The organism is Pyxidicoccus sp. MSG2, assembly GCF_026626705.1.
GTDB lineage: Bacteria > Myxococcota > Myxococcia > Myxococcales > Myxococcaceae > Myxococcus.
Map to the genome: position 1 here is coordinate 9380394 of NZ_JAPNKC010000001.1, position 57671 is coordinate 9438064.

The 57671-nt window shown below is 69.7% G+C and carries 43 protein-coding genes and 1 pseudogene (2 of these 44 cut by a window edge); 27 read left to right on the plus strand and 17 right to left on the minus strand.

Annotated features, from left to right (window positions below; all coding sequences use genetic code 11):
* Both OV427_RS36725 and OV427_RS36730 read left to right on the plus strand, forming a co-directional pair.
* Positions 1 to 74, plus strand: the 3' portion of a protein-coding gene (locus OV427_RS36725) for a hypothetical protein (RefSeq protein WP_267860886.1). 1054 nt of this gene lie to the left of the window's left edge; 74 of the gene's 1128 nt are visible here — the last part of the coding sequence; its start codon lies off the left edge, out of view; it ends in the stop codon at positions 72 to 74.
* The gene (locus OV427_RS36730; RefSeq protein ID WP_267860887.1) at positions 71 to 721 is read left to right on the plus strand and encodes a hypothetical protein; all 651 of its coding nucleotides are present in this window, start codon (positions 71 to 73) and stop codon (positions 719 to 721) included. The genes OV427_RS36725 and OV427_RS36730 overlap by 4 nt, the downstream gene beginning before the upstream one ends.
* Positions 722 to 726: 5 nt before the next feature.
* On the opposite strand, the gene OV427_RS36735 is transcribed toward OV427_RS36730, so the two are convergent.
* The 5 genes and pseudogenes from OV427_RS36735 to OV427_RS36755 all read right to left on the minus strand — a co-directional run bounded on the left by OV427_RS36735 (position 727) and on the right by OV427_RS36755 (position 8733).
* The gene (locus tag OV427_RS36735; protein WP_267860888.1) at positions 727 to 4158 is read right to left on the minus strand and encodes a tetratricopeptide repeat protein; all 3432 of its coding nucleotides are present in this window, start codon (positions 4156 to 4158) and stop codon (positions 727 to 729) included.
* Positions 4159 to 4203: 45 nt separating this feature from the next.
* Entirely contained in the window at positions 4204 to 5523 is a 1320-nt protein-coding gene (locus OV427_RS36740; protein ID WP_267860889.1) for a hypothetical protein, read from the minus strand.
* Positions 5520 to 6707 carry a caspase family protein gene (locus OV427_RS36745; protein WP_267860890.1) on the minus strand — a complete coding sequence of 396 codons (1188 nt, stop codon included), beginning with the start codon at positions 6705 to 6707 and terminating at the stop codon, positions 5520 to 5522. Before OV427_RS36745 ends, OV427_RS36740 begins: the two co-directional genes overlap by 4 nt.
* Before the next feature lie 42 nt (positions 6708 to 6749).
* The gene (locus tag OV427_RS36750) at positions 6750 to 7196 is read right to left on the minus strand and encodes a transposase (RefSeq protein WP_267863528.1); all 447 of its coding nucleotides are present in this window, start codon (positions 7194 to 7196) and stop codon (positions 6750 to 6752) included.
* Positions 7082 to 8733, minus strand: a pseudogene (locus OV427_RS36755) (ISL3 family transposase). Before OV427_RS36755 ends, OV427_RS36750 begins: the two are co-directional and overlap by 115 nt.
* Positions 8734 to 8858: 125 nt before the next feature.
* Here OV427_RS36755 and OV427_RS36760 point away from each other — a divergent pair.
* Positions 8859 to 9773 (plus strand): hypothetical protein, encoded by a 915-nt coding sequence (locus tag OV427_RS36760; protein WP_267860891.1) that lies wholly within the window; start codon positions 8859 to 8861, stop codon positions 9771 to 9773.
* Positions 9774 to 9827: 54 nt separating this feature from the next.
* On the opposite strand, the gene OV427_RS36765 is transcribed toward OV427_RS36760, so the two are convergent.
* Positions 9828 to 11525 (minus strand): LVIVD repeat-containing protein, encoded by a 1698-nt coding sequence (locus tag OV427_RS36765; RefSeq protein WP_267860892.1) that lies wholly within the window; start codon positions 11523 to 11525, stop codon positions 9828 to 9830.
* A 368-nt stretch (positions 11526 to 11893) separates the two neighbouring features.
* Here OV427_RS36765 and OV427_RS36770 point away from each other — a divergent pair, with 368 nt between their 5' ends.
* Entirely contained in the window at positions 11894 to 12343 is a 450-nt protein-coding gene (locus OV427_RS36770; protein WP_267860893.1) for a hypothetical protein, read from the plus strand.
* Between the two features lie 96 nt (positions 12344 to 12439).
* Here OV427_RS36770 and dgcA read toward each other — a convergent pair whose 3' ends face one another.
* Together dgcA and dgcN are read right to left on the minus strand one after the other, a co-directional pair.
* Positions 12440 to 13423: an N-acetyl-D-Glu racemase DgcA gene (gene dgcA, locus OV427_RS36775; RefSeq protein WP_267860894.1), complete on the minus strand. Its 984-nt coding sequence runs from the start codon at positions 13421 to 13423 to the stop codon at positions 12440 to 12442.
* A 4-nt stretch (positions 13424 to 13427) separates the two neighbouring features.
* Positions 13428 to 14444: an N-acetyltransferase DgcN gene (gene dgcN / locus OV427_RS36780; protein WP_267860895.1), complete on the minus strand. Its 1017-nt coding sequence runs from the start codon at positions 14442 to 14444 to the stop codon at positions 13428 to 13430.
* Positions 14445 to 14651: 207 nt separating this feature from the next.
* Here dgcN and OV427_RS36785 point away from each other — a divergent pair, with 207 nt between their 5' ends.
* Together OV427_RS36785 and OV427_RS36790 are read left to right on the plus strand one after the other, a co-directional pair.
* On the plus strand, positions 14652 to 16058 hold the full coding sequence (locus OV427_RS36785) for a cytochrome B6 (protein WP_267860896.1): 1407 nt from the start codon (positions 14652 to 14654) through the stop codon (positions 16056 to 16058).
* Between the two features lie 139 nt (positions 16059 to 16197).
* Positions 16198 to 17040 (plus strand): alpha/beta fold hydrolase, encoded by an 843-nt coding sequence (locus tag OV427_RS36790; RefSeq protein ID WP_267860897.1) that lies wholly within the window; start codon positions 16198 to 16200, stop codon positions 17038 to 17040.
* 69 nt (positions 17041 to 17109) lie between these two features.
* Here the strand turns inward: OV427_RS36790 and OV427_RS36795 are convergent, their stop codons facing one another.
* Positions 17110 to 18714, minus strand: a complete 1605-nt coding sequence (locus OV427_RS36795) for a PKD domain-containing protein (protein ID WP_267860898.1) — start codon at positions 18712 to 18714, stop codon at positions 17110 to 17112.
* Positions 18715 to 19029: 315 nt separating this feature from the next.
* Here OV427_RS36795 and OV427_RS36800 point away from each other — a divergent pair, with 315 nt between their 5' ends.
* From OV427_RS36800 to OV427_RS36810, 3 genes are all read left to right on the plus strand, one after another.
* Positions 19030 to 20238, plus strand: coding sequence for an FAD-dependent monooxygenase (locus OV427_RS36800; RefSeq protein WP_267860899.1), 1209 nt, complete (start codon positions 19030 to 19032; stop codon positions 20236 to 20238).
* 189 nt (positions 20239 to 20427) lie between these two features.
* Complete coding sequence (locus OV427_RS36805; RefSeq protein WP_267860900.1) at positions 20428 to 22353, plus strand: hypothetical protein; 1926 nt, start codon at positions 20428 to 20430, stop codon at positions 22351 to 22353.
* Positions 22354 to 22540: 187 nt separating this feature from the next.
* Positions 22541 to 23851 carry a carboxypeptidase-like regulatory domain-containing protein gene (locus tag OV427_RS36810; RefSeq protein ID WP_267860901.1) on the plus strand — a complete coding sequence of 437 codons (1311 nt, stop codon included), beginning with the start codon at positions 22541 to 22543 and terminating at the stop codon, positions 23849 to 23851.
* 61 nt (positions 23852 to 23912) lie between these two features.
* Here OV427_RS36810 and OV427_RS36815 read toward each other — a convergent pair whose 3' ends face one another.
* Positions 23913 to 26282 (minus strand): PepSY domain-containing protein, encoded by a 2370-nt coding sequence (locus OV427_RS36815; RefSeq protein WP_267860902.1) that lies wholly within the window; start codon positions 26280 to 26282, stop codon positions 23913 to 23915.
* Between the two features lie 253 nt (positions 26283 to 26535).
* Between OV427_RS36815 and OV427_RS36820 the strand changes: the two genes are divergently transcribed.
* The 3 genes from OV427_RS36820 (at position 26536) to OV427_RS36830 (ending at position 29754) form a co-directional block, all read left to right on the plus strand.
* Entirely contained in the window at positions 26536 to 28068 is a 1533-nt protein-coding gene (locus OV427_RS36820) for an aldehyde dehydrogenase family protein (protein WP_267860903.1), read from the plus strand.
* Between the two features lie 115 nt (positions 28069 to 28183).
* Complete coding sequence (locus OV427_RS36825; protein WP_267860904.1) at positions 28184 to 28567, plus strand: hypothetical protein; 384 nt, start codon at positions 28184 to 28186, stop codon at positions 28565 to 28567.
* Positions 28568 to 28659: 92 nt separating this feature from the next.
* Positions 28660 to 29754, plus strand: a complete 1095-nt coding sequence (locus tag OV427_RS36830; protein ID WP_267860905.1) for a vWA domain-containing protein — start codon at positions 28660 to 28662, stop codon at positions 29752 to 29754.
* 85 nt (positions 29755 to 29839) lie between these two features.
* Here OV427_RS36830 and OV427_RS36835 read toward each other — a convergent pair whose 3' ends face one another.
* Positions 29840 to 31747: a sulfatase-like hydrolase/transferase gene (locus tag OV427_RS36835; RefSeq protein ID WP_267860906.1), complete on the minus strand. Its 1908-nt coding sequence runs from the start codon at positions 31745 to 31747 to the stop codon at positions 29840 to 29842.
* 205 nt (positions 31748 to 31952) lie between these two features.
* On the opposite strand from OV427_RS36835, the gene OV427_RS36840 reads away from it, so the two are divergent.
* A complete protein-coding gene (locus OV427_RS36840) occupies positions 31953 to 32873 on the plus strand; it encodes a LysR family transcriptional regulator (protein ID WP_267860907.1) in 921 nt (306 codons plus the stop codon).
* Positions 32874 to 32965: 92 nt separating this feature from the next.
* Positions 32966 to 34540 carry an aromatic amino acid hydroxylase gene (locus tag OV427_RS36845; protein ID WP_267860908.1) on the plus strand — a complete coding sequence of 525 codons (1575 nt, stop codon included), beginning with the start codon at positions 32966 to 32968 and terminating at the stop codon, positions 34538 to 34540.
* A 320-nt stretch (positions 34541 to 34860) separates the two neighbouring features.
* Here the strand turns inward: OV427_RS36845 and mrpC are convergent, their stop codons facing one another.
* The 3 genes from mrpC to OV427_RS36860 form a co-directional block, all read right to left on the minus strand.
* Positions 34861 to 35607: a Crp/Fnr family transcriptional regulator MrpC gene (mrpC, locus tag OV427_RS36850; protein WP_163999786.1), complete on the minus strand. Its 747-nt coding sequence runs from the start codon at positions 35605 to 35607 to the stop codon at positions 34861 to 34863.
* 264 nt (positions 35608 to 35871) lie between these two features.
* Positions 35872 to 37323, minus strand: coding sequence for a sigma-54-dependent transcriptional regulator (locus OV427_RS36855; RefSeq protein WP_267860909.1), 1452 nt, complete (start codon positions 37321 to 37323; stop codon positions 35872 to 35874).
* 9 nt (positions 37324 to 37332) lie between these two features.
* Positions 37333 to 38307 carry a sensor histidine kinase gene (locus OV427_RS36860; protein ID WP_267860910.1) on the minus strand — a complete coding sequence of 325 codons (975 nt, stop codon included), beginning with the start codon at positions 38305 to 38307 and terminating at the stop codon, positions 37333 to 37335.
* Between the two features lie 44 nt (positions 38308 to 38351).
* Here OV427_RS36860 and OV427_RS36865 point away from each other — a divergent pair, with 44 nt between their 5' ends.
* The 3 genes from OV427_RS36865 to OV427_RS36875 all read left to right on the plus strand — a co-directional run bounded on the left by OV427_RS36865 (position 38352) and on the right by OV427_RS36875 (position 42573).
* Positions 38352 to 41216: a fused MFS/spermidine synthase gene (locus OV427_RS36865; protein ID WP_267860911.1), complete on the plus strand. Its 2865-nt coding sequence runs from the start codon at positions 38352 to 38354 to the stop codon at positions 41214 to 41216.
* Positions 41217 to 41384: 168 nt separating this feature from the next.
* Positions 41385 to 41645, plus strand: coding sequence for a hypothetical protein (locus OV427_RS36870; RefSeq protein WP_267860912.1), 261 nt, complete (start codon positions 41385 to 41387; stop codon positions 41643 to 41645).
* A gap of 166 nt (positions 41646 to 41811) precedes the next feature.
* Positions 41812 to 42573 (plus strand): MerR family transcriptional regulator, encoded by a 762-nt coding sequence (locus OV427_RS36875; protein WP_267860913.1) that lies wholly within the window; start codon positions 41812 to 41814, stop codon positions 42571 to 42573.
* A gap of 9 nt (positions 42574 to 42582) precedes the next feature.
* On the opposite strand, the gene OV427_RS36880 is transcribed toward OV427_RS36875, so the two are convergent.
* Together OV427_RS36880 and OV427_RS36885 are read right to left on the minus strand one after the other, a co-directional pair.
* A complete protein-coding gene (locus tag OV427_RS36880; RefSeq protein WP_267860914.1) occupies positions 42583 to 44079 on the minus strand; it encodes a hypothetical protein in 1497 nt (498 codons plus the stop codon).
* Positions 44080 to 44091: 12 nt separating this feature from the next.
* Complete coding sequence (locus tag OV427_RS36885) at positions 44092 to 45258, minus strand: hypothetical protein (protein WP_267860915.1); 1167 nt, start codon at positions 45256 to 45258, stop codon at positions 44092 to 44094.
* Between the two features lie 153 nt (positions 45259 to 45411).
* On the opposite strand from OV427_RS36885, the gene OV427_RS36890 reads away from it, so the two are divergent.
* The 7 genes from OV427_RS36890 (at position 45412) to OV427_RS36920 (ending at position 52011) form a co-directional block, all read left to right on the plus strand.
* Entirely contained in the window at positions 45412 to 46263 is an 852-nt protein-coding gene (locus tag OV427_RS36890; protein ID WP_267860916.1) for a DUF6782 family putative metallopeptidase, read from the plus strand.
* A gap of 92 nt (positions 46264 to 46355) precedes the next feature.
* The gene (locus tag OV427_RS36895; RefSeq protein WP_267860917.1) at positions 46356 to 46940 is read left to right on the plus strand and encodes a hypothetical protein; all 585 of its coding nucleotides are present in this window, start codon (positions 46356 to 46358) and stop codon (positions 46938 to 46940) included.
* Between the two features lie 38 nt (positions 46941 to 46978).
* Complete coding sequence (locus OV427_RS36900; protein ID WP_267860918.1) at positions 46979 to 48304, plus strand: amidohydrolase family protein; 1326 nt, start codon at positions 46979 to 46981, stop codon at positions 48302 to 48304.
* A gap of 5 nt (positions 48305 to 48309) precedes the next feature.
* Positions 48310 to 49299 (plus strand): class I SAM-dependent rRNA methyltransferase, encoded by a 990-nt coding sequence (locus OV427_RS36905; RefSeq protein ID WP_267860919.1) that lies wholly within the window; start codon positions 48310 to 48312, stop codon positions 49297 to 49299.
* A gap of 36 nt (positions 49300 to 49335) precedes the next feature.
* Complete coding sequence (locus OV427_RS36910; protein WP_267860920.1) at positions 49336 to 50571, plus strand: serine/threonine protein kinase; 1236 nt, start codon at positions 49336 to 49338, stop codon at positions 50569 to 50571.
* A 1-nt stretch (position 50572) separates the two neighbouring features.
* On the plus strand, positions 50573 to 51370 hold the full coding sequence (truA, locus tag OV427_RS36915) for a tRNA pseudouridine(38-40) synthase TruA (RefSeq protein ID WP_267860921.1): 798 nt from the start codon (positions 50573 to 50575) through the stop codon (positions 51368 to 51370).
* Positions 51371 to 51390: 20 nt separating this feature from the next.
* On the plus strand, positions 51391 to 52011 hold the full coding sequence (locus tag OV427_RS36920; RefSeq protein ID WP_267860922.1) for a hypothetical protein: 621 nt from the start codon (positions 51391 to 51393) through the stop codon (positions 52009 to 52011).
* A gap of 57 nt (positions 52012 to 52068) precedes the next feature.
* Here the strand turns inward: OV427_RS36920 and OV427_RS36925 are convergent, their stop codons facing one another.
* Positions 52069 to 52581: a hypothetical protein gene (locus tag OV427_RS36925; protein ID WP_267860923.1), complete on the minus strand. Its 513-nt coding sequence runs from the start codon at positions 52579 to 52581 to the stop codon at positions 52069 to 52071.
* A gap of 197 nt (positions 52582 to 52778) precedes the next feature.
* Here OV427_RS36925 and OV427_RS36930 point away from each other — a divergent pair, with 197 nt between their 5' ends.
* The 3 genes in view from OV427_RS36930 to OV427_RS36940 are tightly spaced (at most 11 nt apart) and all read left to right on the plus strand, a layout consistent with a single transcriptional unit that may run on beyond the window.
* Positions 52779 to 53996 carry a TolC family protein gene (locus OV427_RS36930; protein ID WP_267860924.1) on the plus strand — a complete coding sequence of 406 codons (1218 nt, stop codon included), beginning with the start codon at positions 52779 to 52781 and terminating at the stop codon, positions 53994 to 53996.
* Between the two features lie 11 nt (positions 53997 to 54007).
* Entirely contained in the window at positions 54008 to 55102 is a 1095-nt protein-coding gene (locus OV427_RS36935) for an efflux RND transporter periplasmic adaptor subunit (RefSeq protein ID WP_267860925.1), read from the plus strand.
* Positions 55099 to 57671, plus strand: the 5' portion of a protein-coding gene (locus OV427_RS36940; RefSeq protein ID WP_267860926.1) for an efflux RND transporter permease subunit. It continues 541 nt past the right edge of the window; the window shows 2573 of its 3114 coding nt (coding positions 1–2573); it begins with the start codon at positions 55099 to 55101; the stop codon falls past the right edge of the window. Before OV427_RS36935 ends, OV427_RS36940 begins: the two co-directional genes overlap by 4 nt.

Genomic DNA, 57671 nt, shown 5'->3' on the forward strand with positions numbered 1-57671 from the left:
TGGCCGCGGCGCCCCAGGGCTCGAAGTTGCTCCAGGCCGCAATGGCGTTCCGGGAGCCAGGACGTTCCGCATGATCTCCCACTGGCCCCCTGGCTCCGAGTCGCGAAGGATTGAAGAGGGCTTCGTCCTGTTTCACGTGAGCGAGCTCGAGCAGCATGCGGGAATCGCCGCGAAGGCGGGTGACTTGGACGGCCCGGTCGAGGTCTATGCGGTCGCTCGAGAGGGGGTTCGTGAGACGTGGAACCTCGGCCCCGATGGCAAGGAGGCGCGCTGGAAGGTCAGGGTCGTAGGGTGGGTGGACCACCCGGACTTCGAGCTCCAGCATGTCCAGGAACGGGTGATGATCTGCTGCCGTGACCTGGAGAGGCGAGCCATGGGCAAGCGGAAGCGCGGCCATGCGTGTTGCTGGCGGCTCCGTCCGCCGTATCGCCTGGTGAGCGATGAGGAGACCGGCAATGTTATCTTTTCCGGCTCCTGCTCCGGCTTCGTGGAGCATTGCTACGAGCAGGCTGGAGTGGATCTGGTCAGGGAGGACGGGCTCCCGGAGACGAAGCTCCGGTCCGGAGAGCGCGGCCCCGTTGTGAAGGAGTACAGCTTGGCGCCCGGAGGGACCATCCGGCGTCTCTTCCCGTCGTACCAGATTCGCGCCTTCCAGAAGGACACTTACCCCTGGGATCCGGACACTGTCTTCCAGTGGTTCCCTGAGAACTTCGACAGGTGAAGGGGCTATTGGCTCAGCGCCTTTTGCACGGCGTCGAGCTGCGCTTGATGACGGCTAGTGGTGGGCAGCTTCAGCTCTGACTGCCAGGCGAGCAGGTTCTGAAGGATGTTGTTCGTCTGCATTGCAAATGCGGACGGGAACCTCTCGAAGTAGGGCCAGATTATCTCCAGGGCTTCGTGCGCCGCCTGGAGGGCTACCTCCTTGGCTCCTTGCGCATTCAGCAACAGGCCCAGGTTGCTCAAGCTCCTCGCTAGGTCTGGCTGGAAGGCCTCCGGGGTCCTGCGCGCAAGCTGCCGGTAGATCTCCACGGCCTCACGTATCGCTGCCGAGGACTCCTCTTGCCTCCCCAGCTCGACCAGATGGATTCCCAGATTGTTCAAGCCCATGGCCAAGCTGGGAAGGAACGTCTCCGGGTTCCTTTCCGCCAAGTTCCGGGAGATGGCTACCGCCTCCTGAGCGGCCATCAGCGCTTCTTCTCGGCGCCCCAGTGTCTGCAGGATATTGCCCAAGTTGTTTAGGCCCCCTGCGAGGGAGGGTAGGAAGGCATCCGGAACCTTCGCCGCCAGGTTCCGGGAGATGGCTACCGCCTCCAGAAAGGCCTTCAGCGCTTGCTCTCGCTGCCCCAGCCCCCACTGGACGCCGCCCAGGTTGTTCAGGCTCATGGCCAAGTTCGGGAGCGAGGCGTCCTGCTCCTGGGCAAGCCGGGAGTGAAGCGACACGGCTTCTTGTGTCACCGCCAGCGCCTCGTGCATCCGTCCGAGCTCTCGCAGCATAACACCCAGGTTGTTCAGGCTCAGGGCCAGGTCGGACTGGAAAAGCTCGGGCTGTCTGGCTGCATGTGCCCTGTAGTGCTTCACCGCTTGCTCGATTGTCGCCAGGGCCTCTTCTCTTCTTCCTGATTCGCTCTGGAGGCTTCCCAGGTTGTTGAGCAGCCGGGCGCGCTCGGCGAGGTGCTCCAGGCCCTCTTCCTCCTCCAGGTTCTGGAGGCGTGTGCGTGTCACCCAGCGCATAACGTCGTGCAAGGAGACGGCATCCGCGGGGAACCCCATGGACTCCATCTGCGCCGCAAGCAGGGGTGTTCCTTCTTTCTCCAGTACCTGTGCTAGGTATGCGCCAAGCCGGGTGTGCGCACCGCGTGCAGCCAGAGCCTTCGCGGCATCGAATGCCGCCAGCGCACGGCTGGGGACATCTGACTCCAGCACCCACTGGATCCACGGGCCTGCCTCGTCCGGGTGTTCACGGGAGAGCCGCCCCAGGACCTCGAACCCATTCCGGAGCGCCCGGGCGTCCGCATTGCTGAAGACCTTCTCCAGCAGGCGCCTGCCGCCGTCCACTTCCAGGCGCAAGGTGTGCAGGACCATAGCATCGCCCATCACGTCCGGCTCAAGCCCGCTGATGCTGGCGCGCCATGAATCCCTGGGGTTTCCCGGGTACAGGTCCCTCAGCATCAACATCAACGACTCATCCTGCTCTTCGTTCACCTGCTGGAGCAGTTCCTCGACCTCCTGCTGGCTCGAAGCACCTCCCAGCAGCGTGAATGCAGTCACGGCTCGCCGTGTCTGGGCCAGGAATGAGCGCCGGGCCTGCTCCGTCGTTGCAGTGGCATGCGCACGCGCGAGCCAGAGGCGCTCCTCGTGTGCAAGCAGCCCCTCGATCAACCCCATGGCGCTCGAAGGCCGTCCCTCCACCGCGGCCAGGGCTGCCATGTGGATGTACATCACCCGCTCGAATTGCTCGTCGCTGAGGTCGGGTGGCACGAGCCCGAGCCCCGAGCGCTTGCGGATCGAAGCAAAGCATCGCACCGCTTCCAGGAAGAGCTCTTGACGGGCCGCCAGGGAGCCCTCCATGAGCGGTGGCAGCTCCATGGGTACCTGGGAGTCGAGCAGCGCATTGATCGCCTTGGATCTGGCGATGATGTCCGACCACCAGTCCCCGACGGACCGGGCCAGCAGCACAAGGCGGAAGCGCCCCTGGCGCTTCTCTCGCAGTTTCTGAGCGATGAGCTCAAGATACCCCGGGAGCCCTGGTTCGCTCTCCGCAGAGTCGATGACCACCAGCGTGTCCTGCGCCGAGGCCAGCAGGGCCTCAAGCCGCTCGGGCCTTGGAGAATGGGCCAGGAAGCCAGCCCGCCAGCCCTGCATCCGGAGTTGCTCACACACCTCGACGAGCAGCCGGGTCTTGCCCATGCCCCCACGGGCGTGGATGAGCCACGCGCTCGCGGGTTCCTCGGACTGACACCAAGCCTGGAGCCTCTCCAGCTCTGCCTTGCGCCCCCAGAAGGGGAAGCAGCGATAATGGGCATTCAAGAGGGCCGCCGGGCTTGGCACCCGTGGCCGCTCGGAGATGCCTGTATCGAGAAGGTCCGAGAAGTGTCCTAGCGGTGCCGGCGGAAGGCTGCTCCTCAAGAACTCCAGGAGGCACTCCGCCGCGGCCCGCGCCGCGAAGTCTCGGAACCGGTCGTTCTCTGCACTATCAGCGAAGTCCGCAATCCCTTTGAGCACGACCGTGTACTCGGCCTCTCGGATGCGAGCCAGTGCACCGATGGCTGCCGCCTCCATGTCCAGCCCCAGCACCTTGCGGTCGAGGTGCGCCAGTCTGTCGAAGACCTCGGGGGTCCTGACGAATGTGTCGACGGTGACGAGCGCGCCCACGTGCACCCTGAAGGGCCGTGGCTCCGGCAGGCCATCGGGATACAGGAGCCGCTTGCGCTCGATGTACCTCCGGCCTTCGGGCGTGAGGGACAGCTCGCCATTCGAAACCAGCTTCTGCTCCCAGAGCAGCGGTAACACCTGGCTGTAGTCGGCGCACCGCTCCTTGCGTTGAGGGTGCAGGGCTGGGCTCTCACCCCGCCACAGGCAGTCGAGAATCCAGTCCATCTGGGCCTCGTACGTCCGGGGACGTTCTCGCCGCCAGGGACTCTCCGGGGAAGGTTGGAAGTGCTCGGCCTTGTGCCGCAGCTTGGCATCCAGCAGGTAGCGCAGGCTCCGGCTCTGGAACAGGCTGCTCTCTTCCCCGGCGGAACTCCCCGAAGCGTTCTGGCCAAGGGCATAGGCCCAGAGCACGTCCGCGATGATGACATCGCCCAGCTCCACCTCCGCTTGAAGCCCCGCACCGATGCCGCACATAGCTAGGCACCGAGGTGCGTAGGTGTCCACGAGCATCGACAGGGCGCCCGTCATCGCCACGACGCCGATTCCTAGGGAGCGAGCCACCACTACGCGGAGCGGCGCTCCTTCGGCACCCTGGAATACGCGGGAGGCGACATCCAGGTCCCCGGGCCACGCAGCCTGGACCCAGGTGCGTCCAGGCACTGCCCCGGTCTCGACTCGTAAGACGGCCTCGTACTCCCGCTTCAATGCCGTGACGATGAGGACGTCGACGGGCTCAGGGGCGGCGGCTGCCGCAGGCTCCGTCATGGCCTTCGTCGGTCCGGACATAGTGCGTGCATCCTAACCCCAGGGCTGGGTCGAGGCGCGCCGAGTCTATTCCGGGAAGTAGGACGTCAGGTCGACATCCGTTGGGTCCGGGACCAATACCTCGGGCCCCGGCTTCTCACCGGGCGCAAAGGGCCGGGCACCGTGATACGTCGTCACCGGTCGCGAAAAGTCCGTGCACGCTGCGTAACGGCTCAGCGCCGCCAGCAGGGTTTCACACTTCGAGCGCTCCTCAAGTGTGGGTGCTTCATCCCTTGGCCATGCGTCGTCATGGACCTGCGTGTACGCGCTGAGCCGATCCACGGCATGGCTCAACCCGGCGCTGAAGAGGGGCAGTCCCCGCTGCTCCAGCTTCATGAGCACGCGTAGCGCTTGTCCGTGCTCTCCGCGGCGCGCCAGGTGCTCGGCCCAGATCACCGCGCCATCGGGGAAGTGCGGAAACCACTCGCACAGGTTCCGGGTCCACTCAGGAATGTCCCGGGCCTGCTTGAACCGCAGCAGCGCATATGCGCCGATGGCCGCGCCCACTGGATCCTTCATCTTGTCGTACAACAGCTTGGTGGCCTCGACCTCCCTCTGGCTCAGCAAGGCTCGGTTCCTGTCACCGGCTTGGCTGTAGCGCAGGAGCGCGTCGGCGTGGGCATTGTCGAGGCGGATGTCCACCTGAAACGCTCCGGTGGGGCCGCGCTCCACGATGATGCGACAGCCTGGATGCCCGGACTCTCCCGGGATCGGCAGCACGATGTTGCTGGGTGCTGCCCGGGGCCGGAGAAGCTGCACCACCGTGGGTTGGTCCTCAGCTACCCGGAGCTCAAGCTGGCCATCCCGACTGGAGGGGGAGTCGAAGCGGGAAGCCACCCACTTTGGGGACCTCGTCTTGTAGAGGCGCCAAGCCGCGCCTCTCAGCCTCGGGTTGCGGGAGGTCTGCCGGGTGGCGGGAACTAGGCAGCGCAGCAGCCCCCTCGACCCTATGCCGGACGAAGTGGTGTTGTGGGTGAGCAGTGAGAAGATGATCAGGCCCGTCCGCTCGAGGTACGTCGGCCACTTACTGAGGAGCTGGGGCCCGCCCGGCACCGGCGGGGGCAGGGGCGCGTCCTCCTCTGGCTCGAGCTGGACGGTGCCCTTCGTTCCGGCGGACAGAGTGATGCTCCCGGACAGCACCTGCCCGGAGGGCAGCTGCGCGGTCACCACGTAGGCTCCGGGCTCCAGCTCCACCACGTCGCTGGAGAGGCAGCGCGTGGCGAGGGCGAGGCTCGGCTTGCGTATCTCGACCGGGATATTGCTCCCGTCGAGCTGCGCTCCTCTCGGAGGCTGCAGCGAGAAGCGCAGGTGCCCGTGCGGTTCCTTCCTGGGAGGTTGGTCGCTCATGGGGAGACCCTCAGCCTGTACGTCCTGCGTGGAGGTGTCAGCAGCATCGGGCGCCCGGGGCAGCCGACGAACTGCGGGTGGGGCGGATCGATGGTGGCCCCGATGGTGTAGTAGCCCGCTTCGAGCTGCCGGGTCAGCGGATAGGGAGACAGGGGGTGCGGAAAGTCCGCAGTCGGCTGCCCGAGGGCATTCACGACGTTGACTCGCGCGTGAGCCACTGCGGCGAGGGGATCCACCTCGAGGGTGAGGTCGGCGGAAGGGGGCGCCAGGAGCTGGTGCAGCATGAGATCCTCCAGAATCTGTCCACCCAGGGTGACGGTCTGCTCCACACCTTCCGGCTCGCTGGCCAAGCGCTTGAAGTGGTCGACAAGCATCCTGCTCAGCGATGAGACCGAGACGACCCACTGCACGTGTTCATTCGTTTCCGGCCCGTCTCCGGGCGTGGCGGCGCGCCCGTCGAGCCCCGCCAGGAGTGCCTCGCAGAACAAGCTCGTCTCGTTGAGACGGCCATAGGCTTTCGTGCCAGGGAGCGCCGCCTGGAAGATGGGGGCGCACCGGTTGTCCTCGCTCACCAACTCCACGTCGAAGACGGCCGGTGCGGACAGGTGCTCGAAGTTCTTGAGCACGTCGGGGAGGACCCTGCACGTATCGATGAAATAGACCTGCTGCCGGGCAATGGGGCCTGCCTGCGGGCTGGGCGCCATCCCCTGGAAGATGTTTTGCAGCTCGATAGCCTGCTCCAGGACGGGCGAGTCGGGCTCGGCGAACTCCTCGAGCAGGAGGACCGTGTTGTCCCGGCTCCGCTGGATGCCATGGCCCGCGAAGTAAAAGAGCGTCATGCCGTCGGCGTGGCTGCGCGCATCCCGCCGCCAGTCGCGCAGGGCCCTTTCAACATGGCGTCGGGTCGCCGCGAGCGCACTGGGGTGAGCCGCAGCCTCACCCGCCGAGGGTGTCAGCAGCAACCGGCAGGTCGCCAGCGGAAGCGGGAGCGCATCCCGGTGGGCCTGGAGCCACTCGAAGAGCCGCAGCGTCGAGGTCGCGGCCGACGAGAGCTGCTTCAGGTCGTAAGGGCCAGACGGCTGGTCGCGCGGTGGCAGATGGCGGTAGCCGCTCACCCCCACGAGCAGGGCGTGCACCCCGGGCCTGTCGCCCAGGGATGCCCGCACATCGAAGACCAGCGACATGGCGACTCCCTCCGCTACCGTCCGCGGATGCTAGTGGTGTCCCTAATTTAGCCAAAGCATCATGCATGCAAGGTGGAGGACCGCCAGGTAGTTGATGGCGGTCTTCTCGAAGCGGGTGGCCACCGCTCGGAAGCGCTTGAGGCGGTGGAACATGCAGTCCACTTGGATGCGCATCCGGTAGAGGGCGCGGCTGTTGCAGCGCCGGTGGTGTTTGCGCGTCGGATTCATGGCGATGACGGGCGTCATGCCGCGCTCCCGGACGGCCTGCATGAGGTGGTCGGCGTCGTAGCCGGCGTCGGCGATGAGCGCCTTGCCATGCGCATACTGAAGTTGCCCCGTTTTCGGCTCTCCCGCACTTTGTGTGATGCGTAGGCTCAGACGGTGAGGAGCACGCGACGGCGCAGCAGGTCGAAGCTGGCGCGGCCGTACATCTGACGCTTGAGGAACTTGAGCTTCGTGAGCTGACCCTCCGCCTGGGCGTTGCTCCAGGGCGTGGTCAGCGCCGCCCGGACTGCATCCCCGTCCTGCTGCAACCCCTCGGCGAAGGTCTCCACCGCGCGCACGCCGCAGTGGAGTGCCTCGCCCAGCCACGCCTCGAAGGGTCTACAGGAACTGCGTGGCCTGGCCCGTGCGTAACGCTCCGAGCGCGGACCACTTCGCAGAAGCGTCGGGTCAACTCCATGACGCACGCGGCCTCCTTGTCCTGTTGGATGCGAGCCAGCGTGGCTGCATCCTCGGGTGTGAGTTCGGACGGCTCCTTCACGCACAGCCAGGCCAATTGCTTCGGGGAGGCGAGCGGGTCGGAGCTCTTGCCATTGGACCACCAGTCGCCGCCGGACTCCGCGCGCGGCCGCGTGCGCGCCGGAGCTTTGCGGCGCGTCTGGATCCAGCGGTAGACCTGCCGTGACGTGCCACGAAACCCTCGTGCGCGAATCTCCCGCCAGAGCGAGCAGGCGTTTTCGCAGCCCGCCGCATGACGCTCCTCAAGGTACTCCAGAAATGGGGCGAGGATGCTCGGACAGGGCGCGCGCACCGAGCGCTCCGGAAAGGCTTCCGGGGTGGCGTACTTGCGCACCGTGCTCGGTGCCAGACTCAAGGTGCGGTGGATTCTCGCCAGCGGCTCCCCGGCGAGGGAACGGCGCCGCACTGTCTCGTATGCGGCCACGCGCTGGGCTCGGCTCGCCTCACGGGAGCGGACTTCAGAATGAGTGCGTGAAAATGAGGTGAGCCGCCGCGCAGGGGAAACGCTCTCTCGCGAGACGACCGGCAGGGAGCGCAGGCGCGCGTGCGCCCCCGTCAGCCAGCGCTCCGCCATTTGCCGCCCATTGAGGAGCAGATGCCAGCGGTCCGCTACTTGTTGAGCGTCGGGAGCACCGAGTGCGGCTGCATGTGCGTACTCCGTCGAGCGGTCTCTGGTGAGGACCTCTATGTCAGGGTGGCGACGCAGCCACGCCGTCAGCGTCGGCGTTGAGCGGTCGGGCAGCACCTCGACGACGCGGTGCGCTTCGAGGTCGACGAGAATGGAGCCGTAGGTGCGCCCCTTTCGCAGGGCCCAGTCATCCACGCCCACCGCCCGGGAGTCTCGTGGCGTCGGCCGCGGAGTACGGCGAATCAGGCGCAGGAACGTGTCGGGGCTGGTTGGCATGGCCAGCGGCTTGAGCAGTCTGGCTCCAGCCTCGGCACCCGCTGTCGTGGCGACGGCGGACTGGGCGGTGGCAAGCCGCCGCGTTCGCCGGGCCCGAGGAGCCAGCAAGCGGGGCAGCGGCTCCGCGAACGTGCGGCGAGGGCCTTTCGCGTTTCGACAGAAGAAGCGACACACATTCATTTCCAGTTTCACGGCATGCCCGGCGGAGGGCAGGTCAGCGGGGCGGCGGACGTAGCTGCTGTGCACGGAGTTGCTGGGCGTCCGGCAGGAGGGACACCGGGCACCAGTGCCCTCCTGGTGCACCACGAGGACGATTTTCGGCGAGCCACCGCGCACCACTCGCTCCAATCGACAACCGGGAAGGGAGTACAGTGTTTCCATTCCCAGGGTGTAGTCGCCCCACTGGTAGCCTGCCGCAACTGCCTACTTCTCCGAGGGGCATCACACAAAGTGCGGGAGAGCCCGGGGCAACTTCAGACTTCGGATTCCTGGAGGGCGACTGGCGCGTGCACCATCGCCGCCTCAAGCCGGGCGGCCAGGAGTGGGTCGAGTTCGACGGCACGTGCGCCAACCGCCGGTTGATCGACGGCAGCGCGAACGTGGAGGAGCACGCGCTCGACGCGCCCAGCGGCGCCTATCGCGCCGTCGGACTGCGCGCCTACGATTCGAAAGCAGGGGAGTGGGCCATCTGGTGGCTCGACGGGCGCTACCCATCGGGTCCGTTGCGCACCCCGGTCAAGGGCCGCTTCGAGGACGGCATCGGCCGCTTCTACGCCGACTACACGCAGGACGGGAAGCCGATGCGCGGCCGCTTCGTGTGGTCGAACATCACGCCGACCTCGGCCCGCTGGGAGCAGGCGGCATCATCCGACGGCGGAAAGACGTGGGCCCCCAACTGGATCATGGAGTTCGAGCGTGAGACGCGGAAGCCCGCGCCACGGCCGGCGGACCCGACGGCCGTCCACGACTTCGACTTCCTCCTCGGTGAGTGGCGCGTCCACCATCGCTACCTGCGGGTGAAGGACGGCCGCCGCGAGTGGCTCGACTCCGAGGGAACAATGTCCCATCGCGGTCTGATGGGCGGAAGGGCGAACCTCGAGGAGCACACCATCGAGGCCCCGGCCGGAGCCTATCGCGCGGTCGGGCTGCGCTCGTACGATCCGAAGGCGGCGCGGTGGTCCATCTGGTGGCTCGACGGTCGCGCGCCCCACGGCGACCTCGATCCGCCCGTCCAGGGACGTTTCGAGAAGGGAGTCGGCACCTTCCTCGGCGAGACGACCATCGACGGCAAGCCGACGCGCGTGCGGTTCGTCTGGTCGCGGATCACCGCCACGTCCGCGCGCTGGGAGCAGGCCTATTCGTCCGACGCAGGCCGCACCTGGGAGACGAACTGGATCATGGAGTTCCGACGCGCCTCGTGAATCGGCGCGCCTTCAGCGCTCGCCGATGTCCTTTCTCTACGTCCGAGTGCCTGGCTAGAGCTCGTTCATGATGAGCAGGCCGCGCGAGTTGTCGACGACGTACACGTAGCCGTCGCCGGGCACGCGGATGCCGATGGCGCCCTCGAAGACGTCATCGGTGCGCCCCGGGTCCGTCTCGCGGTGCGTGTTGTAGTAGGCCACCTGCCGGGGCTTCGTGGGGTTGGACACGTCCAGCACGCGCACGCCCTCCTGGTACCAGGCGACGTACAGGCGCGTGCCCACCAGGAGGATGTTGTGGATGGAGGTCGTGGGCCGGAGCTTGAACTCGCCGATCTTCACGATGTGCGCCGGATCGCTGGCGTCCAGCACGCGCAGGTGTGCGCCATGGTTCTCGCCGCCCTCGAAAACGAGGGTGCGCCCGGCGAAGGTGCCCACTGCGTTGTGGTGGGCGGTGGTGTTTGGGTACGTGTAGGTCCCCAGCAGCTTCATGTTGTCCGGGTTCTCGACGTCGACGACCTTGAGGCCACCCTCGAAGTGGCTGATGTAGAGCTTGCCCTGGTAGGCGAAGGCGTCATGGGCCCCGTCGTAGGGGCCCACCAGGGGAAACGCGAGGCGCTGGAGCAGCACGGGCTCCAGTGGCTGGGACACGTCGAACACGAGCGTGTTGCTCGAGGGCCAGAGCCCCATGCCGTAGAGGCGGTCCCCGTCCACCAGCACGGTGTGCACGGCGAGGGGGGCGCTGGAGGGCACGCGGCGCACGAGCTGCGGGTCCGCCGGGTTGGAGATGTCGAAGACGACGATGCCGGTGTCCTGGCTGGCGACGTACAGCGCGTCCCCCTTGGCCCACACGCTGTTCCAGAGCTGGTCGTCGGGGAGGCTGATGACCTTCTTCAGCACGGGGTTGCGCCGGTCCGTCACGTCGAAGACGGAGATGCCGCCCGGCTTGCCCGGGCGAAGGTAGGCGACGTTGGCGGAGACGACGTAGGCGTGGTTCTTCGCGACGTAGATGTCCAACGGGGTGCCCTGCTCGACGTACGTTTCCGACACGAGCTCGAGGCCGCCGGAGGACTCGTCCTCGCCTTCGCGCCACAGCATGCGGTGGGCGTCGGCGGTGGCCCGCTGCACCACCCGGCCGTTGACGCACCGGGCGAAGCAGCCCGTGAAGTAGCGGTTGCTGGGCGCCTCACATCCCGCCAGCACGGTGGTGGTGCTGCCCCCGTCCCGGGACCGGGTGTGGGTGCCGAGGAGCAGGCTGTCCGCGTCGCGCTCCTCGTGAGTGACGGGCGCGTAGTAGAACTTGCTGGGGCCGCCGTCGCCGACGAGGCCCATCGTCACGGTGGAGTACGAGCCCTCCACTCCGCCGTCCGCCAGCGCGGACTCCTGCCGCAGCCGTACATGGTAGAAGCCGTCCTTCGCGACGTTGGCGAGCGTCGAGGAGTCGCAGGCGGACAGGTCGAAAATGGCCGGGTCGAGGCAGCCTCCGGCGGGGCTCTCGCCCACCCGTGGCACGAGCGTGCAGGCCGAGAGCACGCCGGGGTCACCCGTGCCGTCTCCCAGCTCCTCCAACACGGTGTACGTGCCGCCCCAGGGCGGCGTCCCGGAGTCGGGTGGCCCCGCGTCGGGGGTGCCCGAATCACCGGGGACGCCGGCATCGGGCGTGGGCTGGGGCGAGTCGCGGCAGCCTGGCGCCGCGGAGAGCAGCAGGCCCCAGGTGACGAAGAGCACCCATGACGAGCGGGGGGAGGACGGCATCGGGGACCTCATGGGTGACGCCACGCGCAATCACGGGCATCAACATGAAAGCGGCCACTCCTTTGAATTCGATTGAATTCGCTCTGCTCGCGGGAACACTTGCTCCGTGATGGGGAACGGGGCGTGCGCGGTGGGAAGAAGCGCGCTCGGGGCCCCTCTGGTTTCGCGTTTGCACGTCGAGCGGCCCGTGAGCCTGCCCCCGCACGCTCGGCCAGGGGTACCGAGTGGGACTCCTCGAAAACGGGGCAACGTCAGTTACGAGCTCGAGCTGGCTGAGGTGCTCGTCGCTCCGCTACGGTTTCGTCCGCGGCAAGTCATGTCGACGCTGTGAGCCGACGCGGTCCCAATCACCCACGAGGAGTGACCCGATGGACAGACCGCTCCCAGTGCTGCCGCCGCACCCCGCAGTGCACCTCGGGGAGCTCGAGGCGCTCGCGGGCCATCTTCGCTCGCGTGGCATCGACTACAGCCGGCAACCGTACGGCGTCACGATCGAAGTCGACATCGGCGAGATCGTGAACTTCATGATCGACGTCCACTGGCTCATCGATCAGGTGCGGTTCGTCGCAGTGACTCCGCTCACCGTCGCCGCCACGAGCCTCTCCGAGGTGGCTCTCGCGGTGGAGCGAGTGAACGCTGAAATCGGCTTTCCCGTATGGCGGGTGTTGCCGACGCTCGCCGCAACGTACACGGCCACGCTCGATCACACCGGCGCGCTGTCGAGCCGCGTGGTCGAGTACGCCATGGCCCTGCTGCGAGACGCGCTCGTGCGGGACCAGCCGGTGCTGCGGGCCCTGACCGGCGTCAGCCATCCGTGACCTGGTGTGGGGGTGGGTTGGCTGCACGACACCGCCGCATGCGCCTCTTTCGGCCGCCCTGCTCGACGCGCGGACCGCAGGGGTCCTCCCTGGCCCTCAGCCCCAGAGCTCGGGAGGCGGCCAGTACATCTCGCTTCCCTCGAAGCGGATGCCGGGCACCCGGTCCCGGGAGAGCAGCAGCGGCCCGTCCAGGTCCACCACGGCGGCCCCCTGCGCCACGAGCATCGCGGGCGCCATGGCCAGTGACGTCGCCACCATGCAGCCCACCATGAGCTGCAGCCCCTCGCTCCGCGCGGCCGACGCGAGCGCCAGCGCCTCCGTCAGGCCCCCGGTCTTGTCCAGCTTGATGTTGATGGCGTCGTACTTCCCCAGCAGCGTCCCCAGCCCGTGCCGGTCATGCGCGGACTCGTCGGCGCAGACGGGCACCGCGCGCCGCAGCCCCTGGAGCGCGCCATCATTCCCGGCCGGAAGAGGCTGCTCCACCATGACCACGCCCAGCTCCGCGCAGGCGTCGAACAGGGCAGGCAGCGCCTCCGGCTTCCAGCCCTCGTTCGCATCCACGATGAGCTGGCTCGCCGGAGCCCCCGCGCGGATGGCCCGCAGCCGCTCGATGTCTTCCTCTCCGCGCCCGAGCTTCACCTTCAGCAGCGGCCGGTGCGCGGCCTTCTCCGCGGCAGCACGCATCGCCTCGGTGGTATCGAGGCTCAGCGTGTACGCGGTGACGAGCGGCCGGGGCTCGGACATGCCCAGCAGGGCCCAGACGGGCCGCCCGCTCCGCTTCGCCTCCAGGTCCCACAGCGCGCAGTCCAGCGCGTTGCGCGCGGCCTTCGGCTCCAGCACCCCGGCGATTCCGTCCCGCGCCAGCCCCGCTTCGATTCGCGGGCGGGCCGCCTCCAGCGCCGCCATGACGCCTTCGAGCGTCTCGCCATAGCGGGCATAGGGGACGCACTCTCCGCGCCCCACGGCACCGTCCTCCTCCAGCGTGACGACGACCACCTCGGCGGACGTCTTGGAGCCGCGGGAGATGGTGAAGCGCCCGGCAATGGGCCAGCTCTCGTGGGTGACGGTGAGCTTGCGCATGGGGTCAGCTCCGGGCCGGGAAGCGGCGCGCCAGCTCCTCGACGAGGGGGCCGACGCCGGTGCGGATGGGGTCCACGCACGGCAGCCCGTGCTCGCGGCCCGTGCGCTCCAGCAGTTCCAGGGCCTCCTTCTCGCCCAGGTGCTCGGTGTTGATGGCGAGGCCGGTGCACTGGATGCGCGGGTTGGTGAGCTGGCCCTCCAGGATGGTCCGGTCGATGACGGCCTGGATGGAGGGGAGGGGATGCTGGACGCCGCGCATCTTCGTGCGCGTGGGCTCGTGGCAGACGACGAAGGCGTCCGGCTGCGCGCCGTGGAGCAGCCCCAGGGTGACGCCCGCGAAGGACGGGTGGAACAGCGAGCCCTGGCCTTCCACCAGGTCCCAGTGGTCCGCGTCGTTGGCGGGAGTGAGCCACTCGGCCGCGCCGGCGACGAAGTCCGACACCACCGCGTCGATGGCCACGCCGCGCCCGGAGATGAAGATGCCCGTCTGCCCGGTGGCGCGGAAGTCCGCCTTGAGGCCGCGCGCGCGCATCTCCTTCTCCAGCGCGAGCACCGTGTACTTCTTGCCCACCGAGCAGTCCGTGCCCACCGTCAGGAGCCGCAGGCCCGGGCGCTTCGAGCCCTTTCCGGTGGCGAAGTCCATGTCGGGGATGCGCACGTCGTGCAGCTTGCGGCCATTGCGCGCGGCCGCCGCGGCGATGGCGGGGAAGGCGCTCAGCCGCTTGTGCAGCCCCGTGGCGAGGTCCATTCCCGCGTCGAGCGCCTCCACCAGCTTGCCAATCCAGTGCTCCGGCAGCACGCCGCCCGCGTTGGCCACGCCGACGATGAGCGTCTTCGCGCCCTTCGCCTTCGCCTGGGCGATGTCCAGATCCGGGAGGCCGCAGTCGGCCTTGCAGCCCTCCAGCCGGAGCTGACCCACGCACCAGTCGGGCCGCCAGTCGACGATGCCGTGCGCCGTCTTGGCGGCGAGCTGGTCGGGGACGTCACCCAGAAACAGAACGTACGGCTTCTCGATCTCCACCACGGACCTCCGCGCCCCATGTCCAGGGCTGTGGGTCGGGCTTTTCAGCATGCCCTCGGGGATCGGGCAAGTCCGGGCTGGCGCAGGAGGGTATGCACTGGCCAACGCTTCGTACCCCCGATGCGGGCGGAAGGCTGCGTGAATCGAATACCTTGCATGAACGGCAGGGCGCCAGGCCGCGTGATGTCAGACGAAAGGAGCGCACGCATGAAGCCGTTCTGGGGGCGTCAGCACGTCGCAATCACAGTCATGGGGCTTTGCCTGGTGTATTCGGGGGCGGCCCTCGCACAGGAAATACAGGAGCGGGGCCGCACCAGCTACATGCCCGTGGACCAGACGGAGCCCTTCGCCGACGTGATGGCACGGATGAAGGCGGAGAAGCCCAAGGTCACCGCGCGCCACCAGCAGCTCCTCAACCAGCGCTATGACCTGGGAAACCGGCCTGCCCGGGGCGTCACCATGTCTCGTGGAAAGGCCGTGCAGGAAGGCGTGCGGGTGAAGCTTCCGCAGGGCGTCACCTGGGACTCCCTCGCCGCCATGAGCCCCGAGGCGATTCGAGACAAGGGGCTCTTCCCAGGGGGCCTCATGCCGTTGCCACATCCGAATCATCCGGAAGGCGGCATGCTCTTCCCCAAATTCCACATCGATGAAATCAAGCGGCAGGAAGGGCGGGACCTCACGCGGTTCGACCTCGACTTCGACCTGCCGGACCACCTGCTGCCGGAGTTCCCGCCTCCCATCTTCCTCACCACGCGCACGGACCTGGGGGATGTCTCGCAGGGGAAGCTGGTGACCCTCATGAATGTCCAGGAGCTGTTCAACGGCCTCCTGAATCCAAAGCAGTTGGAAGGCCTCCGGCTCCTCGTTACGCCCTTTCCCCAGCAGCAGTTCAATCAGACCGCCGACCGTCGTTCCGAGCTGCCCAGCCGGGGCGTGACGTGCTTCGACTGTCACGTCAATGGGCACTCCAATGGCGCCACGCACCTGGTGGGAGACATTCGTCCGCAGGAGTTCCGCCACCGCATCGAGACGCCGTCCCTCCGCGGGGTGAACATCCAGCGTCTGTTCGGCTCGCAGCGCGCCCTCAAGACGGTGGAGGACTTCACCGAGTTCGAGCAGCGCGCGGCCTACTTCGACGGAGACCCGGTCATCGCCACGAAGAAGGGCGTCAACGTCCTCGAGCGGGGCAGCCAGGTGCACTTCATGGCGGAGTTTCAAGCACTCCTCGACTTCCCGCCTGCTCCCAAGCTGCGCTTCGACGGAAAGCTGGACCCGAAGAAGGCCACCGAGTCGGAGCTGCGCGGCCAGGCGCTCTTCTTGGGCAAGGCGCAGTGCTCCGTGTGTCACGTCCCGCCGTATTACACCGACAACCTGATGCACAACCTGCGGGCGGAGCGCTTCTACAAGCCACGCCTGGTGAACGGAGCGGTGATGGGCTCCGATGGCCCCATCAAGACGTTCCCTCTCCGTGGCATCAAGGAGTCTCCCCCCTATCTTCATGATGGGCGGCTCCTGACGCTGGAGGACACGGTGGAGTTCTTCAACCTCGTGCTGGAGACCCGGCTCAACGAGCAGGAGAAGAAGGACCTGGTCGCATTCATGCGCGTGCTCTGACACGCGCGTGGACGAGGACCTTCGAGCACCGCGGTTGAGCTTCGCGGGCGACAGGATGTCTGGACCGCGGTCTTGATTGACGCGGTCTCGTACGCCGCCCACCTTCCGCGCCGCCCTGCTCGAAGCCTCGGAGAGGTCGATGAATGCTCAGCGCTTCACTGAACAGAACCTGCGACGACTGGGCCTGCTCTGTGCCCTCGGGACGTTGCTGGTGGTCAGCGCCATTCCATCCAACGCCGATGCATCCGAGGACGAGAGGAGGACCGACAGTTCGGGCAAGCCCACGATCGTCCTCGTCCACGGAGCGTTCGCCGATGCATCCGGCTGGGCCGACGTGATCAAGCGGCTGCAGAGACAGGGATACACGGCCTACGCGTTTTCAAACCCCCTACGCAGTATTGCCGGTGATGCGGAGTACTTGCGGTACTTCCTGAGTACCCTCACGGGTCCCATCGTCCTGGTCGGCCACTCCTACGGCGGAGCCGTCATCACGAACGCAGCCACCGGGAATCCGAACGTGAAAGCGCTCGTGTACATCGCCTCGTACGCACTCGCCGAGGGGGAGACCATCTCGCAGGCCAACGCTCTCGGCGGCGGCCATTCCGAGCTCGGTGAGCACCTCATCTTGCGCCCGTTCCCAGGGGGCGGAACCACGGACGCCGACGGCTACATCGACCCCGCTTTCTTCCATGAGCTCTTCGCGGGCGATCTCCGTGAGAAGGACGCGGCGGTGGCGGCGGCCAGCCAGCGCCCGGCCGCCGCCTCCATCTTCGTAACGCCCTCCGGCCCGCCGGCGTGGCAGGCCATTCCGTCCTGGTACCTGGTCGCCAGGGACGACAAGGTCATTCCGCCCGAGGCCCAGCGCGTCATGGCCCGTCGTGCTGGCGCCCATACCTTTGAAATCCGCAGCTCACACGTTGCGATGGTCAGCCACCCAGCAGCCGTCACGGAGTTGATCGTCGAAGCGGCCGGCTGCCGTTGACGACCCGCGAGGCCGCGCCACTGAAGAGCGTCGTCTGTCCAGGCGCGATGGAGGTGCGGAGGGGCGGGGTCAGCGCACCTCGAGCTCGTAGATGCGCGTCGCCGGGTCGCCGTTCTGGGTCGGCGTGGTCACGTTGAGCTTGATGTAGCGCGCCGAGGTGGCGCTGATCGCGTGGGTCGAGGTGCTGGCGGTGTTGTTGGTCACCGTCACCGGGGTGCTCCAGCTGGTGCCGTTGCTGGAGGTCTGGATGGTGAAGGCCCGGGTGTTCCAGGTGCTCGCTTCGCCGCCCGCGCCGGCATGCTTGACCACGAAGCTGCTGACCGTCTGTGCCGAGCCGAGGTCGACCTGCAGCCAGGACGAAGCGGTCAACGAGCAGAACTTGTCGGTGGTGCCCCCGGAGACGCTGCCGTTGACCGCCTTGGCCGGCGTTTCGCTGCTGTTGCAGGCGGTGGAGCCGGTCGCCGGCTTGTTGAGCGCCAGGTTGACGTTGCCGGCGCCGACCGAGACGGTCTGCGTCTTGGTGTTGGTGGCGCCGCCGTTGTCGGTCACCGTCAGGCTGACGTTGTAGTTGCCGGCGCTGGCGTAGACACGGCTGGGGTTGGTCGCGGTCGAGCTGCTGCCGTCGCCGAAATTCCAGCTGCGCGAGGTGATGCTGCCGTCGCTGTCGCTGGAGGAGTCGCTGAAGGTCGCGGTCAGTCCGCTCACGGTGACGCCGAAATTGGCCACCGGCGGGGTGTTGCCGCTGACCGCGGTGTTGATTGCCGCCGCGTACTGAGCGGCCGTGCCCTGCGCCCCGCACTTCTGGATGTCGTCGTACAGCCACATGAAGCCGCCGCTGATGCCGGCGGTGCTCTTCCAGTTGCTCATCTTGCTCTGCACCGTGGCAGGACTGTCGCCGCTGCTGCAGCCGGTGCCATGGCGTGACCAGAGGCCGGGGTCGACAGTCATGCCCATCGCGGTGTTCCAGGTCGCCGGATTGTTGCCGGCGCCGCCGTCGTACACCTGGAGGTAGATGACGTCGACCGCGCTGCCGAGGTTGTCCTTGAGGCTCCTCCAGAAGCTCTGGTTGGTGTAGGGCGCGAAGGTGATCTTGTAGCCCAGGCCGATCAGCATCTGCCCGAACTGGGTGGTCGGGGCGAGGTCGTAGGCGCTCTCGTCGTCGAAGTTGACCGCGTCGGCGCCGGTGGCGCTCTTCAGCGCCTGGAAGTTGCGGTACAGGATGCTGCTGCTGCCGGTGCCGCAGACGAGGGTGCTGCCGCACCCGGTGGCGGTGCCGTTGACCAGCCTGGCCATGCGCTCGAAATCGGGAACGCTCCAGGCGCCAATCGACACTTCGATGCGATTGACCGAGGTCGGCGTGGTCTTGAGCGTGGCCAGCCGCGTCGGCCAGGCCGGGTCTCCGATGTAGGCGCCGTTCCTGACCACCGGGATGTCGTTGTAGACGAGGTCGCCGTTGTCCTCGATGTGGAAGCTCCACAGCATCACAGTGGTGAAGCCCGAGTTGCGCAGGTCGTCCATCACCGCGGTGCCGCCGGAATAGAACGGGCCTCCGCCGTAGACCGCCGAGTCGGCATGGGCCGCCGGCGCCATCGCGGCCAGGGCGAGGGCGGCGAGCGCCAGCCCGGCTCGGTGGGCGGAACGGAGGCGGGACGAGAGTGGCTTCGACTTCGGCATGGTGAGCTCCCCTGAAATGGGCGTCGTGGACGGGCCGACATTGCGAGCGCCGAATTCGGAGTGTCAATGTTTGGATTTATTTAAACAGGGCCGGGGCCTCGGGGTTCGCGTGACGAGGAATATTTGCAACTGGATTGTGAATATCCGGCCACAGTCACCGTCGAAGTGCTGCTCGGGCGCGGAGCCCTGGACCTTCGAGCCGGGTGTGCGGAAGCGCGCACCCGCATCACCCTTGAGCGCTCTAACTGGCGCGGGGGCGAAGACCCAGAATGGACGCAGCTTGCGATTCAGCTGTGCTCGGGGATGGGGGGGGCGATGAAGGTTGTCTGTGTCGGCGGGGGTCCGGCGGGGCTGTATTTCGCAATCCTGGCGAAGCTGGCCAACAGGGAACATGACATCACCATCCTCGAGCGCAATCCGCCGGGCGTGACGTACGGCTGGGGTGTCGTGTTCTGGGAGGACCTGCTCCAGAGCCTCTACCGGAGCGACCCCGAGAGTGCCCGCGAGATTGCAGAGGCGGCTGTCCGCTGGGACCAGCAGGAAGTGCACATCCGCGGACAGCAGGCGCTCCACATTGGCGGGTACGGTTTCAGTATCGGGCGGGATCGCCTGCTCGAAATCCTGACCCGGCGGGCGATGGGCCTGGGTGTCGACATCCAGTTCCAACGCGAGCTGGGAGACGTGTCCGAGCTCGCGGATGCGGACCTCATCGTCGCTTGCGATGGCGCCAACAGCACCGTGCGCCGGCTTCAGGGCGACCACTTCCAGACGAACGTCGAAGTGGGGAGGAACAAGTACATCTGGCTGGGGACCGACAAGGTGTTCGACGCCTTCACGTTCGCCTTCGAGGAGACCGCCGCGGGCTGGCTCTGGTTCCATGGCTACCGTTTCTGCGGCGACGCCAGCACCTGCATCGTCGAGTGTCCGCAGGCGACCTGGGAGGGACTTGGCTTCGACACGCTCGGTCCCGATGAGACCCTGCGGCGCCTGGAGGGCATCTTCCAGCGCCAGCTGGCGGGCCATTCGCTCTTCAACCAGCGGCGGGACCTCGACAAGGCGCCGTGGCTCAACTTCAGGCGCCTCACCAACGAGCGCTGGTTCCACGACAAGGTGGTGCTGATGGGCGACGCCGCCCACACCACGCACTTCACCATCGGCTCGGGGACGAAGCTGGCCATCCAGGACGCCATCGGCCTCGCCGGGAAGTTGAGCGAGGGGGGCGACCTCCAGGCCGCGCTGAAGGCCTACGAGGAGGAGCGTCGCACCGCGCTGCTCCCAATCCAGGACAAGGCGCGCAGCAGCGCCGAGTGGTTCGAGAACGTCCCGAGCTACGTCGAACAACCCACCATCCGGTTTGCCTACTCCCTGTTCAACCGGCGCGGCGGCACGTCCTGGTACTACCCCTTCTACCTGGCGAGCCAGACCTCGGCGCTGAGGGGACTGGTGCGTTCGCTCCACTCGGCCAGGAGATGGGTGCGCCAGGGCGGGACGCGGGTTCCTTCGGGAGCGGTCGACCTGCGCTGAGTGGGCGGCTTCGCGATTCTACTCCGTACCGTCAACGACGGCACCCTGGCCACCACCTTCCGCGTGGATGACGTGGTGGTGCAGTAGCGCCCGCCGCATGGACACGGCTCCGAGGCCCATGCCAGCCTCCCCGTGTCCATGCCATCCCGTCCCAGAGCCTCGACCCTTCGTCTCCTGTGGCTTCTCCCGTTGCTGTCGACGCTGGTCCTCAGCGCCTGTCGGGAAGACGCGAAGGCCGGTGTCGCCGCCGCAGGGGCGGCGAGTGACACGGGGCCGAAGCTCTACGTCCTCGGCTCCAGCATGCACCTGCGCAAGGCGCCCTCCACGGAGGCGGAGAGCCTGGCGAAGCTGCGCATCGGCACCGCGTGTGTCCCGCTGGAGTCCGCACAGGGCGAGTGGCGCAGGGTGCGTTGTGGCGACAAGGAAGGCTTTGCCTCAATCTCTCTCCTGGGCGCGGAGCCGCCCTCCCTGGAGAAGCTCAAGGCGGAGGCCCATGACCCGCACCTCAAGTTCGCCCAGCGGCTGGACAGTGCCCTGCGCGCGGCATCGCTCGCGCCCGAGGATGTGGGGCTTCGCAAGGAACTGGGCGAGCTCTTCTTCGAGCGCAACTTCGAGTTGCTCGCCGGGCTGAAGAAGCCGCTGAAGGGCCCGATGCTCGAGTCCCAGTGTTCCAGCAACGACGCCACCGACTGCATCCGCGAGAGCGCGGGCTTCGTCCGGGGCGTGAAACGCCGGGCAGTGACGAAGGGACAGACGTTCGTGGTCGCCGTCGGAGACGCCGAGAAGGTCGTCGTCTACCGGGGCCGGTTCCAGTACGACAAGAAGCGCAAGTGGCTGACCGAGGAGGTGCAGGAGCGGACCCGCTTCGAGTCGACCGACTCGGTGCTGGAGCAGGCCCTCTTCACCGGCATCGAGGCGGACGACACGGACGACACCGCCGTCCCGCGCCTCGGACAGTTCGTCCTGGACGAGTCCGCGCAAGGCCTCCTGGCGAAGCTGCCCCCAGCGTGGGAGTTGCTGAAGCGCTCGGAGGAGGGCGCTCATGCGGTGCGCATCAACGGCTGCAACCAACGCCCCTACCTGCTGCAGCTTTCATCGGACGTTCACGGGCGCTGGCTCGCGGAGATTGACAGGCCCGGCGCTCCCTTCCCCGACGAGCGCTGGGTCACCGCTGCTTCGAGGACGGAGCGCGGCACGAAGCTGATGCTCGCGAAGAGCGCGGAGGACACCGCGCCCCAGGTGTTCGAGATTCCGGTGGAGGACGCCGCGCTCGCGTCGCTGGGGGAAGCGCTCTACGCCTACCAGGACGGGGCGCATCCGGATGCCCCCGAGCCGTGCGGGAGTGGTGAGGGGCCTGCCTTCAGCGGCGAGTTCCTTCCCGAGAAGGCCATGGTGGCGCTGTATGGAAGCTTCGACGCGGCGGTGGGCTCCGTCCGCTGGGCTCCATCCGGGACGGAGCGGCTGCGAATCCAGCGGCTCGAATACTTCTGGGCCTCCCGTTTCCAGGCGCGTCCCTGGAAGTGGGCGGCCTGGCGCGAGGGGGAACAGGAGAAGATGCTCTTCCTCACGGAGACGCCCACGGAGGGCCCCTCCCACGGGTCCCCGGCGCTCATCGGCGGCGGCGTCTTCGCCAGGACGGAGGACGGCTGGAGGTTGGAGCGGGCCAACCGGGTCATCACCGAGGCGGGCCAGTTCGGACGGGCACCGGACCATGACATCTCCGTGCAGGCGGCTGGCGAGCGGGGGTTCATCGCCGTCATCACGGAGGCGTACGCCTTTCCTCCCGAAGTCTGGGAGGAGCTCGAGTTGCTCTCCGACCTGGGGGGACAGGAGAGCATCGACGCGGTGGGCACCATCGGAAGGGTCAAGGAGACCGACGCGTTGGCCTGTTCGTCCGACGAGAAGCAGGAGGCCGCCACCTGCTTCTCATACGACTCCGAGTGGAAGCTCGCGCCGAACCCCGAGAGTCCGCTGCCCGATTTCGTCGTCACCGTGAAGGGGACCCGCCTGAAGGACGAGAAGAGCAGCGAGGTCGAGCCCTTCCACGAGGTCCGCACCTTCTCCTTCCGCTCGGGTGAGTACTCCCTCTCCTCCCGGAAGGACGTGCCCCGGTAGCGGCCCGGCCTCGGAAGGGAAGGGCACGCCAGGGTGAGCCCCTGTCCTGTGTTCGACATTCACCGGCAGTGCGGGGCATACTTGGAGTGCGGGATGTTCTGTTTTTCACTACCTTGCCATGCGTGTACCGGGGCCATGTCTGCCTTTGGCTCCGGCACACATCACTCACACCCCACGAGGTCGTGTCATGGCAACGATGAAGAGGTGGTGGCTCGCGATGCTGGCTCCGGTGATGCTCTCGCTCGGCTGCCTCGGAGGACCTGACACGCAGACTTCCGAACCTGTTCCCGCGGAGCTCCGCGAGGGTGAGGCGGCCCTGGCCACGGCGGTCTTCACCGGTACGGTGAAGGACGTCCAGGGCAAGGTCCTTCCCGGCGCCACCGTGAGCATCAATGGCATCAACCGGACCACCGACTCCGCCGGCAAGTACTTCGTCTCCCTGACGGCCGTGCCCGCCGGCTACGTCCTCAACGTGAACAAGGCGGGCTACGGGCCGGTGACGCAGTTCCTGGCCGCGGGCAAGCTCAACGCCGTCCACGTCCTGCCGACGGCCACGGTGCGGCCCATCAACCCGGCGGTGAACAACGTCATCGAGACGGCGGACGTCCAGATTTCGATTCCGGCGAACTCGCTGGTCAACGCCTCCGGCCAGACGGTGACGGGCACGGTGAACGTCTCCGTCGCGGCCTATGCGCCGCTCAGCATGCCGGGTGACTTCACCGCGGTGAACAACGCTGGGAGGACGGTGGCCCTGGAGTCCATTGGCGCCTTCTTCGTCGGTGCGACCACCAGCGAGGGGGCCGCGGTGAACCTCGGCCAGAACAAGACGGCCCAGGTCTTCCTCCGCGTTCCCGCGCAGGTGAAGACCATGCCGCCCTGCGTGCTCACGGGGGCCTGCCGCGCCGCCATGTGGCGGTTCGACAACGCGACGAACCGCTGGGTCGAGCAGAACGCCAACTTCAACCCCACCTCCTCGGGCACCAACTTCACGCTCATCGGCGGCCCGGCGTCCCGGCCCGGCAACCTGGTGCCCACCAACGGCGGGCTCGGCACGTGGAACGCGGACATCGAGAAGACCGCCCCCGCGTGCACCGTCGTCCAGTTCGTGGGCTTCGACCAGACCTGCTACGACCTCATCGTCAACCTGCAGCTGATGAACGCCGCCGGCACCTACATCTCCAAGACGGACACCGTGGGCTCGGACGCGCTGTTCATCGCCCTCTACAACACCCGGGCGAACGTGGAGCAGGAGGTGGGCATCAGCTTCCCCGCGGGCGCGCCCGCCAGCTGCAATAACTTCACCATTACGTCAACGCCTGCCCCGGTGGGCGGCTACCCCGTGTACACGCCCTCGGGCGGCTTCACCCGGTTCGACTCGGGAGCGCCCTGGGGCGGAGTGGGCTTCCCGAAGGACCCCATGGGCAACAACATCGACCTGGATGACGTCCTCAACTTCAACGATCCGTGCAACTCGCGCGTGGTCTTCGAGCACAACTAGGCAGTGAAGGACCGGCGCGACCGCCCATGAGTCCGCGGTCGCGCCGGAGCAGTGCCCCGGGCTAGAGCGGCGTCGCGCAGGTGCAGGTGCTGGCGCGGCCGTAGCAGGCGTTGGAGCTGGCGGGGACGATGGAGTAGCAGTACTGCCGGCCGCTCACCACCTCGCCATCCGTGTAGGCCGTTCCGGTGACGGTGGCGGCGCGCACCTTGCCGTAGCTGCACGCGGCGAAGCCCTCGGACTTCATCACCCAGTACTCGCTGGCTCCGGCGGCCGCGCTCCAGGTCGCGGTCACCTGGCCGGTGCCGGCCGTCACGGTGAGGGTGGGGGCGGCGGTGGGCCCGGCGGCGCAGCCGCTGTTCACCGGAGCGGGCGCGGCACAGGCGATGTTGTGCCGGTTGAAGGCGGCATGGATGGCCGTCATGTGCGGCGTGCCGTCGTTGATGTTGCCGTTGTCGTCATCCGCGGCCAGCCACTGCTTGTAGCCGTGCGTGGCGGCGCAGCCGTCGGAGGTGCCGGCGGTGCAGCTGCACGCGTGCCAGGCGCCGACGTTGCCGCTGCCCTGGTAGAAGACCTTGTTGCCGATGATCTGCGCCGTGTTGGCGTCGTAGCTGAAGGGCGCGGCCCGCAAGTCGCGGGCGATGAGGTCCCAGGCCGCCTGGCGCACGGGGGACGCCGCGCAGTGGACCTGCTTGCCGCAGGGGCCCGAGCCGGAGAGGCAGCGGCTGCAGACGAAGTTCTGCGGCGTGGCGGGGGTGGCGTTGGCGTGGGCCCCCCAGTCCGCGTCGCGCACGCCCGAGCAGCGGGTGGTGCACCAGGCGGCGCCCGTCTGGGCCTCATTGACGTTGTAGCCCGTGCCGTCCGGCGTCATGCCGCAGCCCGGGTTGACGGTCTGGTAGAAGCCGTAGCCGACGCAGGAGGACGGCAGGCGGTAGATGGCCGCGATGTCCGCGTAGGCCTCGCTGGAGTTGCTCAGCACGCCCGCGGCGTCGTTGTCATCCAGGCCATGGCCCCACTCGTGGTCGAACACGGCGGCAATCTCGCCCGTGTTCCGGCAGCCACCGCCGCTGCGGTAGAAGTTGACCGTCGAGCCGTTCCAGAAGGCGTTGCAGGTGCTGACGATATTCACGTTGGCGGTGAGCTGGTTGTTGAGCCACACGTTGGTGGGCAGCCAGCTGCGGGCCACCTCGGCGATGCGGTTCAGCTCGTAGAAGGAGCTGCGCGACGCGGCCGTGTTTCCGGGGGACGTCCCCGGGGGCACGGTGCAGTCATGGTCGCCGTTGGTGCCCCCCAGGTCGATGGAGCCCGAGGCGGAGACGCTGATGGCGCCGCAGCCGTCGCTGACCCGGATGTACTTGCCGTTGAGCGTGGTGGTGGTGGTTCCGGAGGTGTAGTCGAAGACGCCCGCGCCGTCGGTGAAGTTGTTCGGCACCGCGAAGCCCGTGTTGGCCCACGGCATGGGGGTGTTGGGGAACATGGCGCCGCACGTCGAGGTGCCGGTACAGCTCCCGGTGTTGGTCAGCGGGTAGACGCCGCCCCGGATGTTCTGGTCGAAGTAGTGGTTGTCGTCCTCCAGCGCGAGCACCTCGCCGGTGGTGGCGTCGACCGTCACCTTCCAGTGCTCCTGCTCGTTGGGGAGCTGGAAGCCATAGGTCCAGACGAGCTGGTGGCCCTGGCCCTCACCGAAGGCGGCGTCCTTGCGGGCCACCGGCGCAATCTCCAGCGTGGGCGGCATCCACTGCTCGGGCGGGCTCTCGTAGAGGCCGAAGTGCTCGCTGCCCGCCAGCACCGCGCCGTCCGCGGACACGAGGGGCAGGGGCGCGATGTCGACGTTGCTCCACGACTCGGTGCCCAGGAGGACGAGGTTGCCGTGGCTGATGGTGGCGGCCAGCCGCCCGTGGCGGACGGGGATGCCCTTGAGCTGCTGGGGGACGGAGACCTGCCACAGTTGCTCCGTCACCTGCGTCACGCGGGGCTCGCCGAGCTGGAGCAGGTCCACGCCGATGGCCCGGTGGTTGGCCTGGACGAACTTGAAGAGCAGGTCGGCCACCACGGCCTCGTCGACCTTGCTGACGGAGCGCCCGAGCTGCTGGCGCACGGTGGAGAGCGTGAGCTTGTTGCCCACGCCGTTACCGGGGATGAGGGGGATGGCGCCCTGGATGTTGGTGACCGCGCCCGTGTAGCTGTCCACGTAGACTTCGAACCCCTTGCCATTGCGCGCGAAGAAGTCGTCCCAGGTGCTCGCGGCCTCGCGGCTCATGCGGGGCAGGGCGTCCTGGAGGGGAAGATGGGAGCTGGGGAGGGACAGCTCCGGCTTGAAGAAGGCCTGGCTCGCCAGCGAGCCGGAGGTGCGGGGCGAGGGGGGCTCGATGGCCATCGCCGGGGTCGTCAGCAGCAATGAGAGACCAACGGCTGATTTCAGCAGTCGTCGCATGGGTGCTCCTTCACGGGTGAGGAATTGCGGGAGTGGGGATGGTGGACGTCTGGGAGCAGATCAGAAATCCCCGACTTTCTTATATTTCTGGTTCACTCCCGGTGTGTGCCCGGAGGGTGGTGTGAGTGTCGGTTGACGGACATTCTCCGGGCGGCTCCCGGGCGAGCCGGCGCAGTGCCCCGCACCGCTGCCGCGTGGTACCTCAGGCCGTCATGGGGGCACCCCGCGTGCCGCCCGCTTCCGAGAGACCTTCATGACCCACGCCCTCCTCGACGTGCTCGGCCTGGCCGAGCGCAACCCCGGCACCTACCTCGGCAACGGCGAGTGGTCCGGAACCTCTCCGGACGCCGACCTCGAGGTCTTCAACCCGAGCAACGGCCAGCGCCTCGCGCGGGTGTCGTCGGCCAGCGCGGAGGACTACGAGCTGCTCGTGCGCAGGGCGCAGCAGGCCTTCGTGGCCTGGCGTGCGACTCCGGCGCCCCGGCGTGGTGAGGCCATCCGCCTGTGCGGCGAGGCGCTGCGCCGCCAGAAGGACGCGCTCGGCTCGCTCGTCTCGCTGGAGATGGGGAAGATCAAGGCCGAGGGTGACGGCGAGGTGCAGGAGATGATCGACATCGCCGACTTCGCCGTCGGTCAGTCACGGATGCTGTACGGCCTGTCCATGCACTCCGAGCGCCCCGGCCACCGCATGTACGAGCAGTGGCATCCGCTGGGCCTGGTGGGTGTCATCAGCGCCTTCAACTTCCCGGTGGCCGTCTGGGCGTGGAACGCGTTCATCGCCGCGGTCTGCGGCAACATCTCCATCTGGAAGCCGTCACCGAAGACGCCGCTGTCGGCCATCGCCGCCATGCGCATCTGCAACGAGGCGCTGAAGGCTGGCGGCTTCCCGGACGTGTTCTTCCTGCTCAACGACGGCGGCACCGCGCTGGCGCAGCGGTTGGTGGATGACCCGCGCATCGCGCTGGTGAGCTTCACCGGTTCTTCCGCCGTGGGCAGGCAGGTGGGCGTGCGCGTGGCCCAACGCCTGGGCCGGAGCCTCCTGGAGCTGGGTGGCAACAACGCCATCATCGTGGACCGGACCGCCGACCTGAAGCTGGCGATTCCCGCCATCGTGTTCGGCGCGGTGGGCACCGCCGGCCAGCGCTGCACCACCACGCGCCGGCTCATCGTGCACGAGTCGCTCGTCGACGACGTCGTGGCCCGGCTCACCGCCGCCTACAGGCAGGTGGAGGCCCGCATTGGAGATCCGCTCCAGCCGGGCACCCTCATGGGGCCGCTCATCGACCCGGCCGCTGTGCGGCGCTTCGAGGCCGCCGTGGAGAAGGCCCGGGCGTCCGGCGGCACGGTGGTGACGGGAGGCAGGGCCCTGGGCGGGCCGGGGAACTTCGTGCTGCCCACGCTCATCACCGGAGTGCGGCCCGCGGATGACGTCGTCCAGACGGAGACCTTCGCGCCCATCCTCTACGTCATGCCCTACCGGACGCTGGAGGAGGCCCTCGCCATCCAGAACGGTGTGCCGCAGGGGCTCTCGTCGGCGGTCTTCACCCAGGACCTCCGGGTGGCCGAGCAGTTCCTGGCCGCGTCCGGCTCCGACTGCGGCATCGCCAACGTCAACATCGGCACCTCGGGCGCCGAGATTGGCGGCGCCTTCGGCGGCGAGAAGGAGACCGGCGGCGGCCGCGAGTCCGGCTCCGACTCCTGGAAGGCCTACATGCGGCGGCAGACCAACACCCTGAATTACTCTGACGCGCTGCCTCTGGCGCAGGGCATCAAATTCGACGTGTGAGCAGGCGGGCTTCCGCCATGACGAAACCATGACAAAGAGGCGGAGGTCTCATGACCCTTCGACCACCCCCGGCTCTCTAGGCTGACGGCATCATTCAGCCTTGGAGCACGCCGCCATGCGCGTCCTCACCGCCTCGTTGCTCGTGGAAGCCGTCACCGAACTCTCGAAGGGCACGCCGCTGGTCAAGGCGAGGGACGTATTCGCCTGGTGCCAACGCAACGGCGTGGACTACCAGGGCGAAGGACCGCTCCATCAGGCGCTCTGGGATGCGGACCAGGACGAGGCCCGGGGCCAGCAGCGCCTGCTGCGGTTCAAGAGCGGGGAGTGCAAGCAGTCCCGCGTGGGCTGGTCCGTCGCCGCTCGCGGGGCGCGGGCGCGTGAGGCCGCGGCGCGCCTCGGCTGGGACGAGATGCGCTGGAACGGCCAGCAGTGGGACTGGATGCACGGGCCCCACCCGAAGGCAGTGCCCGGGTTCATCGAGGCCCCGCGAGCGGCCTGACGGACCCGGCGCCGGGCCGGCCAGAACGCCTCTGAATGTCAGACCCGCCACGTATGGTTCTCCTCGTCGGCACACACGAGGGGGCCATACACATGAGCGCGTCAGTCATTGATAACCGCGTCGAAATCGCCTTCAGCTTCGATACCACCGGCAGCATGTATCCGTGCCTCGCGCAGGTGCGCAAGAAGCTGCGCGGCACGGTGTCCCGGTTGATGAAGGAGATTCCCGGCATCCGCATCGGCATCATCGCGCACGGGGACTACTGCGACGCGGGGTCCACCTATGTCACCAAGGTGCTGGACCTGACGGATGACGAGAACGCCGTGGTCCGCTTCGTGGACCGCGTGGGTCAGACGGGCGGCGGCGACGCGCCCGAATGCTACGAGTTGGTGCTGCGCGAGGCGCAATCCCTCTCATGGACGGTGGGCTACACGCACGCCTTCGTGCTGATTGGCGATGACGTGCCGCACGCGCCGAACCAGAACCCGAAGAAGCTGGACTGGCGCAAGGAGGTGGACGCGCTGGGTAGGATGGGCGTGCCGGTGTACGGGGTGCAGGCGCTCGCGCGCCGCCACGCGACGCCCTTCTACAAGGAGCTGGCGGAGAAGTCGGGCGGCTTCCACCTGAGCCTGGACCAGTTCGCGCACGTCACCGACATGCTGCTGGCCGTCTGTTACAAGCAGGCGTCCGACACGCAGCTCCAGGCCTACGAGGCGGAGGTGGTGAAGGAGGGCCGCATGAGCCGCGGGCTGAACACCATGTTCAGCACGATGCTCAAGCGCAAGACGCCGTCCATGTTCGGTGCGGCGGACCTGCGCGCCGTGCCGCCGGGCCGGTTCCAGGTGCTGGACGTGGACCGGGCCATGCCCATCAAGGACTTCGTGCAGGAGAACGGCCTGGGCTTCAAGACGGGCCGCGGCTTCTACGAGTTCACCAAGACGGAGACCATCCAGGGCCACAAGGAGGTGGTGCTGATGGACCGCAAGACGGGCGACCTCTACAGCGGCGAGCGGGCGCGTGAGCTGCTCGGCCTGCCCGAGGGCGAGACGGTGCGCATCCGCCCGGCGAACCTGGAGAAGTACATCGTCTTCGTGCAGAGCACGTCGGCGAACCGCAAGCTGATGGGCAGCTCGAAGTTCCTCTACGAGGTGGAGGACTGGGACGGCGAGAAGGCCGCTGCGGCGTAGTCGTGATGAGCGGCGAAGGCACCGTCGCGCGGCGGCCCCCGCGCGGTGGTGTCAGGCGCGCGGTTCCGGCTCCGCGCTGGCAGCCTCAGGGCGTGGCGGGGCTCGCGGCGGCGGACGTTCCCCCGGCGGCCGGCTGCTCCGTCCCACCGCGCAGCCGGCGGAGGATGCGCGGCGCCTCCAGGGCGAAGCGGGCCTGGGCGTCGGGCAGCGGGTTGTCGTGCAGGTCGGTGATTTCCGTGCCGGGCAGCCCCGCGCCGAAGCGAATCTTGAGCTGCTGGCCGATGAGCGCATAGCGGGGCTCCCAGCCGATGGTGGTGAGCAGGTAGCGCGACGCGTCCGGCCTCGTCATCGGGATGCCGTCCCCCAGCCGGGCCGGGTCATGCGTGTCGCCGAGCAGATCGAACAGGGTGGACACCACGTCGATGTGGCCGGTGACGGCGTCCACCTCGCCGGGAGGAAGGCGCTCGTCGAAGATGACCATGGGGACGTGGAGCTGTGACTCCGTCACGTCGCTGGCGTGGCCGACGCGGCCGTGCTCGCGGAACTCCTCACCGTGGTCTCCGGTGAAGAGGACGAGCGGCCGCGTGCCCCGGACGGACTCGATGCGCGACAGCAGTGCTTCCACCTTCGTGTCCACCTCGTAGGCGGCATTCCAGGCGCGGGCCTTCAGGTGCTCGGCGGGCACGCTCGCGGTGGCGAGTCCGCCCCGGCCGTCCCATGCGGGCTGGAAGACGTCGGAGCGGGGCGGGTAGTCGTAGTCGAAGTGCGTGCCGGCGAAGAACAGGAAGAGGAAGAGCGGGGTGTCGCCCGGTGCCGTCTCCACCACGGAGAGCGCGTCCTTCACCATGGCCTCGTCCCGGAGGTGGCTCCTGCCGGCGTAGTCGGTGCGCAGCCCGCCCTGCACGTCGCGGAACACGGTGTCCTTCAGGCCCATCCAGTCGACCGACGACGCGGCGAAGAAGGCCTGGTGGTAGCCATTCTCCCTCAGTGCGGGGAAGAGCAGCGGCGCCCGTCCCGCGCCCACCACCGCGTCGCGCCGCTGGGCCTCCAGTCCGAAGAACAGGCTGAAGAGGGAGTAGTCGGTGGAGCTCGCCCCGCTGTGGTGGGACAGGTAGCGCGTGCCGTCCGCCGCCCGCCGCCACAGGTTGGGCATCACGTCCTCGCGGAAGAAGTCGTCGCGCAGGCTCTCCACCAGGATGATGACGATGTCGGGCCGGCGGGTGAAGCGCACGGAGGCGGGGTCGATGCTCGCCGCGGGGACGCCAGCCTCGGGGCTGACGCCCAGGCGCAGGCCGGAGGCGGACGGGGTGCCGGTGAGCTGCGTCAGCAGCCTGTTCATCCGCACCGGTGCCTGGAGGGGCAGGGTGGTGGCGGCGTGCTGGACGGCGCCGCCGTGGGAGAAGATGAGGTACGCGCTCAAGAGCCGCTCCCCGGCACAGAGCAGGAGGAGCACGAGCGCGAGGCGCAGCACCCGGCGCGGACCGGGGAGCCTCCGCATGAAGTGGACGCCCGCCCACATGTCGAGCCCCAACAACGTCACCGCTCCCGCCGCGGCGAGGAGGACCTCCGTCTGGGACAGCCCCGTCTCGGCCAGGGCGCGCGGCTGCAGCGCCACCGCCAGCACGAGCCCGTTGATGTGGAAGCCGAGCGACGACAGGACGAGCGAGTCCACCCCGAGCAGCGCCACGGCCAGTGCCGCCACTCCCGCCGCCGCGGGCACGTAGTGACGGCCGAGCAGCACCAGCGGCAGCGCCGCCGCGAAGGTGAGCAGCCCGAGGAACAGCGCCTGGACGACTCCGCACGCGAGCACCAGCGGCTGCACGGTGGGCGCGAGCCGCTCGACGGCGGACAGCAGGGAGGCGCCGAAGAAGCCGAGGGAAACGAGCCCATGCAGCACGCACCAGAGCAGTGCGGGGCCCAGGAACGGCCGGGCCTCTTCCATCCGGCGGCGGAGCCCTGCCGCGGCGGGAGGGGCGTGAAGCAATCGTGACATCGCGCTTCCTGCTAGCCCGCCCCTGGCGGATGTTCAAGAAGTGACGAAAGCCCGGCCGCTCCTCTTCCCAGGGGGCGTGGAGCGGGCCTGTGCCCTCCGCTGCCTCGGGGCCCACAGTCCCTTGCGGCATGACGGCGCGTTTCGGGCATCTTCCAGACGGCGGAAGCCACGTGTCGCCCGGGGAGGGCGGTGCGAGGATGGCCGCATGCCCCCGCGCAAGCTCGTCCGGCACCTCGTCTGGTTGGAGTCCTTCGCCGCCGCCGTGGAGGCCGGCAGCATCGAGGCCGCCGCCGAGCACCTGGGGGTGGCCCGCTCGGTGGTGAGCGAGCACATCCGCGCGCTGGAGATGGCCCTGGCGGAGGGGGCCTCCCTCCTGGAGCGCGGCCCCGGCCGCCGCCTGCAGCTCACCGCGCGCGGCGAGCGCCTCTTCGCGGGCACTCAGACGCCGCTGCACCAACTGGACATGAAGCGGCTTCAAGACCTGGCCAGCGCCGAGCCGGTGGTGCGCCTGGGCCTCAACCCCACCCTGTCCCTGTCCCTGCTGGGGAACGTGGCGCGGGAGGCCGCCGCCAGGGGACTCAAGCTGGTGCTCAGCTTCGGCGGCCCGCATGAGCTGACGCGCCAGGTCAAGACGCGCCAGCTGGACCTCGCCCTGGACTTCACGCCCCTGCCTCCCCATGAGGGGGTGGAGTCCGAGTCCCTGCTGCGCATGCCCTTCGTGGTGCTGGCCGGGCCGGAAAGCCCGCTCATCCACGAGGCCGCCTCCCGTCGGGCGCTGCATGTGAAGGAGCTCGAGGGCCAGCCCTTCGTGGACTGGCTGCGGGACGACCCGTACGGAGGCGCCAACAGCGCGCGCTTCACCACCCACGGGGTGAAGGTGGTGGAGGTGGCCCGCGCGGAGAGCTTCCTCCTCATCTACGAGCTGCTGCGCGCCTTCAAGGCCTGTGCGATTGCGCCGGATTTGCGGCTGATGCACCCGTTTCCGCCCGACATCCGCGCCTGGCCCCTGCGCGAGGAGGAGCCCCAGGCCGTGGAGGTGGTCGCCCTCTGGCCCGCCGGCTCGCTCAGCCCCGGTGCCCGCACCCTCCTGGACGGGGTGCGTCATGTCCACCAGCCTCGTCGTTAAAACGACGAAGCCGTCGAATTCCTACGGATTTCCGTTTGGCCCCAGAAGGGATATATTGGCAGGGTAGAAGATTATGTCAGGGGTGCACAACGATGACTCCCACGGAACGAACGATTGCCCGCCTCCCCGCCCACCTGCGTCGCTACGTGGTGGGCCAGGACTACGCGGCGTACACCGCTCGGGATCAGGCCGTGTGGCGCAACATCCTGGGCAAGCTGCGCGGCCACCTGGCGGACAAGGCGCACCCCGTCTACCTGGAGGGCCTGGAGGCGACGGGCATCGGCTCGGAGTGCATCCCCAGCCTGGACGAGATGAACGAGAAGCTGTCGCGGCTGGGCTGGGCGTGCGTGGGCGTGCGCGGCTTCATCCCGCCCGCCGTCTTCACGGAGCTCCAGGCGCTGGGCGTGCTGGCCATCGCCGCGGACATCCGCACGCACGAGCACATCGAGTACACGCCGGCGCCGGACATCGTCCATGAGAGCGCGGGCCACGCGCCCATCCTCGCCAACCGCCGCTACGCGGAGTACCTCAAGGCGTGCGGGCTCGTGGGCTTCAAGGCCATTGCCAGCGTGGAGGACCAGGCCGTCTTCGAGGCCATCCGCAATCTCTCCGTGGTGAAGGAGGACCCGGACGCCAGCGAGGACGAGGTGGCCCACGCGCAGGCGCGGCTCGAGGCGGCCAGCGCGAGCCGCCGCTTCGTCAGCGAGAGCACGCGGGCCAGCCGCCTGTACTGGTGGACCGCGGAGTACGGCCTCGTCGGTGACGTGGAGCGCCCGCGCATCTACGGCGCCGGCCTGCTGTCCAGCATCGGCGAGGCGCAGCACTGCCTCACCCCGGCGGTGAAGAAGCTGGCGCTGAGCATGGCGTGCGCGGACACCGAATACGACATCACCCGGATGCAGCCGCAGCTCTTCGTCGCGCGTGACTTCGAGCACCTCTTCGAGGTGCTGGGCGAGTTCGAGTCCACGCTGGCGTGGAAGCGCGGCGGGGACTTCGGGCTGGCGGAGGCGCTGCGCTGCCGCACCGTCAACCACCTGGTGCTGGCGGACGGGCGCGAGGTGACGGGCCGGGTGCTGGAGATGGTGGCCGCGCCGAAGCAGGTGGCGCCGGGGCTCACCACCGCGCTGGTGCGCATGGATGGCCCGGTGGTCGCCTCGCGTGGCGGGAAGGCCGAGGACGGCAAGCCGTGGAACGGCCCGGCGCTGGTGGCCTTCGGCGCGGGGAAGCTCCCGGAGCGCGGCCCGTTCCGGTTGGTGCTGGAGAGCGGGCTGGAGCTGGAGGGCTTCGCCACCGACGGCGGCGAGGTGCTGGTGCTGCGGGGCCGGCTGGCCGGCCGCGAGCTGGAGCTGCCCGCGGTGGCGAAGCTCTTCGTCAGCACGCACCTGCCCTCGGTGGCGGGCGGGCCGGCGGACCCGGAGTCGTGGGACCAGTGGTTCGGCGAGCTGAGCGCCTTCTCGGAAGGGGACGGCGAGTCCAAGGCGCGCTCGCGCAAGGCCATGGCCCTGCACCCGTCGCTGGCCGCGCTCTACCGCGAGGTCCGCCAGATGCGCGAGGGGCGCACCGTGAAGCCCGAGCGGCTGGCGCAGATTGCCGCCGCGGCCACGGACTTCCCCGACGACTGGCTGCTGCGCACCGAGGTGGACGAGCTGCGCGCGCCCCGCGCCTGAGAAGTCCCGCACGGCTTCGCGCCGAGGCGCGAGGTTGTTCAGGCTCCCGGCATCGAGGCTCGCACTGTCGTTACCGCCGACGCCCTCTGCTCCATGCGAGCCGAGGGCGTTGTCGTTCGGCCTGAGCCCGTTCGATTCTGGAGGGCCAGTGCCCTCTGTTCCCGTGTGGGCGGAGGGCGTTCGTCGTTTCGTGCAATGCGCCGGGCCGAGTGCCCTGACCCCGACACTCCGGCCCCCCGAAAACGCCACGGGCCCGACCCCGCGGTTTCCCGCGCGGACAGGCCCGAGGTTGGCGTCAGCTCCCGTGAAGGAGCGTCGGCTCACTTCTCCTTGGAGGCAATCTTGCGCAGCGCCTTCTGGTCGCGCACGCAGAGGATGCGGCCGACGTTGCCGAGCACGCCCTCGCGCTTCATCTCGTTGATGAGCGTGGACACGAAGGAGCGCGAGGCGCCGACGAGGTCCGCGAGGTCCTGCTGGGTGATTCCGCGCAGGTCCGTCTCACCGCCGTGCGGGCAGCGCTCGCCGTGCGCTTCGACGAGGGTGAGCAGGGTGTCCGCCAGGCGGGCCGGAACTTCCTTGAAGGTCAGGCCCAGCACGCGCTTGCGCAGCGAGCGGACGCGCTCGGCGTAGGCGCGGACCACGTCCACCGCCAGGGCCGGACGGGCCTCCAGCTGGGCGCGGAAGTCACGGCCCTCGATGCTCCACACCTCGGCCTCACCGGCGGCGACGGCCATCTCCTCGATGGGCGTGCCCTCGGGGCGGAACAGCTCGCCGAACAGGTCACCCGGGCGGAGGATGGACACCACCGAGCGGGTGCTGTTCTTGCCGATGCGCATCAGGCGCACGCGGCCGGACTTGAGCAGGTACACGCGGTCCGTGTTGTCACCGGGGCGGTAGATGGTCGAGTTGTGCGGGAAGGACTCGACCTTGAAGTACCCCTTGAAGTCGATGGCCTCCTGGCCGGGGATGAGCTTGTTGGCCGTCACCATCATCCCGGAGGAGGTCGTCTGCAGCGGCGCCACGACGTTGGAACCGATGGGGCCGAGGGGGCGATTGAAACCGTGCATGGGATTCACTCCGGGGAAGGAAGGAAGAGGAAGACTGGCCGCTTGCTTCAGCGGCGGACGGGGGTTTCCTTTTCCAAGTTACGTGCCAGCCGGGAATGAAGTGCCACCAGGGGAACACATTGAGTAATGCCGGGTACTTAGCGCTACAGGACAGGCTCACCCGGGATTCTGTGTCCAAAACCTGAAACAGAACGTTCAAACAGTCTGATCAAGTTGAACGAAACGTTGAATCCGGGGGCTCCATTGTCGAGCCCGCGACAATGTTCAGGAAGCGTCCTTCACGGGGAAGGTGTGCACCTGAGGGCTCTGCCCCTGTGCCAAACCGTACTTCTGGAGCTTGCGCTCCAGGGTGGGGCGGCTGATTCCAAGAATCTGGCAGGTGCGACCCTTGTGCCCCTTGGTGACGGCCATCGCACGGGCGATGAGCTGGCGCTCGGCCTCTTCCAGGGTGGGGATGAGGCTGGCGTCGTCCACGGCCGGGGCGGCGAACATGGCGCCGGCGGGGGCGGGGCGGCCGGCGTCCGGATTCGGAGCGGCCTCCAGCGCCGGCAGGTCGTCCCCGCGCAGCACGTCGCCGGGGGCGAGCACCACGGAGCGGGTGAGGACGTTCTCCAATTCGCGCACGTTGCCGCGCCAGGGCAGCCGGGTGAGCCGCTCCATGACCTCGATGGGCACGCGGGTGACGCGCTTGTGGACCTTCTCGTTGATGCGCTCGAGCAGGTGCTTCACCAGCAGGGGGATGTCCTCGCGCCGCTCGCGCAGCGGGGGGATGAGGAGCGTAATCACCTTGAGGCGCTGGTAGAGGTCCTCGCGGAAGCGGCCCGCCGCCACCTCCTCGGAGAGGTTGCGGTGGGTGGCGGCGATGACGCGCGCGCGCAGCTTGATGCGCTTGACGCCGCCGACGCGCTCGAACTCGCGCTCCTGCAGCACGCGCAGGAGCTTGGCCTGGAGCATCAGCGACATGTCGCCAATCTCGTCCAGGAACACGGTGCCTTCCTCGGCCACCTCGAACTTGCCCAGCTTGCCGGAGGTGGCGCCGGTGAAGGCGCCCTTCTCGTGGCCGAACAGCTCGCTCTCCAGCAGCGTGTCGACAATGGCCGAGCAGTTGATGCCGATGAAGGGCCGGGGCTCGTCGTACGAGTAGTTGTGGATGACGCGGGCGATGAGTTCCTTGCCGGTGCCGCTCTCACCGGTAATCAGCACGGTGGCGTGGCTGCCCGTCACCTTGCCAATCTCCTTCACCAGCTGCTGCATGGACCCGCTGGTGCCCACGATGTCGCCCAGGCGGGCGGCGGCATTCTCGCGGTTGACCTCGTCCGCGCGGCGCGACAGCTGGCGGTACTCCAGCGCGCGCTCCACCACCAGGTCCAGGGCGGCCGGGTCCGGGAAGGGCTTGTGGATGTAGTCGAAGGCCCCGGCCTTCATGGCCCGGATGGTGGTCTCCATGTCGTGGTAGGCGGTGACGAGGATGATGCGCGCGTCTCCGCACAGCCCCTTCATCTCCTCGATGATTTCCAGGCCCGTGCGGTCCGGGAGCATCATGTCGAGGATGACCACGCTGGGCATGCTCTCCTGCGCGGCGCGCAGCCCCGCGGCCGCGCTGGTGGCCGTGGCCACGTGGTAGCGCGGCTGGCCGTCGTGCTCGATCTCCTCGAAGTGCATCTTCAGCGTTTCGAGGAGCGAGACGTCGTCGTCGACGATGAGAAGGGTCTCCATGGCGTCGTCTCAGGTGGCGAACGTCAGCGTGAAGACCATGCCGGGGTCGGCGCTGCCCTCGGCGGCCAGGTCTCCCCCCTGGCCCGTCATCACCCGGCGCAGGGCCGCGAGCGACAGGCCCGCCCCCCTCGCGAGGCGTGAGCCGAAGGGCTCGAAGAGGGTGCCGCGCTCCTCGGGGGGCAGCGCGGCGGCGGGGTCCTTGAGCACCATCAGCACCTGTCCGGCGCCGCCGCGGCGCAGGGCGACCTCCACGGGGCTGTCCTCGGCCTGGCCCATGGCGATGTTGAGGAGCACCTGGGCCAGCACGGGCCGCAGCCGGTTGGGGTCCACCCGTACTCGCGGCAGGTCCGGCTCCTCGTCCACGCGCACCTCGATGCGGCGCTCGGCCAGCTCCGGGGCCACCATGCCGGTGGCCTCCTGTAGCACCGAGCGCAGCGCGTGCGCGTCCAGGTTGGGCGTGGTGTCCCGGCCGTACTCGGACAACAGCCACAGCATCCGCTCCATGGTGCGGATTTCGCGGTTGGCGATGGTGAGCCGCCGCCTGTCCCGGTCCGACAGCCCGGTGTTCCGCGCCAGCGTCTGCACCGCCATCTTCACGGAGGACAGCGGGTTGCGAATCTCGTGGCTGAGCGAGGAGGACAGGCGCGAAATCTGGACCGGCGGCGCGCCCTCCAGCACGGTGTTCAGGTCGAGCACGCCGGCGCAGGCCTCGCCCGCGTCCAGGCCCAGCGTCAGGCGCAGGGGCGTGGGGTCCTCGCCGCCCAGCTGCGAGGAGACGAACTCCACGGCGCGGCGGTCTTCACGGGCACGGGCATCCAGCTCCCGCGCGCGCTCGGCCGTGACGCCGAGCACCACATGGAGCGGACGCTCCAGCAGCTCCGCGGAGGGGCGGCGCAACACGGTGGCGGTATCGCCCTCGACACGCGTCACCCTCAGGCTTGGAGACCAGGCGAGCAACACGGCTTGCAGGAGGTGGGCGTTCATTTGATGGGCCTGAAACATACCGAGTAAGGTCGCGCGCTGTCCCCATGTCCATCACGGCACGTCTTCCGAAGAACCTTGTGGCCTGTCTGCTGTTCCTGTCCGGCGCCACGGCGCTGGTCTACGAGCTCGTCTGGTCCAAGTACCTCGGGAACGTCCTGGGGAACAGCGGACAGGCGCATGCCGTGGTGCTCGCCACCTTCATGGGGGGGCTGGCGCTGGGGGCTTCTGTCTTTGGGCGGACAGCCGACCGGGTGAAGAACCCCCTGGCCCTCTACGGCCTGCTGGAGCTGGGCGTGGGGCTCTACGCCCTGGCCTTCCCGTACGTGCTGGAGGCCCTGGGGGCGCTGTGGCTGGTGCTGGCGCCCGGCGTGCCGGACGGCTGGCGGGTGGCGCCCCGGCTGCTGGTGGCGTCCCTGTCGCTGGTGGTGCCCACGCTGCTGATGGGCGGCACGCTGCCGGCACTGGTGCGGCACTTCGCCTCCAGCCTGGCGGGGGTGCAGCGGGAGCTGGCCCGCCTGTACGCCGTCAACAGCCTGGGCGCGGCGGTGGGCGTGTTCCTGGCGGGCACGCACCTGGTGCCGGCCTTCGGCCTGGCGGCCTCCGCGAGGGGGGCCGCGGGGCTCAACGTGCTGCTGGCCCTGGCCGCGCTGGCGCTGGCGCGGCAGCACCCGCCGACGCTGGCCCCCGGCCAGGCCGCGCCGGACGTGGAGGGCGGGGCCGAAGTGGCCTACCCCCGGGCGGCGGTGCGGGCGGCGTTGGTGGGCGTGGCGCTGTCGGGCTTCACGTCCATGTTGTACCAGGTGACGTGGATCCGCCTGTTGTCCATCGTCATGGGCGCGTCCACGTATGCCTTCACGCTCATCCTGACGGCCTTCATCCTGGGCATCGGCCTGGGCAGCTTCTGGCTGATGACGCGCGGGTCGAAGGTGGACTCGCTGCGGATGTACGCGCGCATGCAGGTGGCGCTGGTGGTCAGCCTGTGTGTGGCGCTGCCGCTGTACGTGCGGCTGCCGTACTACTTCCGCACCGCGCGCTGGATGCTGACGGCCACGCTGGAGACCTGGCCGGTGTACCAGTTCATCACCTTCGGCTTCTGCTGCATGGTGCTGCTGGTGCCCACCTTCTTCATGGGGGCGGCCTTTCCGGCGGCGGCGCGCGTGGCCACGGCGAAGGTGTCCGAGGTGGGGCGGCAGCTCGGCGGCGTGTACCTGTGGAACACGGTGGGTACCATCAGCGGCTCGGTGCTGGGCGGGCTGGTGTTGATGCCGTGGTGGGGCATGGAGGGCAACTTCGTGGCGGGGGCGGTGGTCAACCTCGCCGCCGCGGCGCTGGCCTTCGCCGCGGTGCCGGGGCGTCCGGCCCGCACCGCGCGCGCCCTGTGGCCGGTGGCGGTGGCGGCCGGCCTCACCGTCGTGGTGCTGGGTGGGATGCGGGGCTGGTCGGTGCGGCTGAGCAGCATCTCCGCGCCGCGCTTCAGGGACAGGGTGTCCAGCTACGACAAGCTGGTGGAGGGTATCGAGAAGAGCACCGTTCCCCACTTCTACCAGGACGACACCTTCGCCACGGTGCTGGTGGCGGACATCGCGGGCAAGCACCGGTACCTGAAGATCAACGGGAAGGTGGATGCCTCCACCGGCATCGACATGGAGACGCAGATCGTGGCCGGCCACCTGGGCGCCCTCCTGCATCCGCGCGAGCCGAAGAACGTGCTCGTCGTGGGGTCCGGCGCCGCCATCACCGTCGGCAGCATGCTGACGCACCCGGTGGAGCGGCTCGACCTGGTGGAAATCTCCCCGGCCGTCATCGAGGGCGCGCGCCTGTTCAAGGCCGACAACCGCAACGCGCTGGAGGACCCGCGGACGCACATCCACATTGACGACGCCAAGACGTTCATGGCCCTGGCGCCCCGCAAGTACGACCTCGTGGTGAGCGAGCCCTCCAACCCGTGGGTGTCGGGTGTCTCCGGCCTCTTCACGCAGGACTTCTTCCAGGCGGTGGACCGGCACCTGACGGACGACGGCGTGCTGGTGCAGTGGATCCACGTCTATGAGAACCGGCAGGAGCTCATCCGGTTGGTGATGCGCACCCTGCGGGACACCTTTCCGCATGCCACGACGTGGATGGGCCCCCAGGACCTGGTGCTCGTGGCCAGCCGCAAGCCGCTGAACTTCGACGCGCGGCGGCTCGCCGAGCGCATGGCCCTGCCCGACGTGAAGGCGGACCTGGCGCGGGTGGACATCCACGACGTCTTCGGGCTGCTGTCCAAGCAGGTGCACAGCGAGGACGGGCAGCTCGAGTTCGCCGGGGAGGGGCCCATCAACACCGACGACGACAACATCCTGGAGTACGCCTCGCCCATCGCCTTCTTCGTGGGGGAGAGAGACCACTTCCAGGACGAGCGGCGCTCCCCGGACGGCGGTTCGCGGCTGTTCCTCCACGACTACGTCCGCCAGCACCCGCCCACCGCGGAGCAGCTGGAGCGGCTGTTCCGCAACATGGACCGCCACCACCAGGATTCCGACCCGCTGCTGCGCGGCGTGGCGGCTCGGTGGTACGCGCTGGCCCCGGACAGCTCCGACGCGGCGCTGGCGCTGGGGAGGACGGCCCTCAACCAGCACGACATGTCGCTGGCGGGCGCGGTGCTGGACGCGCAGGTGGCGAAGGGCGTGCGTGATCCGGAGCTGGTGGCCCTCTACCTGGAGATGGCGACCGCGCGCCTGTGGTCCAACCGCACCATCTGGACGCCCGCGGAGGCCGACACGGCGCTGGCGGTGGGCCTGGAGACGGCCCGGGCCCACCCGGAGCACGCCCAGCTGGCCAAGATGCTCGCGGCCCTGTGCAAGGGCCTCCCCGGCGCCCGCTGCCCCCCGGCTCCGTCGGCCCCCGTGGCCACCCCCGAGGCCCCCTGAAAGGCCGCCCGGAGCTGTAACAATGTTGCCAAAATGCGGGAATCACTCAGGATTCCCGGCATCCTCCCGATGACGGATGGAGGGCAGGCGGCAATCCATCCTAGTGTCCCTGCAACCCTGAGAAGTCAGGGTTCGCTTTCCCGCCCGAAATCCCCCCTGGAGACTCTCATGACTGCGCTTCCCAAGAAGACCAAGGCCCTCCGCAAGTCCCGTGGTCAGGGCATGACCGAGTACATCATCATCGTCGCGCTGATCGCGATCGCCGCCATCGGCGTCATCACGCTCTTCGGCGACAACATCCGCAAGCTGTTCGGCGCCTCCGCGGCGGCGCTGGCCGGTGAGGACAACGTGGCCAACGACGGCCAGAAGTCCACCAAGGACCTCAACCAGAAGACGATGAAGACGTTCGGCCAGAACAACACCTACTGAGCCGTTCCGAGTCGTTCTCTCCGAAGGCGTCATCCCTGGCACTGGCCATGGGGTGGCGCCTTCGAGCTTTTCAGCGCCCGAGCTGCCGGCAGGCGCCTCTTCACGGCGGGGGGCTTGACCCTCACGCGACGTGAGACCCTACACCTCCTTTCCGAGGTGGAGGGATATGGCCCTTACGGTGAGTCAGGTGGCCCGGCTGGCGAAGGTGAGCGTCCGGGCGCTGCATCATTACGACGAAATCGGCCTGCTGAGCCCTTCGGAGCGCAGCGAGGCCGGTTACCGGCTGTACACCCAGGCGGACCTGCAGCGGTTGCAGCAGGTGCTCTTCTTCCGGGAGCTGGAGTTCCCGCTGGAGGAGATTCGCCGCATCCTGGGGGACCCTTCTTTCGACCTCCGCTCCGCCCTGCGGATGCAGCGGCAATTGCTGTCGGAGCGTGCCGCGCGGCTGGACGCGCTACTGGGCGCCGTGGACTCGGCGCTGGACGCACTGGAGAAGGGGAAGACCATGGACCAGGAGAAGATGTTCGAGGCCTTCGGCGACTTCGACCCGACGAAGTACGAGGCCGAGGTGAAGGAGCGCTGGGGCGACACGGAGGCCTACAGGGAATCCGCCCGGAGGTCGGCGCGCTACACGAAGCAGGACTGGCAGGAGATGAAGGCGGAGTTGGACCGCATCCAGCAGGCGCTGGCGGAGCAGCTCGATGCGGGCCGCGCGCCGAGCGAGCCGGCGGCGATGGACCTGGCCGAGCAGTGGCGGCAGCACATCTCGAAGTGGTTCTACCCGTGCTCGTACGCCATGCACCGGGGCCTGGGGGAGATGTACGTGAGTGACTCCCGCTTCATGGAGAACATCGACCGGGTGAAGCCGGGGCTCGCGCGCTTCACGCGTGACGCCATCCTCGCCAACGCGGAACGGCACGGCGGGTAGGCCGCACCGTCAGGGCCGCGCCGTCGCGCCGGGCCGCTCCCGCACCCAGAGGACGTACTCGCCGTCCCGGAGCTGCTCGCGCCAGCCGCCGCGCGCGCGCAGTTTGTCGAGCAGGATGTGGCCCGGGTTCTCCACCTTCCAGACGAGGTAGTCCGGGTCATACCGCTCGAGGGCGTCCGCCCAGCCCGGCTGGCCCCAGGTCAGCCGGGTGTAGTCGTCGTGGATGGCCAGGGGGAACGGGTCGTTCCGGCTGTCGATGAAGACCTTGTAGTCCGGCCCGGCGAAGTACGAGATGGAGCCGCCGAGGGCGAAGGGGTTGAGCACCCGTCCCGGTGGCAGCCGGCGCAGCGCCGCCAGGGCGTCGAGCGGAATCCACGTGCGCTTCACGCCCTGCTCCATCGGCGTCGGGTGCGCCGCATGGATGGCGGTCAGCGCCGCCAGGACCAGGGTGGGCCAGAGCGCGCCCCGGCTCCGGGAGGCCCAGCCGTCCAGCGCGTCATCCACCTGCTTCCAGAGGCGCCACGCTCCGGCGCTGGACGCGCCCGCTGTCGTCCGCGCGGCGTGCTCCAGCAGCGCGAGCGCCAGCAGCACGGCGGCGTACGGCGCATGGCGCTGCACCTTGAGGGCGGCGATGCCGAGCACCACCGCGGGCAGGAGGCAGGTCACCGAGCGCGAGGGCGCCCGGCCCACGGTGAACAGCGCCGCGCCCGCCAGCGCGAGGTAGGCCCAGCTCCAGCCCAGGTCCAAATCGAGCGGCCGCCACTCGACGATGGTCTGCGTGGACTCCAGCACCGAGTGGTGCAGGGGATAGAGGTAGATGGCGGGACCATCCGGGCCCAGGCCGGCCGCGAGGTATGCGGCCACGGCGAAGGCAAAGGCGTGCAGCGAGCGGCGCCGCGACTCCGGCCCCGGCACCTCCAGCGCCTGTCCCACGGCGGCGGCGCCGAGCAGGGCGGGGCCCAGCGGCCAGCTCCCGTGGAGGTTGGCCCAGGCGACGCCCAGCAGGGGGAAGGCCCAGAGGACGCGGGAGTTGCCCGCGCGCCACGACTGGACGCACAGCACCGCGACGGTGAAGAGCAGGTGGCCCACGTGGAAGGGGCGCTCCGCCGGCCAGGTGGGGGCCTGCACCAGGAGGACACCGCCCAGCGCGGCCAGGGTGAGCAGTCCGCGGTGCCCGGAGGCGGCCCGGCCCAGGGCCTTCCACAGGAGCAGGATGTTGGCGGCCACGAGCGCGGCGATGAAGAGCGCCGGCCCTCCCGCGCCGAGCCACCGCGCCAGCAGCACGCAGAGCACGCCGAAGCCCCACTCGTGCGGCACCCAGCCGGAAGTCCCGGTGAGGCTGAAGGGGTCCACCCGGGTGAAGCCGTGCTCCAGGATGAAGCGGCCCCCGGCGAGGTGGAAGAAGAGGTCGTAGTGCTTGAGCGGCGACATCGCCAGCCGCGTGGCGAACACCAGCGCGAGGAGGGCCGCCGGCCCGGGGAGGAAGAGGGCGTACCGCGTTCGCATCCGCGCCGCCGGCTAGCGCAGCCCCAGCCGGCGCAGCATCACCGCGCGGATGGAGGGAATCCGGAACCGGTAGATGAGCGCGTCCGCGAAGTAGTGCGCCAGCACCACCGCGAAGCTCAGGGACGTCAGGACGCGCAGCAGGGGCCAGGCGCGCACGACGTCCGCCTGGCTCGCGGACACACCGAACAGGGCCTCCTCCTGGAGCACGCCGTGCACCACGCCCAGCGCCAGCAGGGGCAGCATGCTCGCAATCATCAGCGGGACGATGAGCGCGCGGGGCACGCGGGAGGTGTCGCCCTGGCGAGGCTCCAGCATCCGGGCGGAAATCACGTAGTACTCCAGCCCGTGCATGGCGGGCAGCATCACGTAGCCCCACGAGGGCGCCACCAGGACGAGCCCCGTGGCCGTCGCCATGGCCAGCAGGTAGAGCACCTTCGGCCCGCTCCGCGTCCCCGCGCCCAGCACGGAGCGGAAGAGCACCACGAAGTAGCCCATCCACACCGCCAGCAGGACGGCGAGCGTCTCGCGGGGCAGCACCGCGCCCTGGCCCACGTCGAGGTAGGCGGAGGCGTCGGGGCTCGTGGACTCGGAGACGAAGAGGATGCGCACCAGGAGCAGGGTGAGCATCAGCGGCACGTACAGCTTCTGCAGCTCGCGCTCCTTCGGGGAGGACGCGGGCAGCCCGGCGTCACCTTCGCGCAGCCCGTGCAGCGACCAGAGGCCCCGGTGCTGGGACAGCGTGTGGTGCAGGCCGAACACGTTGAACACCACGGCCACCGCGTAGGTGTGCGCGGTGAGGTCCGCGTAGAAGCTGAAGAAGAAGCCCGTGCCTACCGCGAGCATGGCCAGCGCCCCCGCGAGCACCTGCCGGGGCTGGCCCGGCGCCGCCGTCAGCACGTCCCGGTGCACGGCGAAGAGCAGGAAGGTGAGCACCACGTGCGTGGCATTGCCCAACAGGTTCTGCGCGGTCCACGCCGCCAGGCGATGCGCGCCGTCCGCGGCCGGGGCGGACAGCACGCTGGACGCGGCCACGCCCAGCGCGAGCGCCAGGGGCAGGGCGATGATGAGGAGGTCCGCCCGCGCGGAAAACAGCCACAGCCCACGGAATGCCAGGGTGCCCGGCAGGCCGGGGGCTGGAACGTGGGTCCGGGAAGGGGCGGCGGGAAGCACCGGCGTCATCGGGCGTGAATCCTACCACGCCTGATGCGCACCGTGCCCCCAGGAATTCCAGGCGGTTGGACCGGCCTCCGGGCTTCCCCGTTGAGGGCCGCAACCTTCTGCCACCAGGTGCGATAATCCCGGTAACGGATCACCACATTCGAGGGGGCAGTCATGTCCATCAACGGTATTGGCAGTGGCCGCGGCGCCACGACTCCGCAGACGGTTCGCTCGCCGGACGTCGAGGAGACCCGTCAGCCCCAGCCCCGCACGGCCAACGCCACGCCCCGGACGGGCATGCCCTCCACCAGCGCCTTCGAGAAGCCCCAGGCGGACTACCGCAAGCTGGGCGCCCCCGAGCCGGGTCCGCTCGAGTCCATCGGCAAGGCCGTGGGTGAGGCGGTGAAGGCCGCGGCCGCCGCGGTGGTGCAGGCCGCGGAGGACGCCAAGCGGCTCCAGGACATCAAGGACACCCTCAAGGACTCGCCCACCGGCGCGGCGGCGGTGAAGTACCTGGAGGACAAGAACATCAAGGTCGAGTTCGCCGACGGCGGTGGCTCGTACTGGGATGGCAACAAGATTGTCATCGACCGCACCCGCCCGGTGGACCGCAACGCCCTGACGCTGGTCCATGAAGTCAACCACGCCAAGGCCAGCATCGACGGCCCCAAGGCGGACATCGTCAAGGACACGCGCGCCGACTACGTGAAGAAGATGCTGGACGAGGAGGTGCGCGGCACCGTCGACAGCATCAAGGCGAAGAACGAGCTGGTCGCCAGCGGGAAGACCATCACCGCCACGTACCCGCTGGAGGCCAAGTACAACGAGGCCTACAAGAAGGGCGTCGAGGACGCGAAGAAGGCGAACCCCAAGGCCACCGAGGCGGAGCTGAAGGCGGCGGGTGAGAAGGCCGGCTACGACCGCGTCCTCAAGGGCTTCCAGGACGGCGAGGTGACGACCAGCACCACGGGCGTCAAGTATCCGGACTACTACGGGTCGGCCTGGGACCGCGCCCATCCGAAGTGAGACGACAGGCATTCACCGTGGGCCTGCTGGCCCTGAACATGCTCTACTGCGCCCACGCCCCTTCGCGGAGTGGGCCTCGTGAGGATGAGATGGTGATTGCCAAGACCGAGACGCTGCTGCGCATCGCCCAGGTCGACCCGGTCCACGCCGACACGATGTCCCGGCAGCCGACCACGTTCTCCACGGAGCCGCTGAGCTTCTACGGCCACTTCAAGCTGCTCACCGCCGACGTGATGCTGCCGCACCGGCCCATCCAGTTCCGCTACGTGGATGATGGCAGGCAGGTGGTGGTCCTCTCCGGCCGGGAGCAGGACATCTACAACGTCAACGCGCGCGAGAAGCTCTCTCTCGACGCCGCGCACGTGCCGGAGTACGTGCGCTTCTTCATCGCCAACACCGGGGGCACCGGCCGCCGCGTGGTGGAGAAGGCCGCGGATGTTCCCTGGCGGGGCGATGTGGACACCACGCCCGAGCTGGCCACGAAGAAGGCGGAGGTCAGCGCCCGGCTGCACCCCCTGCACGTCACGGCCGGCGACGCGGGCTTCCAGGCGGTGGCGCTCGTCCTCGAGGACGACGTCCTCCACGAGCTGACACTCCAGATCCGCAAGGACGGCCACGTGGACACCACCCGCTCCCAGGTGGTGCTGTCCTCCCTGCCGGTGCCCGTCACCTTCTAGGCCGGCTCGCCGCCGCCCGTGGTAAGACAGGCCTGTTCATGGAAGGCCGCCTGCTGCTGAAGAACTGCGCCGTGTTCCGCGCGGATGGTCGCGTCCGCAACGGCATGGCCGTGGTGGTGGAAGGAAACACCATCCACCGCGTGGCTCCGGACGCCCAGGTGCCCGTGCTGCCCGGCGACTGGGAGGTGGCGTGCCGGGGACGGCTCGTCGCGCCCGGGCTGGTGGACTGCCACTCGCATCTCGTCAATGGCCAGTTGTTGCCGCCCACCGGGCCCTTCCTGCTGCTGTCGCCCGCCGAGCGGCTGGAGCGGATGCTGCGGGTGGCGCGGCTGCTGACGGACGAGGACGTGGAGGCGCTCACCCGCTTCGCCGCGGCCCGCGCGCTGCGCGACGGCGTCACGCTGGTGGTGGAGCACCTGTCCTGCCAGGACGTGGCCGGAGGGCTCGCCGCCCAGGCCCGCGCGGCGGAGGCACTGGGCCTGCGGCTGGTGACGAGCCACTCCACCCACAGCCTGGAGGGCGCCCCGCAGGCGGAGGCCTGGCTCCAGGCCAACGCGGACTTCGTGCGCGAGCGCCGGGAGCATCCGCTGGTGCGCGGGGCGCTCGGCTTCCATGCCTCGTACACGTGCGACCACGCGCTGCTCACCCGTGTGGCCCGGCTGAGCCGCGAGCTGGACGCGCCCACCGTCTTCCACCTCGCGGAGAGCGAGGACGACCTCACCATCACCTACGCCCGGCACAACCAGCGCGTGGTGCCCCGGCTGGACGCGCTGGGGCTGCTCAACGCGCGCGCCATCGCCGCCTACGCGCGCACCCTGGACAGCGCCGAGGCCGTGCGCCTGCAGAACAGCGGCGCCTTCGTGGCGCTCGCGCCCCGTGGCGTGCGCACGCTGGAGCGTGGCGGGGACCCGATGGAGGCGGTGCTGTCTCGCATGCACCTGGTGGGGCTGGGCACCGGCGGCCATGGCTCGCTCCAGGAGGAATTGCTGGCCGCGCTCGTGGGCGTGCTGCGCATCGCCCGCGCCGGGCGCCTGCCGGACGTGGACGGCTCCCTGGCCCACCTGCTCATCAACGGCCCGGCGGAGCTGTGCACGCGGCTGTTCGGGCTGCCGTCGGGCAACGTGGAGGAGGGGAGCATCGCGGACCTCGTCGTCTACGACTCCGTGCCCCCGGCGGACCCGGAGACGGGCTACTCGCCGCACCTGCTCGGGCAGATGTCGCGCGCGCCGGTGGCGTGGACGGTGGTGGACGGCCGCGTCCGCGTGCGCGAGGGCCAGTTGCTGGGCCTCGACTTCGTGGAGCTGGCCAGCGCCGCGACGGATGCGCTCCACCGGGTGTGGACGCGCGCACGGCTGGGCAGCTGAGGGGGATGGGCGCCGTGCCTTCCTCGCTGGTGGACACCCTGCGCGCCGCGCGTGACAGGCGGGGGCCGCTGCTGTCCGACGCGCGCACCACCGCCTTCCGCGTGCTCCATGGCGAGGCGGACGGCGTCCCCGAGGTGACGGCGGATGTCTTTGGCGGGGGGCTGTATGTCATCAGCCTCTACAGGGACTTCACGCCCGCCGAGGAGGAGGCGCTGCTCGACGCGGCGGTGGCCGCCTGGGCGCCGAGGAGCGTCTACCTCAAGCGCCGTCCCCGCGAGGCGCGCGTGCTGGCCAACGTGGCGAAGGAGTCGCTCGCGCCGGAAGTCCCCGCCCGGGGCGAGCCGGTGGAGTCCCTCACCGCGCTGGAGAATGGCCTGTCGTTCCTCATCCGCCCCGCGCAGGGGCTGTCGGTGGGGCTGTACCTGGACATGCGTGACACCCGCGCGTGGCTCCAGGAGCGGGCGCGCGGCCTCTCCGTGCTCAACCTCTTCGCGTACACGTGCGCCTTCGGCGTGGTGGCCTCCGCGAGCGGCGCGAAGCGGGCGCTCAACATCGACGCCAGCCGCCGCGTGCTGGAGTGGGGCGAGGAGAACGCGCGCCTCAACGGCCAGCCCGTGGACCGCTACGACTACGTGGCCGGGGACGTGTTCGACTGGCTCAAGCGCCTGGCGAAGAAGGGGGAGGCGTTCGACGTCGTCATTTCGGATCCCCCGTCCTTCTCCACCACCCGCACCGCGCGCTTCTCCGCCGCGCGCGACTACGCCCGGCTGGCGGACGCCGCCGCGCGCGTGGTGGCGCCCGGAGGCCGGCTGGTCGCCTGCTGCAACCACGCGGGCCTGCCCGCGCGCCGCTTCGAGACGATGGTGGCGGAGGGCGTGGCGCTCGCGGGACGGAAGGGGAAGGCGGTGGGCTCGCTCGGCCCCTCCGCGCTCGACTTCCCTTCCTTGCCCGGCGAGGAGCCAGCCCTGAAGGTCCACGTGGTGGAAGTTCGTTAGCGCCGCGGGGCCCGGCGCGGCTAAGGTCAGCGCGTCATGGCTCCCGTGGCCCAGCAGCAGCGCGACACCGCCCGCTTCGGCAGGTACCGGCTCATCGACCGCATTGCCGTGGGTGGCATGGCGGAGATCTTCCTCGCGCACCAGAAGCATGACGACGGCCACGAGTCGCCCGTCGTCATCAAGCGCATCCGCCCGCACCTGTCCAAGCACGCGGCCTTCGTGAAGATGTTCCTCAACGAGGCCCGGCTCGCCTCGCAGCTCAACCACCCCAACGTCGTCCAGATTCACGACCTGGGGAAGATTGCGGAGAGCTACTTCATCGCCATGGAGTACGTGGCCGGGCGCGACATGCGCCGGGTGGTGCCCAAGGCGGAGGCGCTCGGGATTCCCTTCCCGCTGGTGTACGCGGTGAAGATTGCCTCGCAGGTGTGCGCGGGGCTTCACCATGCGCACACGAAGGTGGACCTGTACGGCAACCCGCTCAACATCGTCCACCGGGACGTGTCGCCGGAGAATGTCGTCGTCGCGTTCGACGGCTCGGTGAAGATTCTCGACTTCGGCATCGCCAAGGCCGCCAACCAGGTGGAGCAGACGCGCACCGGCGAAATCAAGGGCAAGCTCAGCTACATGAGCCCGGAGCAGTGCCTGGGCAAGCCGCTGGACTGCCGCAGCGACATCTTCTCCCTGGGCGTCGTCCTCTACGAGTGGCTCACCGGCTTCAAGCTCTTCACCGGTGAGTCCGAGGTGGCGGTGATGCGCAGCATCACCGAGGGAAAAATCTATACGCCCTCGTACTTCCGGGAGGACCTGCCCGAGCGGCTGGAGCTCATCCTGATGAAGGCGCTGGAGCGCGACAGGGACAAGCGCTACCAGACGGCCGCGCAGATGCAGAAGGACCTGGACGCCTTCCTGGACGCGTACGAGTTCACCCCCACGCCGCTGCACCTGTCCAACTTCCTCAAGCAGCTTTTCGAGGAGGAGCTGCAGGAGGAGCAGCGGCGCATGCAGGTGCGTGCGGCGCAGGCGCCCACGTCGGAAGAGGCGCTGGAGTTGTCGGACGTGGTGGCCGCGCTCGACACGGTGAAGGGCGCGCCCGCGCCGGAGCCCGTCTCCCCGGAGGGCGCGAGCGACGACCACACGGAGCCGCGCATGCTGGCCGTGCCGCTCAGCCCCGCCGCGTACGAGGCGCTGGAGGCGGTGGCCCGCCGCAACGACGTCCCGGTGGGCCGGCTCGTGTCCGAGCTCCTCGAGTCCTGGCTGAAGTACCGCTGACATGCCCCGGCTGAAGCTGACGCTCGAGTACGAGGGGACGCGCTACGTGGGCTGGCAGGTGCAGCCCAATGGCCCGTCCGTGCAGGCGACGCTGGAGGACGGGCTGGCCCGGCTGCTGGGCGAGCGGGTGTCCGTGTTCTGCGCGGGGCGCACCGACTCGGGCGTCCACGCCACCGGGCAGGTGGCCAGCTTCGACACCGCGCGGGTGCTGCCGATGAAGGCGTACGTCATGGGCCTCAATGGCCTGCTGCCGGACGACCTCGCGGTGGTGTCCGCGGTGGAGGTGCCGGACGACTTCGACCCGCGCCGCTGGTCCCGGGGCAAGCGCTACCGGTACCGGCTGAGCAACCGCCGCACGCGCTCGCCGATGCGCCGGGCGACACACTGGGAGGTGTTCGCCGCGCTGGACGTGGAGGCCATGCGGCGCGCGGCGACGCACCTGCTGGGCCGGCACGACTACTCCGCCTTCCGGGCGGCGGACTGCCAGGCGAAGCACGCGATGCGCGAGATTCGGCGGCTGGCGGTGGAGGGCGAGGCCGGGGACGCGGTGTCCTTCGTGGTGGAGGGCACGGCCTTCCTCAAGCACATGGTGCGCAATCTGGTGGGGACGCTGGTGGAGGTGGGGAAGGGGAAAAGGCCCGAGGCGTGGGTGGCGGAGGTGCTGGCCTCGCGCAACCGGAAGCGGGCCGGGCCCACGGCGCCGCCGCAGGGGCTGGTGCTGGAGGAGGTCTTCTACGGGGATGGCCCGCCTCCTCGCACGCCGGGTAGCGCGGCGGACGCGGACGAGGACGAGGGCTGAACTGGGGTAGGCTGCCGGCCGTGAGCTCCAAGACGAGTGTCCTCGAACCGCTGCGCGTCCGCATCCGCCGCCTCCAGTTCATCATGGGGCTGGGGTTCATCGCGCTCATCGTTGGCCGGGGCCTCGGCTGGGTGCTCATCATGCGTCTGACGACGCGCATCCAGGAATTGCCCTTCGCCTTCCTGCAGATGCTGGCCGCGGTGGCGCTCGTGAATCTGTGGCTGCTCGTGGGGCTGCCGCTGCTCTGCTACGGCGCCGCGCGGGTGATTGAGCTGCGGCCGTGGACCACGGCGCTCGGGGCTTCCGCCACGGGCCTGGCCTTCATCCTGATGATCGACTTCGTCCAGGGCGGCGCGGATGCCCTGTGGGAGGGCGGTCTCTGGTCCGTGCTCAACGTGGTGACCTCCGCCGTGGGCGTGGTGCTCAGTGCCCGCGCCGTGGTGAAGGGCCGGGCCGCGGCGGCGCAGCAGGTCGGCAAGGCGCAGGCGAAGGCCCAGGAACGCAAGTCCGAGTACGACGAGTTCCTCCGCGCGGCCGAGGCGGGCGCGGCCCGGCTGGAGCAGCGTGAGGCCGAGGCGCAGCAGGCCCAGGCCACTGAGGTTGCACCCTCGCCGGACACGAGCAAGACGCCGGCCGCCTGAGCCGGCTTCAGCTCCCGGTGCGTCTGGCCGGGAGCCTTCCCTCCTCCCACTGCACGCTCACCCGGCGGTGATGCGCCCGGGGGCTTCGTTGGTGCCCGTCGTCGTATGGCACGAGGCGCAGGCCCCGGTGTTCTGGGGCGTGCTCATGGCGCGCTGGACTCCGGCCACGTTGATGCGGGCGGTGTAGGGGAACGTGAAGCCCTGGGCATCCCCGGCGCGGAGGAAGAAGTTGCCCGAGGCATTGGTCTGCAGCGTGTAGCTCTTCTGCTGGGCGTCGGTGATGACCACCTGGGCGCCTTCGACGCCGGCGCAGTCGTTCGCTTCGTGCGCGGTGGCATGGACGGTGCCCGCCACCACGAACCGGGGCCCCTCGCCCCGCTCGGTGTGACACTGGATACAGTCGCCTCCGGGGTGCATCAGAGGTGACTCGCTGTCCCCGCCCGTCCACTTCTTCCCGGTGGAGCACTCGGTGGTGCTCGTGGGCTCCAGGGTTCCTCCCTCACCACAGCCCGCGTGCAGGCTACCCAGGATGAAACACAAAACAGCAAACGACGGACGGCGATGGGACATGGAACTCCTCTTGAGAGGGATTGATGCAAAAGAAGGCGAGCGACGCCGTCTGTCAACATCAATCGCAGAGGTGTAGTCATTCCAATGGCTTGCGCTGACGCCGTTGCTCGCGGTGTTGGTGCGGTGTCTGCCATTTATGAGAATTCATTCAGAGATGTCTCAAACTCGCCTGGTGCGACACCGCTACGGTGCCCGCCATGGTGGTCGTCCTGACAGCCTTCCTGCTTGCCGCCTCGCCCGAGACGGCGCCCCTGAGCTTCGCGGAGGCGCTCGCGCTGGCGGAGCGCGCGCCCCTGCCCGACGCCGCCGCACGCGCGCTGGAGTCCAAGCGTGCCGCGGATGCGCGCATGTCCACGCTGGCCAACCCGCAGCTCGTCGTGGAGCCCGGCTGGCGGCGCTCGGAGGCCGCTGGCGGTGGACTGGACCTGCGCGTCGGCGTGGCGCAGCCCTTCAACCTCTCCGGCCACGGGGCCGCGCGCGCGGAGGCCGCGCGGCTGGAGACAGAAGCCCTCTGCGCGGAGGCCCGCGCGCTCCTGCTGGCCCGGCGGCTGTCGGTGGCCGAGGCCTGGCTCCTGCTGTGGGCCGCCGAGCAGGCCCATGCGCGGGCCGCCGAGGAGGTCCGGCTCGCGGGTGAGCTGCGACGGGCGGTGGAGTCCGCCGCGGCGCTCGGCGCGGCCACCGCGCTGGACGTGGCGGAGGCCACCACCTACGCGGCCGAGGCCCGGCTGGCGGAGCTGGACGCGCAGGGCCAGGTGGCCGAGCGTCGCGCCGCCTTCTCCCGTCAGGTGGGGGGCCGTGGGACATGGCCCGTCTCCGCCGCCGGCCCGCTGCCCGAGGTGGTGCTGCCGCCCGAGTCGCGGTGGCCGGAGCTGCAAGCGAGCGCGGCGCGGCTGCCGGCGGTGGTGGCGCGGCGGTTCCAGGCACGCGCAGAGCGCGCCCGGGCCGACGAGGTACGGGCCGCCAGGGGCGTCCAGCTCCAGCTCGGCGTCGCGGCCCTACGCGAGTACGACGGCGCGGTGGGCGGCGTGGCCACCGTGGGCGTGACGCCGCCTGTGTTCGACCGCGCCGAGCGCGAGCGCGGCACCCTGCTGGCCGGCGCCACGCGGCTGGAGGGTGAGGCCGCCGCCGACGCCGCCACCGCCGGGGCGGACCTGGCGCTCGCCCTCCACGAGGTGGAGCACTCGCACGAGGTGGCAGAGGTGCTTCGCGGCACGCTGCTGCCCGGCGCCGAGAAGGCCGCGAGCCTGGCGGAGCTGCTCTTCCGCGCGGGTGACGCCACCGTCCTCGAGGTGGTCCGCCTGCGCCGCGCGCTCGTCACCGCCCGCATCCGCCTGGGCCATGCGCAGGCCGGGGAGGCCCTGGCGCGCGTGCGGGCCCACTTCTTCGTCGACGCGCTCCGCGAGCCTGCTTCGTGAGGTTGCACACCATGAGATTCGTCTTGCTGCCCATCCTCCTGCTGCTGGGGGTGGCTCCTGGCTGCTCCACGCCACTGGAAGCCGGGGCCGACTCCGCACGGCCCGCGGCGCCGCGGCCGAGCTCCGCCTCTTCCTGGGTGCGTCCCCGTCCCGCGCGGGGAGTGCCGCTGGCGGAGGCGCCCGCCCGCGTGCTGCCGGCGCCCGGGGGCACGGCCGTCGTGGGCGTCCCCCTGCGCGCCACCGTGGCCCGCATCGCCATCCGCCCGGGCCAGCGGGTGAAGCAGGGCGAGGTGCTGTTGGAGGTCCGCATGCCGGAAGCCGTGGAGGCCGCGGGCCGCTTCCTGGCCGCGTCCCTGCGGCGCGACGCGTACTCGAAGCGGCGCGAGCAGCTCCTGGCGCTCCAGGCACAGGGCATGGCCCGGCTGGCGGAGCTGTCCGAAGCGGAGACGCAGGTCGCCGAGGCCCAGGCGGCCGCGCAGGCCGCGCTGGCGCTGCTCGCGGTGGCGGGGCTGGGCGCGGGGGACGCGGCCGCCCTGGCGCGCGGCGGCGCCGTGCCGCTGCGAAGCCCCGTGGCGGGCGTCGTCACCGAGGTGTCCGGGGAGCTGGGCGAGACGCGCGAGAGCGGTGGCGTGCCGTGGGTGCGGGTGGCGGGCGAGGGCGAGGCCCTGCTCGAGGCCCGCTTCACCCGAGGCCTTCCCGCGGAGGCCCGCTTCGAGCTGGCCCTTCCGGGCGAGGCGCCGCTGCCTCTGCGCGAGGTGGGCCGCTCGCCCGCCGTGGACGCCCGGGACGGCACCACCGCGGCCTGGTTCGCTCCCGAGCCCTCGCGCGTCCTGCCCGCGGGCCTCACCGGCACGGTGCGCGTGCGCGCGGACAGCCTGCCGGGCGTCTGGGTGGTGCCGTCGCGGGCGCTGCTGCTGGAGGCGGGGCGGGCCGAGTTGCTGGTGCGCGAGGCGGAGGGCTTCCGCCGCCAGCCGGTGGAGGTGGTGGTGACTTCCGGCGCGGACGCGCTGGTGCGGGGGGCCGGTGAGGCGGACGCGGTGGCCGCGGACGCGGAGGCCCTGCTCGCGGCCGCGAGCGTCGCCCCAGGCGAGGAGGAGACACGGTGATTGCCCGGCTCGTGGAGGCCAGTGTCCGGCACCGCGGCCTGGTGCTGTCGCTGACGGTGGTGCTCGCGCTGGTGGCGGGCGCGGTGGCATTCCGGCTGGAGCTGGACGCGCTGCCGGACATCACCACCAACCAGGTGCTCGTCCTCACGCGCGCCCCCGGGCTGACGCCCGAGGAGGTGGAGCGGCTCGTCTCGCGTCCCATCGAAGCGGCACTCAGCGGCATCCCCGGGCTCGTCGAGCACCGGAGCCTGTCGCGCTATGGCATCTCCTCCGTCACCGCCGTCTTCGAGGACGGGGTGGACCCGTACCGCGCGCGCCAGGGCGTGCAGGAGCGGCTCACCGGGCTGGCGTCCCGCCTGCCGCCGGGGGTGGAGGCGCCGGAGCTGGGGCCGCTCACCGGTGGCCTGGGCGAGGTCTTCCACTTCACGCTGGGCTCGCCGGAGCGCACGCCCGCTGAGCTGCGCGAGCTGGCGGAGCTGCGCGTGGCTCCGCTGCTGCGCGGCGTGCCGGGCGTGGTGGAGGTGAACAGCTGGGGCGGGCAGCAGCGCACGCTGGAGGTGCGGGCGGACCCGGTGAAGCTGGCCGCGCGCGGGCTGACGCTCGCGGACGTGCGCGAGGCGCTGGAGGGCGCGTCGGGCGCGGTGCCGGGGGCGAGCCTCGCGGCGGGAGACCGGCAGGTGCTGGTGCGCGCGGTGGCCCGGCCTCCAGGAGCCACCGAGCTGGGCGGCGCGGTGGTGCGCACGCCGGGCGGCGGCCACGTGCGGGTGGCGGACCTGGCGGACGTGGGGCCGGGCGCGCTGCCCCGCATCGGCACCGCCACCGCCAACGGCCGGGGTGAGACTGTCTACGTCATGGTGCAGATGCTCCGCGGCGCCAATGCGCTGGAGGTGGTGGAGGCCCTGCACGCGCGCATGGCGGACGTGGAGGCGGTGCTGCCCGCGGACGTCCGGGTGGACCTCGTCTATGACCGGGGCGTGCTGGTGCGCGGCACCCTGCGCACGGTGGCGAAGAACCTGGCCGAGGGCGGCCTGCTGGTGGTGCTGGTGCTGCTGGCCCTGCTGGGCCGCTTCCGGGCGGGGCTGCTGGTGGCCTCGGTGATTCCGCTGTCCATGCTGGGCGCGTCCGTGGGCATGGTGCTGCTGGGCATCCCCGGCAACCTGATGAGCCTGGGCGCCATCGACTTCGGCCTCCTGGTGGACGGCGCGGTGGTGATGGTGGAAGGCGTGTTCCACCACGTGGGGCACGCCCGGCAGCCCGTCCCGGAAGACGCGTGGCGGCGACGGCTGGGCGAGGTGATGGCGTCGATGTCCCGGCCCGTCTTCTTCTCCGTGCTCATCATCATGCTCGTCTACGTGCCGGTGCTGTCGCTCACCGGCGCGGACGGGAAGATGTTCCGGCCCATGGCGCTCACGGTGATGCTGGCGCTGGCCACCTCGCTGCTGCTGGCGCTCACCTTCATCCCCGCGGCGGCGAGCTGGGTGCTGCGGCCCCGGGACATCCCGGAGCGCGAGCCCTGGTTGGTGCGCGCGGTGGAGCGCGCCTACCGCCCGCTGCTGGAGCGGGCCCTGCGGCACCCGGCTCGGGTGGCCGGTGGCGCGGGGGCGCTGCTCGTCCTGGGCCTCGTCCTCTACATGCGGGCGGGCATCGAGTTCGTCCCCCAGCTGAACGAGGGAGACCTGGTGGTGCAGACGACGCGCGCGGGCGACCTCCGGCTGGAGGCGGCGGCGCGCGAGGCGGGACGGCTGGAGGCGGCGCTGCTGGGGCGCGTGCCGGAGGTGGTGCGGGTGGTGTCTCGCGTGGGCAGCCCCGCGGTGGCCACGGACATCATGGGCCTGGAGCAGGCGGACGTCTTCGTCACCCTGACGCCGCGCGAGCACTGGCGCCCGGGCCTGACGCCGGAGGCGCTGGTGGAAGACTTGCGGCGCGCGCTGGACGCTCACGCCCCCGGCGGCGAGCCCTCCTTCACCCAGCCCATCCAGATGCGCTTCAACGAGCTGCTGGGCGGCTCCGTCACCGACGTGGCGGTGAGTCTCTACGGAGAGGACCTGGGCACGCTGCGTGGACTGGCCGAGACGGTGGCGTCGCGGGTGGAGGGCGAGCCGGGCGCGGTGGACGTGCGCGTGCTCGCGCCGCCGGAGGTGTCGCTGCTGGAGGTGGAGCCCCGGCCGCTGGACGCGGCGCGCGCGGGCTTCTCCGTGCGGCAGGTGCTGGAGGCGGTGCAGGCGGTGCGCACCGGGCTGGAGGTGGGCGCCACCTACGACGGCGCGGTGCGGGTGCCCATCGTCCTCCGGCTCGGCGCGGACGCGGAGGCCTTCTCGCTGGAGGACCTGGCGCTGCCCACCGCCTCGGGCGGGCTGGTGCCGCTGTCACGCGTGGCGGACGTGCGCCTGACGGCGGCGCCCAGCCTGGTGAGCCGCCAGGACGGGCAGCGCCGGCTGGTGGTGGGCTTCAACGTGCGGGGCGCGGACCTGGGGACGGTGGTGGCCGGTGCGCGGGCGAGGGTGGAGCAAGGGCTGCGGCTGCCGGACGGCTACCGGCTCGTCTGGGGTGGCCAGTACGAGACCTTGAC

Bases quoted from the DNA above. Each gene is read 5' to 3' on its own strand.
- OV427_RS36730 (WP_267860887.1), top strand. From the start codon at position 71: ATGATCTCCCACTGGCCCCCTGGCTCCGAGTCGCGAAGGATTGAAGAG.
- OV427_RS36735 (WP_267860888.1), bottom strand. From the start codon at position 4,158: ATGTCCGGACCGACGAAGGCCATGACGGAGCCTGCGGCAGCCGCCGCC.
- OV427_RS36740 (WP_267860889.1), bottom strand. From the start codon at position 5,523: ATGAGCGACCAACCTCCCAGGAAGGAACCGCACGGGCACCTGCGCTTC.
- OV427_RS36745 (WP_267860890.1), bottom strand. From the start codon at position 6,707: ATGTCGCTGGTCTTCGATGTGCGGGCATCCCTGGGCGACAGGCCCGGG.
- OV427_RS36765 (WP_267860892.1), bottom strand. From the start codon at position 11,525: ATGCCGTCCTCCCCCCGCTCGTCATGGGTGCTCTTCGTCACCTGGGGC.
- OV427_RS36770 (WP_267860893.1), top strand. From the start codon at position 11,894: ATGGACAGACCGCTCCCAGTGCTGCCGCCGCACCCCGCAGTGCACCTC.
- dgcA (WP_267860894.1), bottom strand. From the start codon at position 13,423: ATGCGCAAGCTCACCGTCACCCACGAGAGCTGGCCCATTGCCGGGCGC.
- OV427_RS36785 (WP_267860896.1), top strand. From the start codon at position 14,652: ATGAAGCCGTTCTGGGGGCGTCAGCACGTCGCAATCACAGTCATGGGG.
- OV427_RS36790 (WP_267860897.1), top strand. From the start codon at position 16,198: ATGAATGCTCAGCGCTTCACTGAACAGAACCTGCGACGACTGGGCCTG.
- OV427_RS36795 (WP_267860898.1), bottom strand. From the start codon at position 18,714: ATGCCGAAGTCGAAGCCACTCTCGTCCCGCCTCCGTTCCGCCCACCGA.
- OV427_RS36800 (WP_267860899.1), top strand. From the start codon at position 19,030: ATGAAGGTTGTCTGTGTCGGCGGGGGTCCGGCGGGGCTGTATTTCGCA.
- OV427_RS36810 (WP_267860901.1), top strand. From the start codon at position 22,541: ATGGCAACGATGAAGAGGTGGTGGCTCGCGATGCTGGCTCCGGTGATG.
- OV427_RS36815 (WP_267860902.1), bottom strand. From the start codon at position 26,282: ATGCGACGACTGCTGAAATCAGCCGTTGGTCTCTCATTGCTGCTGACG.
- OV427_RS36820 (WP_267860903.1), top strand. From the start codon at position 26,536: ATGACCCACGCCCTCCTCGACGTGCTCGGCCTGGCCGAGCGCAACCCC.
- OV427_RS36825 (WP_267860904.1), top strand. From the start codon at position 28,184: ATGCGCGTCCTCACCGCCTCGTTGCTCGTGGAAGCCGTCACCGAACTC.
- OV427_RS36830 (WP_267860905.1), top strand. From the start codon at position 28,660: ATGAGCGCGTCAGTCATTGATAACCGCGTCGAAATCGCCTTCAGCTTC.
- OV427_RS36835 (WP_267860906.1), bottom strand. From the start codon at position 31,747: ATGTCACGATTGCTTCACGCCCCTCCCGCCGCGGCAGGGCTCCGCCGC.
- OV427_RS36840 (WP_267860907.1), top strand. From the start codon at position 31,953: ATGCCCCCGCGCAAGCTCGTCCGGCACCTCGTCTGGTTGGAGTCCTTC.
- OV427_RS36845 (WP_267860908.1), top strand. From the start codon at position 32,966: ATGACTCCCACGGAACGAACGATTGCCCGCCTCCCCGCCCACCTGCGT.
- mrpC (WP_163999786.1), bottom strand. From the start codon at position 35,607: ATGCACGGTTTCAATCGCCCCCTCGGCCCCATCGGTTCCAACGTCGTG.
- OV427_RS36855 (WP_267860909.1), bottom strand. From the start codon at position 37,323: ATGGAGACCCTTCTCATCGTCGACGACGACGTCTCGCTCCTCGAAACG.
- OV427_RS36860 (WP_267860910.1), bottom strand. From the start codon at position 38,307: ATGAACGCCCACCTCCTGCAAGCCGTGTTGCTCGCCTGGTCTCCAAGC.
- OV427_RS36865 (WP_267860911.1), top strand. From the start codon at position 38,352: ATGTCCATCACGGCACGTCTTCCGAAGAACCTTGTGGCCTGTCTGCTG.
- OV427_RS36870 (WP_267860912.1), top strand. From the start codon at position 41,385: ATGACTGCGCTTCCCAAGAAGACCAAGGCCCTCCGCAAGTCCCGTGGT.
- OV427_RS36875 (WP_267860913.1), top strand. From the start codon at position 41,812: ATGGCCCTTACGGTGAGTCAGGTGGCCCGGCTGGCGAAGGTGAGCGTC.
- OV427_RS36880 (WP_267860914.1), bottom strand. From the start codon at position 44,079: ATGCGAACGCGGTACGCCCTCTTCCTCCCCGGGCCGGCGGCCCTCCTC.
- OV427_RS36885 (WP_267860915.1), bottom strand. From the start codon at position 45,258: ATGACGCCGGTGCTTCCCGCCGCCCCTTCCCGGACCCACGTTCCAGCC.
- OV427_RS36890 (WP_267860916.1), top strand. From the start codon at position 45,412: ATGTCCATCAACGGTATTGGCAGTGGCCGCGGCGCCACGACTCCGCAG.
- OV427_RS36900 (WP_267860918.1), top strand. From the start codon at position 46,979: ATGGAAGGCCGCCTGCTGCTGAAGAACTGCGCCGTGTTCCGCGCGGAT.
- OV427_RS36905 (WP_267860919.1), top strand. From the start codon at position 48,310: ATGGGCGCCGTGCCTTCCTCGCTGGTGGACACCCTGCGCGCCGCGCGT.
- OV427_RS36910 (WP_267860920.1), top strand. From the start codon at position 49,336: ATGGCTCCCGTGGCCCAGCAGCAGCGCGACACCGCCCGCTTCGGCAGG.
- truA (WP_267860921.1), top strand. From the start codon at position 50,573: ATGCCCCGGCTGAAGCTGACGCTCGAGTACGAGGGGACGCGCTACGTG.
- OV427_RS36925 (WP_267860923.1), bottom strand. From the start codon at position 52,581: ATGTCCCATCGCCGTCCGTCGTTTGCTGTTTTGTGTTTCATCCTGGGT.
- OV427_RS36930 (WP_267860924.1), top strand. From the start codon at position 52,779: ATGGTGGTCGTCCTGACAGCCTTCCTGCTTGCCGCCTCGCCCGAGACG.
- OV427_RS36935 (WP_267860925.1), top strand. From the start codon at position 54,008: ATGAGATTCGTCTTGCTGCCCATCCTCCTGCTGCTGGGGGTGGCTCCT.